The sequence below is a fragment of the Flavobacterium sp. genome, from assembly GCF_029945805.1.
Lineage (GTDB): Bacteria > Bacteroidota > Bacteroidia > Flavobacteriales > Flavobacteriaceae > Flavobacterium.
The window spans coordinates 1-52,961 of sequence record NZ_JAQSDH010000018.1; the positions used below are offsets into that span (position 1 = coordinate 1).

Below are 52,961 nucleotides of genomic sequence, written 5' to 3' on the forward strand. Positions count from 1 at the left end.
ATATTGCTAAGGGATTGCTGTTTAGTAAAGTCCAAATATGCCTCATCAATTAATACAATTGTATTTTGTGAAATCTTGGTTACAAATTCTACCAATGCTTTTCTTTCACAAATTGTTCCTGTTGGGTTGTTTGGATTACAGATATAAACAAGTTTTGTATCTTGGTTTACAGCTTCCAACATAGCTTGCAAATTAATTTTCTTGTCGGTTGTAAGCGGTACTTTGTTTTTGGTTAAACCTAAATTATCTAATGTGACGGTCCAATAATCATAGCTTGGGTCTGCGATTACATAATTTGCGCTGCCAGTAACCTTCGTCTCGTGTCCTTTGTCTACTGATACATATTTTGCAACCAAATCTAAAATTTCAGTTGAACCAGCTCCTAACAATATGTTTTCGTCATTAACACTATTTCTTTTTGCAAGGTCAGAAATTAGTTGTGTCGCCACATCCCAATTATATCGGTTACTAATATTTGCATTGTCAACAAATGCCTTCCTTGCTAAAGGAGATGGACCATAGGGGTTTTCATTTGAGCGTAAAAAAATTAAGTTAGTGTCATTTTCTGAATTGTCAAAAATGTCATCAGGCACAACTGGCGAAGCATAAGATTTTACATTTGCTAATCCAATCCCTGCTATTCCTAATCCAATTTGTTTTAGCCAAAGTCTTCTTCTGTTTTCCATACTTCCTTTTTTTTAATTTGACTTTAAAAAAATAGTTTGTTACAATCGGGGAGAATTAAAATTGCCACCACCATTTGTATACACTCTATTAAACTTTCTTAAACTATGCTAATTTATAACTAAAACCCTTTCTTCCAAGTTAACGGATGAAAGGGTTTTGGGTTTTTAGTTATGTTTCAAGGTACTTTATAAAAGTATGGTGTTTCCGAGTTTAATTACCTCTATAGGTAGCATACCCGTAAGCCGAAAGCGTTATTGGAACGTGATAATGATTGCCATCTTTAATTTGGAATACCACTTCTATAAAAGGGTAGAAACTATCTGTATTGGTTCTTTTGAAATATTCGCTGGTGAAATACGTTAGTTTGTAAATTCCGAGGTTTGATTTATCGGAGCTTAGAAAATCTGTAATTCTACCGTTTTTGTCCGTAACTTTTTCATCCGAAAAATTCCAAGTCTTGTTCTGTTCATTGTATTTTTCAAGTCGGATTGTAACTCCAGTTGCCGGTTCTCCTTTAGATACATCTAAGATGTGACTTGAAAGTTGAAAGGTTTTTTGTGCAAAGGTCAGATTCGATAACATTACTGTAAGAATAGCGAATAGTAGCTTTTTCATTTTATGAGTTTTTTTAAGTTTATTATTTTGTAGTTGTAATTCCAATTTCGGGAATAGAGGCGGATTTTGCTAGTAAATCATCGTTTTCTGCACTTCCGCCGCCCGCAACGCCAACGCTTCCAATTACCGCACCTTTATACCATATTGGAGCGCCACCACTCAATAATAGTAATTCGGGAAGTGTATTTAAATTTTTGGTATCTGGGTTTGATTCGGCGTTTCTTAACAGTAAAAGTGTAGGTGTTTTTGTTGATAAAGCCGTAAATGCTTTTCTTCGGGCAGCCTCTGTATTGTGTGGTCCCACTCCATCACCGCGAACTAATAGAATAGTGGTTCCTGAAGCATCCAGAATAGCTATAGAAACTTTTTTATCTAAGGATGCTGCGGTTTTAGTAACACGCTTGGTCAACTCTAAAGCAGCTTCTAGTGTTAAATTGTCAACCGACGTTACGTAGGTGTCAACAGGCAGTTGTAATTTTTTTGAATCACTAGTGTTTTGTCCAAAACATACAGTGGAAATTAACGTAATCAATACCAATATACTTTTCATACTTAATTTGTTTCTGCAAAGTTAAGTACAGTACTAATCATAAATGTTGTCCTAGGTCAAGGTTTTACAACTTCGATTTGATTCTGCTTAAGGTAGATGGAGTAATACCAAGATAAGAAGCCGCCATTTTATTGGACACTCTTAATAGTAATTTTGGTTGATGCTGGATTAACCACTTTACTTTAGCCAAAGCGTCAAATCCTTGAAATCCGTAAATTCTTTTCTGAGCCACGATGAATCCGAGTTCTAAAATTTCGGTATATATTTTGGCAAATTCGGGTAACGTATTTACTAAGTGATAAAAATCAGTTCTTGAAATGCACAATAGTTCGGATTTTTCAATAGTTTGCAGGTATTCTTCAGCTGGCAGTTGATCAATAAAACTGGGTAAAGCCGTAGCGAAATTTCCCTCAAACGCAAAATATCTGGAGCTTTCGTTTCCATCTGCACTTACAGTAAATAACCGAATACAGCCTTCGTTTATAAAATAATAGTTTTTGCAAACTTGGTCATAGCTCAAAAGAATTTCGTTTCTCCTGGTGCTGATTAGACTAAAGTAAGAACAGATTTCATGAAGTACTGTATCCTCTAAATCAGTTTTACTTTTCAGAAATTTTTCAAGAGTGGCATGCATTCCTTTGTTGAGGTTACTTTTTTTACTAATTATTTCACTTGTTGCAGTATCCATAAAGTCATTGCGTTTAAAGCAACAGGAGAAATCGTTTGTTCAATTTCAGCATATTCGCTTAGTGCTCCTGTTTTTGATTCCTGAAACAAGTGGTTGAGCCCTTCCATTTCAATAGTTTCAACTTTAGTATTGCTACCACTTTCGACTGCTTTTTTAATCGCTGCCAAATTATCTTTAGCAGGAACTTGAAAATCCTTACTACCGTTAATTGCCAATACAGGACATTTCACTTTGTTTAAATATTGAGATGGTTTTGATTGTAAAAGACTAAGGATTTCATTGCCCATCAGTTGATCTGTAATTGCGGTTAATTGTTCTTCGGGTACCATAGTCCCAATTTTCTCTTTGAAATAGGTTGACACTTCTGCTTTTATTCCAGCAGCATCTGATTTCGAATTAACAATGATATCATAAGCACCTCCAAAAAGTACTTGTCCCTGCATAATTTGATCTTCTGGAATTCCCAGCAATCTTTCGGAAGCTGCTTTTTGGGAAAGCATTAGTTTATTACCGTCTAATCCAGGTCCAGCCATTAAAATGATATAGTTTACATCTTTGTTTTCAGAAGCAATTTTTGGAGCAACAATTCCGCCAATACTATGCCCAATCAATCCTATTTTGGAAGTAATAATATCCTTTCTGGTTTTCAGATAGGCGATCGCACCTTTAACGTCTGCCGAATTAGTTTCAATAGTTGTTTGTGCCACTTTTCCACCGGATTCTCCTGTACCTCTATCATCAAAACGCAGTACTCCGATTCCGTTTTTGGTTAATTGATCCGCTATAACCCAATACAATTTGTGTCCAAACATAGCGCCATTTCTATCTTGAGGTCCGCTTCCGCTAATGATGATTACAACCGGATATTTACCTTCTTTTTTAGGCAAAGTCAAAGTTCCTTTCAAGTTGATTTTATCGGCTAAATTTTGAAAAGCAACCTCTTCGGAATAATAAGAAAATGGTGGTTTGGGTTCCTGAGGCCTGTTTAGTTTGATGTTTCCTTTTTTTAAAGCTAATGGAAGTCCATTTCCTGCTTGACTTAAATTCCCAGCAAATTCATTTTTTTGATTCAAACGTGCTGAATATTCCATTTTGAACATGGGGAAAGTAATTTTTAAAACAGAATCGATATAGGTTGTACTTTCTGCTTTTGAATTGCTCAATCCTTGTTTAGGGATATCCATTGTGGCACCATATCCAGTTTCGTCTTTACTTAAATGAAATACAATTCCCAATTTACCGGATGGAATTTCAATTTCACCGGTCCAATCTCCCGAAATATCTTGAGCGGAAGTCAGCAATGAAAACAATAGAAAGAAGGAAAGAGTAAAGAGTTTTTTCATGGGGTTTGGATTTTGAGCACTAATATAAAAAATAAAACCCTTTCGCGATGGAAAGGGTTTATAAAATTATCTTGAAATCGTCTGTTTTCTATCGGGTCCTACAGAAACAATTTTTATCGGAACTTCGACTTCTTTTTCTATAAACTCGATGTAGTCTTTTAGTTCTTTTGGTAGGCTGTCTGCAGAAGTCATTCCTGTTAAATCAGCTTTCCAACCTTTAAATTCGGTATAAATTGGCGTAACATTTTCTTCCTCAATATTGTATGGAAAATGCGAAATGATTTCCCCTTTATAATTGTAAGCAGTGCACACTTTTAACGTCTCAAACCCCGAAAGCACATCGCCCTTCATCATCATCAATTGGGTTACACCATTAATTTGGATGGCATATTTCAGCGCAACCAAATCAAGCCAACCGCAACGGCGTTTTCGTCCGGTAACACTTCCAAATTCGTTTCCAACACTTGCCATCAAATCGCCTGCGTCTGTAAAATCCTCGGTAGGAAATGGTCCAGAACCTACACGAGTGGTGTATGCTTTGAAAATTCCGTAAACTTCTTTGATTTTATTTGGAGCAATGCCCAAACCTGTACAAGCGCCTGCAGCAGTAGTGTTAGATGAGGTAACAAATGGATAGGTTCCGAAGTCAACATCCAACAATGAACCTTGTGCACCTTCACACAGAATTGATTTACCTGCTTTTTGGGCTTGTGCCAAATATTCTTCACTATCGATGAAGTCTAATTTTTGTAAATCTTCAATCGCTTCAAAAAATTCTTTTTCTAATTCGGGTAAATTGTATTGAATGTCAACGTTGTAAAACGCAATCATCGCTTCATGTTTATCAGCTAAAGCACGGTATCTTTCTTTGAAATCAGCTAGTTCGATATCACCAACACGGATTCCGTTTCTACCGGTTTTGTCCATATAGGTTGGTCCAATGCCTTTTAACGTAGAACCAATTTTGGCTTTTCCTTTCGATGCTTCAGAAGCTGCGTCTAGTAAACGGTGCGTTGGAAGTATTAAATGCGCTTTTCTAGAAATAATTAGTTTTGATTTTAGATCGAGGTTGAATTTGGCCAAACCATCTATCTCACTTTTGAAAACTACAGGGTCAATCACAACACCGTTTCCGATGATGTTGATGTTGTTTTTATGAAAAATTCCAGAAGGAATAGTTCTCAAAACATGTTTAATTCCGTCAAATTCTAAAGTGTGTCCAGCATTTGGTCCACCTTGAAAGCGAGCGATAATGTCGTATTTTGAAGTTAAAACGTCAACTATTTTTCCTTTGCCTTCATCGCCCCATTGTAATCCAAGTAGTAAATCTACAGTCATTGTGTGTTGTGTTTAAACTGAACTTGGTTCAGTTTCTGTTTGTAGTTAGTTATTATTTTATTTTACAGCAATTGTCTAAATTTTCATAAGCTACAGCATCTGCTTTAATATCATCGGCATCATAACCCATTGCAGAAATTTTATTCTTTATGGTTTGAAGATTGGTTTTCTTTGGATTATAATAGACCGTAATTGTCATCGCAGTATCATTGAGCTCGAAGGTTTTCAATCCTTTTATTTTATACAATTCGGTATTAAAATTTTTACCACAAGTTTCACATTGTTTGCAATGATCGCAGTGGAGTATCGTTTTTATTACTGCTTTTTCAATATTCTTATTTTGAGCAACTATTGAATGGAATGAAAACAGTAAAATAGCAAAGAGAAATTGGTTAAGTTTCATTTAAAATAATTTTATTGTTCTTTTTTAGTTGCATAGAAATACAACGAGTGGTTGTGAATCTCGATGCCAAATAAATCGCCTATAGTTTGTTTGATTGTCTGAATTCGTGGGTCGCAAAATTCGATTACTTCACCAGTATCGGTCATAATGATATGATCGTGTTGCTTGTCAAAATATGATTTTTCATAGTGTGCCTGATTTTGTCCAAACTGATGCTTGCGAACCAAACCGCAATCTAATAAAAGTTCGATAGTGTTGTACAAAGTAGCACGCGATACACGATAATTTTTGTTTTTCATTTTGATATACAAGTTCTCAATATCAAAGTGCTCTTCACTATCATAAATTTCCTGAAGAATAGCATAGCGTTCAGGCGTTTTGCGATGTCCTTTGTTTTCAAGATATAATGTAAAAACGTTTTTTACAGTCTCTTGATTTTTACTGTTATCAGTAGCAATTAGTGTCATGTGGCAAAGGTAAAATTTAAAACTTAAAATGAAGAATCAAATTTAAACTATAAATTGTATTTATTTTATTAAAACTAACATTTGGGTTAAATCCCAAAGCAAAATGGTCATTAGTGTAGTATAATAATTTCACTTTGAATGGAATTGCATAAGATTGGTTTTCGTTTTGGACCGTTGTATTATTTTGAGTTATAAATCCTAATCCTGCATGCGTTTCAAGCGTGAACTGTTTAGCAATGCTAAATTCTCTGCCATATAACACAGTGATTTCGTAAAAACCTTCGAGATCAATATAGCTTTGCTCATCTTTTCCAAACCCAAAACCAATAGTATTTGATAATGTAAGCAAGTTTGATTTGTAGGAAGTAGTTACATCGAAAGCGCTAATTAAAACCAATGCTGAGTGTTCATTATTGATTTTATAAGTTCCAATGCCGTAGTCAATTGACTTAAACTTGAATTTGTCTTGAGAAAATAGTTGAGAAACGGTAATCAAGCAAATGACAAAAATTAGTTTTCTCATCCTTAATTTGTGTACACTCTGGTTACTTTATCAATTCCGTCAATTTTTTTAATATTATCAATTAGTTTTTTCAATATCGCATTATTTTGTACCACAACAGCAACTTGACCGTTAAAAATTCCAGCATCGCCACTCAGTGAAATACTTTGGATATTAACATGCATGTTGTTCGAAATTACTTTGGTCAGTTCATTGGTTAATCCTAAACTGTCCATTCCTGTAATTTTCAGAATCGCTCTGAATTCCTGTTGGGAAGAGTCAATCCATTTGGCTTGCATGATTCGGTAGGCGTAATTAGATTGTAGTGTAATAGCATTGGGACAATCTTTTTTGTGGACTTTAATTCCTTCGTTTATAGTAATAAAACCAAAAACTTCATCGCCTGGAATGGGATTGCAACAAGACGATAATTTATAATCTAATTTGTCTTGTTCTGAACCAAAAACCAACATATCATAATTGCTGTTCAGCACCTGTTTGTGAATGTCTTCAGGATGTGAACTTGGTGAACGCTTCATTTTATTTTTGAAGAAATTCATCAACGTATTACTTTTTTGAGCAGCAAAATCCTTGAGTTGCTGATTTTCAATTGAACCAATTCCTACGCGATAATACAAATCTAAACTGGTTTTAAGCTTAAAAAAGTTAACCAATTCGTTTGTAACACCTTCATTCATAATGATCTTTAAGTGCTTTAGTTTTCGTGTCAAAAGCTCTTTTCCATCTTCAGCAATTTTCTTAGTATTTTCGTTGAGAACATTCCTGATTTTATTTTTGGCTCTCGATGTAGTAACGTAATCCAACCAGTTTATGGTTGGTTTTTGATGCACTGAAGTAATGATTTCTATTTGGTCACCACTTTTAAGTTCCCGATTTAGTGGTACTAATTTTCCGTTCACACGGGTACCTCGTGTTTTGATTCCGATTTCGGAATGAATACTAAAAGCAAAGTCTAGTGAGGTGGCACCTTTTGGCAAGGATTTGATTTCGCCTTTTGGTGTAAAGACGAAGATTTCTTTGGCATAGAGATTCATTTTGAAATCTTCTACAAAGTCGACCGCATTCGTTTCGGAACTTTCCAAAGCCTCTTTCAAAAGGTTCAACCAAGTGTCCAATCCGCTTTCTTCGGTGGCTCCGTTTTTATATTTGTAATGTGCGGCATATCCTTTTTCAGCAATTTCATCCATTCGTTCACTTCGCACCTGAATTTCTACCCAACGTCCTTTTGGTCCCATAACGGTAATGTGCAACGCTTCATAACCTGTTGATTTTGGTGAGGAAATCCAATCGCGCAGACGGCTTGGACTTGGGCGGTAATGATCAGTAACTATTGAATAGATTTTCCACGCTAGGAATTTTTCGTCGTGAAGGTTAGATTTATAAATGATTCGGAGTGCAAATTTGTCGTAAACTTCATCAAAAGTCACATTCTGCGCCGCCATTTTTCTGCGGATCGAATAGATTGATTTTGGTCTGCCTTTCAAAGTATATTCAATACCTTCTAGATCTAGCGATTTTTTTATAACGTCTGAAATGGTTTTTATATATTCGTCTTGTTCTTCCTTAGTCTCCTTAATTTTACTAACAATGTCTTTAAAAACCTCGGGTTCGGTGTATTTTAAACCTAAATCTTCTAATTTGGTTTTGATGTTGTACAATCCCAAACGATGGGCGAGAGGCGCATAAATATATAAAGTTTCAGAAGCAATTTTTACTTGTTTGTGATCGGGCATCGAATCCATGGTCTGCATATTGTGCAAACGATCAGCAATTTTTATTAGAATTACTCGAACATCATCATTCAATGTCAGTAGCATTTTGCGGAAATTCTCCGCTTGCATTGAGATGTTCATGTCTTTTTTAACCTGTGCAATTTTGGTTAAACCTTCAACAAGATGAGAGATTTTAGGATTGAACATTTTTTCGATGTCCTCCACTGTCACGTCGGTATCTTCAACGACATCGTGCATTAAAGCTGCGGCGATACTCGAAGCTCCAAGACCAATTTCAGAAGCAACAATTTTGGCGACACCAATGGGGTGAAAAATATAGGCTTCACCAGATTTTCGACGCTGATCTTTGTGCGCTTCTACTGCAACATCAAAAGCCTTTCGGATGAGTTTCTTCTCAGAATCGGTCAATGTTTGATAACTGATCCGAAGTAATTCTTTATATTCTCTGGCAATCGCTTTTTTTTCTTCTTCTAAATCTATTTCAGTCATAGCGTGTTCAATCATTTCCTAAAATTAGAAATAACAATTGAGATGTGCAATGATTATTTTTTAAAAAGAGATAAGTTTTTTTATCCGTTCAAGATTAAAATCCGCGTTGTCTTTTTGCTTCAAAAATCAAAATGGCAGCTGCAACAGAAACATTCATGCTGTCAATTTCGCCTTGCATTGGTATAATGATATTTTGAGTTGCTTTTTCGCGCCAAAGTTGAGTTAAACCCGTGGCTTCTGTCCCAACGACTAAGGCTGTTGGTGTCGTGTAATTTTGAGTGTGGTACGAAGTAGAATTCTGTAAAGTGGCACTATAAAAATTGATATTATTTCCAATTAAAAAGTCAATAACTTCTTCATTAGTTCCGGTGGCGATTTGATTGGTAAACAAACAACCCACGCTGGATCTTACAATATTCGGGTTGTATAAATCGGTTTTGGGATTCGCTATGATTACGGCATCCACTTTTGCAGCATCGCAAGTGCGTAAAACGGCACCAATATTTCCTGGTTTTTCGAGAGCTTCCATTACTAAAATCAATGGATTTTCAGGAAGTTTTAAATCGGATAGTTGCAATGATTTTGTTTTGGCTACAGCCAGAATTCCTTCCGTAGTATCGCGATAGGCTAATTTTTGATAGACTTCTTTTGAAATCTCAATTCGCTCGATTTGGTTATTTGTTAATTTGGTTATTTGTTGCGGTGTTACTAATTCGGGAAGAAATAAAACCGTTTCCACTTCGTAGTTTCCTTTTACCGCCAACTCAATTTCGCGCATTCCTTCAATCAAAAAAGTTCCAGATTGTTTGCGGGCTTTGGCTTTTTCCTGAAGCTGAACCAATGATTTTATAAACGGATTTTGAGAGGATGTAATTTGTTTCATTATCAATTGCAAAGGGTCAAAGTTACTGAGATTTATTATAAAATCCCTCTTGCCTTAATTTCAAGGTATTTATTGATGGTATCCAATGTCAGGTTTTCTGGTTGTGTTAACACCGAATAGATTCCGTATTTTTTCAATTCGGTAACAATAAGTTTCTTTTCGAAAATGAATTTTTCAGCAATTACTTTATCGTATACTTCTTGAATGGTCTGTGATTTTTTATTGGTAATTTCATATAATTCGGTATTTTGAAAAAAGACAACGACTAATAAATGGCTTTTCGCAATTCCTTTTAAATAAGGCAATTGTCGGTGCAAACCATCCATTGTTTCGAAATTGGTGTACAAGATTATCAAACTTCGTTGGTTGATGTTTTTCTTGATGTCAACATATAAACGGGAATAATCGCTTTCGAAGAAATTAGTTTTGATGTTGTACAGACTTTCGAGAATTTTTTGCATTTGCGACGTTCTTTTCTCGGCTACAACTCGGTTTTCTACTTTTTTTGAAAACGAAAACATTCCGGCTTTGTCTTGTTTTTTCAGAATTACATTCGATAATACTAAAGTCGCATTAATCGCATAATCCAACAAACTCATTCCGTTAAAAGGCATTTTCATCACGCGGCCTTTGTCAATGACCATATAAATATTCTGGGATTTTTCATCCTGAAACTGATTGACCATCAAGCTGTTTTTTTTGGCAGTTGCTTTCCAGTTTAAAGTTCGGATATCATCGCCTGGAACGTATTCTTTAATTTGCTCAAACTCCATTGTGTGGCCAATTCTTCTGATTTTCTTAACGCCGTATTGGAACAAATTATTCGAAAAAGCGATCAAATCGTATTTCCGCAATTGAATGTAAGATGGATACGTTGGCACCATTTGGTCCTTATTGAACTTGTATCTTTTGGAAATCAAACGTAAGGGCGAAGAAACATAGACATTCAAGTTTCCGAAGAAATATTCGCCACGTTCTGTTGGTCTTAGTGAATATTGAAACTCATCTTTGGAAGCATTTTTTATTTTGCGTTTGATTTCAAAATTCCGCACTTGAAATTGAAACGGAATTTCATCAATTACTTTAACTTCAATTGAAAAAGTGTAAAAGTTTTTTAAGGAAATAACAATCGGATTTTCATCGCCATTGGACAATTTTTCAGGCGTTGTTCTTTCGGCTTCAATTCCGTTCTTACTGCTAAACAGAATTAGAATATCTAACACAAAAAATAGGGCTAATATGAATAACAAGTACCAAGTAGCGCTATATAAAGCGGGAAAAATAAAAGCACAACAGAATAAAACTATAATGCCAATGAGCAAATAGAAAAAGAAATTGTTGATATATAATTGCTTAAAAAAGTTCACTATTATCTTGGTATTTCGATGCTTTCGATAATTTGTTTGATGATTTCAGTGCTCGTTAAACCTTCCATTTCACGTTCGGGAGTTACGATAACGCGGTGTTGTAAAACGGGAATTGCGGCTTCTTTAATATCTTCTGGAGTAACAAAATCACGTCCGCGAATCGCAGCAAAACCTTTTGACGCGTTTAAAATTGCGATTGATGCTCTTGGCGATGCACCCAAATATAAGAACGCATTTTCACGCGTGTTTACCACTAGTTTGGCAATGTATTCTAGTAAGTTAGGTTCAACCTGAATTTGTTTTACTAACTCTTGGTATTTGATAATATCTGAAGCCGATAAAACCGCTTTTATGTTTTCTAATTTACCCGTATTTTGCAACAAATGTTCACGATTGATGATGTCAATTTCTTCCGTTAGATTTGGATAATCGATAGTGATTTTGAATAAAAAACGATCTAATTGCGCTTCTGGCAAACGATAGGTTCCTTCTTGCTCAATTGGATTTTGCGTTGCCATGATGATAAACGGATGTTGTAATTTATAACAATGTCCATCGATGGTAATTTGTCTTTCTTCCATAACTTCAAACAAAGCGGCTTGGGTTTTTGCTGGAGCACGATTGACTTCATCTATCAAAATTAAATTGGAAAATATCGGCCCTTTTTTAAACTCAAATTCCGATTTTTTCAAATCAAAAACCGATGTTCCTAAAATATCTGACGGCATCAAATCGGGTGTAAATTGAATACGACTAAAATTAACGGAAATCGTTTTGGCAATGATTTTAGCAGTCATCGTTTTGGCTACACCAGGAACTCCTTCAATCAAAACGTGACCGTTTGCCAAAATTGAAACGAGTAACTGATCAATCATTTTGTGCTGACCAACAATTACGGTTTCCATTTCAGCTTTGATTTTATCAATGCTATCGCGAAGTGGTTCAAGATTTAGTCTTGACTGAAAATTTACATTTTCATTTTCATTGCTTTCGAAGTTTTCTGTATTTTCCATTAGTTGATAATTTTTTCTATTGCATTATTGATTTCGATTAAATCACTTTCTATACTTTGATGGTAGCTCTTTCGCTGGTAATTTATCAAATAGACCAAGTGTTCAATATCTTTTAATTCTTTTCCGGTTTTAGCGTGTAATTTTTTGATGAAATTTTCATCTAAAGTAGAAGTTTCGATTAAATATTCGTTTCTAATTCTTTCCAGAAAATAGATTATTTTCTTGTCTACCAGATTTTGATGATCGCCTTCTTGATAGTATAAATTTCCGATAGTCTTAGTGAAATCAACGGTTGTATTGGATAAGGGTTTGATTATCGGAATAATTCGCTGCCTTCTTTTTGCATTAAAAATCATAAAAATCAGAATTCCGATAAAAAATAAATACCAAGCCCATTTCAAAGCCGGCTGACTTAAAATATAACGGTACGGTGAACCCGATTCAATTAATCCATTTTGATCTTTTATCAACCAATAAATGGGGTTTTTAGGCAAATAACTCAAGATTTTTTCGGTGTATTCCGAATGGTTATCTTTCAGTAAATGATAATTGGTAAACGCGGTTGGTTGTAAATGAATTAAGAAACTTCCTTGTCTGAAATTGACTTTGACGAAATTGACATACTTTTTTTTCTCAGTTCCCTGATAGCCTAAAACCGTGGTGTAAAGTGTATCAATTTTCGAAAAATAGTAACTTCCGGCGCCTTGATTTAAATTGTATTTTTCTTTACCCAAATTAGGGTTTGCTAGCCAACAATCGACTTTGTCATTTAAATCGAATTGGGATTTGATTTCTATTTTCAAAGAATCCGTAAACATTTCGGGAAGATTTTGAACACTCAAAAAAGCGGTATTTCCGTGACTGACAAAATAAAATAATTCTTTTGTAGATTGGTCATCCAAAATATAATTATCACAAATATTCAGAATCGTTCCTTTTATTTTATAATTCTTTACTAACGTATCCGCGTTGTATAGCGGATCTAGAAACTCATAAAGTGTTTTGGTCTTTTTTATAACTTTATTTGGACTCAAAAGTGTCTTTGATTCTTGGTCAAAAATATAAAGTCCAAACGGAATCTTATCCCTCAAATCATAGCTTGGCGTCCAATCGACAGGCTTTGGTCTAATGGCGTCAATATAGATAAATAACGCAATTATAACGAGCAGGAAAAATACGTATATTTTTAGTGTTCTACTCATTTGTTTAATGATTTTAAAGTTTTTTCAAATGCAGTTTTAGCGTTTAAAAAAGTAAGTTCGTTCATTTCAAATTCACCGTACCAAATGTAATTGTACAAATAAGATAGGTATTGAAAATCTGTTCTTAAATCGGTTGATTTTATTTCGTAAGCGTAATCAGAATTCGTTTTTTCGGTGTGCCATTCGATGATATTCTTCTCTGCAAGTCGCTTTAAAAGCCATAGATAATAATACCGAATGGCCAATCGATTATCACCATTTTTAAGCGTTTCCTGAAGCAACTTTTCAAAATCTACATAAATTAAATTCTTCTCAATTTCTTCATCTGTCAATATTTTACGTGTTGTTGATTTGCCAAATATCCATTGTCCTTCTTTGTTTAGTATAATTTTGACAATGAGATAAATTACATACGCTACGATTAATCCCGCAATTGTTTTTAATGTATATTCAACATATTTGGAAGAAGTATCCATGCTTGAAAGGCCAAAAATCTTTTTAAACCAGTAGGCAAGCCATTCTTCAAAACGTTCCCAAGCGCCTTTTTGGGCAATTACAACTTCATATTGAAATTCGGTTGCTTTGTATTTTTGCTTAAAATTAGGGTTCAATTTAGGTTTTGATATTATATCACTTTGGTCAACAACGATATCTTTTTCGGTGAATTTAATCGTTTCATTTTTGGCTACAGCCGATGAGTCCTGTGACCAAATTGGTACAGAAACAAGCAACCAAAAAATGAGTAGAAATTTATTCACTGCCTATTAAATCTATTGAATCCTGAGAGCTTATATTTTCGTCAAATTCGCGTCTGCTATAATATACCAAACCTTGATTTACGAACAGAAGATTATTTAAAATGTAACTCATTACTATTGAAACTACCATTACTATGGTCAGCATAATTTTTACAGTGGATACCGAATCATTAGTAGCAGTTTGATTTTGAGTCGAGGTAATAATCGAAACCATTCCAAACATATAGGGAATTATTGTGAAAACAGACATTCCGATTTGGATGATGATGTACATGATAATTAACGAACCCACATTGGGAAAATACTGATTTTTAACATGTTTAAAACCACTGCCTAGCGATTCGAAAAAGCCTTTGTCATGGTTAAGGTATTCAAAGAAACTTAGCGTGATCCAACTTACAGCTGTAGGCACTGCAAAAAGCAATAAGGGAATGCCAATGAGTATAAAACAAAGTAAAATAAGAATTACAAAAACTAACATTAGTAATGGAGTGACCAAAAAAATTAATCCTAAAAAGAAAACTAGTATCCTCCCGAAATTAGTTTTGAATTTGGCTAGGATGTCTTTAGTTTCAAAGGTATTTCCTTTGTTTTTAGCATACAATTCCATGTAAATTACCGGAATAGAATAGTTGAGCATGCTTAGAAAAACAATGAATAAAAACATCAAAACGGCACCGCCAATTACAATCGGAATATTATTTTGTACATAGTTTTGAAAGAAATCAGCATTGTTATTGGTTTTACCAAAGTTTAGAAAAAAATCAAAATAGACCTGAAATAAAAAATAAGAGAAGACAACTAAAAGCAGCAACATAATTCCACAAATAGTGAAATAACTTTTCAGGTAATGTTTTCCAGTTACTCTGAAGAACTGAAACGTATCGCTAACATAATCGCTAAAATCTCTTTTTTTGAACAGTGTAAACATACTTATGCGTTTATTTTTTTATGGATAATTGTTGGGTAAACCAGAAAATAAAAAGATATCAAAGCTAGTGTTCCTAGAATGATAATAACATTGAGCCAGCTGGGCATTTCGATTCCATACCGCGTGACAAATCCTTCAATAAACCCAGCAGCTATAGTGAATGGAATCGTGCTTAGAAAGATTTTCAAACCATCTTTCAATCCGATTTTAAAAGAATTTAATCTTGAAAAAGTTTTAGGAAACAGGATAGAAGCACCAAGAATAAAACCACAAGCCGCCTCTACTACCATTCCAAAAATCTCCATGGAACCATGCAGCCATATTCCGCGTACACTTTCCCAAAAAACACCTTCCTTGTAGAAAAAGTATTGGAAAGAACCCAGCATGATACTGTTTTGTATTAAGATCATAAACGTTCCAACTCCAGCAAAAATGCCATAAATAAAACAGCGCACGCCAACGTATAGATTATTTAAAGTTATCCCAATAAAACTGCCCCAATTACTTCCTGATTTGTAAACGGCCACTGGATTTCCGTCTTTAATATTGTCTAAAGTCATGTTTACATAACCATCGCCAAGAATTAATCGGACAAAGTTTTCGTCGTATTTTGCAGAAACGACGCCAATCGCTACGGCCGCAAAAAACAACACAAAAGAATACACTAAATACCTTCTGTACTGATAAACTAATAAAGGAACTTCCGTTTTGAAAAAATAAACGAACCTGTTTTTTTCTTCTCTTTTGGTCTTGTAAATTTTCTGATAAATTTGTGACGCTAAGTAATTTAGATAAACAACCGTTTTACTTTTGGGGTAGTAGGTTTGCGCATACGATAAATCATTAACCAAATGAATGTACAAACTTGCCATTTCATCAGGATTTTTTTTAGATTTACCAAAAATTGCTTGTTCAAAGTCAAGCCATTTTTGTTTATTTTGTTTTATGAATGCAACCTCCCTCATGGAGGCTAAAATAGGAATTATGACACAACTTTCAATAAATACTACGCAAAATGTTACGATAAATTTTTCTTCGGCTTCTATAGGAGAAAGAATTGCAGCGTATTTTCTTGATTCACTGATTAAAATCGCTTACGGAATTGTTGTTTTTTATATTTTTTTCTACACTTTAAGTCTTAATTTAATTATTAATAAATTAGACAATTGGTCAAGAATCGCTATTTATATGATTTTTGCTTTACCCATAATTTTTTATTCGTTGGTGCAGGAATCTATGCTGGAAGGGCAAACTTTTGGAAAAAAATTAGTGAAGATAAAAGTGGTAAAAATAGATGGATATCAAGCATCTTTTGGCGACTATTTAATTCGATGGTTGTTCCGAATAATAGATATTTCAATGAGTAGTGGCATCATTGGATTGATTACGATGGTGGTCAATCAAAAAACGCAGCGTTTGGGCGATATTTCTGCCGGAACTGCCGTTATCACATTAAAGAATAAAATTAATATCAGTCATACTATTTTAGAAGATATTGGCGAAGAATATATACCAAAATATACATTGGTGATAAAACTTTCAGATAATGATGCCCGTATTATTAAAGAAACGTATCAAGCTGCACTAAAGACTTCAGATTATGAAATTATAAATAAACTAACCAGTAAAATAGAAGCGGTAACAGGCATAAAAAATGATTTAGATAGTAAAAAGGAATTTATCCAAACCATTTTGAAAGACTATAATTATTATACACAGAATATGTAGCTCAATGATTGAGATATAAAAATCCTTTCAGTGGTTGCGGATAATCAGTATCATTTAAAAACAATAAGTAAAAGTAGGTGCCATCTGGTGCATTTTTGTTTCCTATGCCATCTTTAATATAGCCATTCCAATTCTCGGTAGTGTTGTATCCAGTCCAGATTTTTTGTCCCCAGCGATTATAGACTTCCAATTGAAAATCCAGGAAAATATCGCGTAAGCCACCAATAAAAAAACTGTCATTATAGCTGTCATTATTCGCTGAAACAAAGTTATAAACGGTGGGCGGACAGTTTCTACTTTTCAGAATAAAAGAGGTAGTAGCAAAACAGTTTCCGTTAGAAATCCGGATGAAAATTTCTTTTGGAGTAGTTATAGCTTCATAATTCGTAGTATTTAATATCGGATTAACAGCTGCGGAAGCGTCTTCTACTGTTTCATAAAAATGGACGACATCATTTGGATTCGTTTTTACTAAATCTTCATAGCTCGAAAAATCAAAAGTTGCTTTTGTAAAACCTTCATTACACGCCTTTAATGGTTCTAAAACGTTGAATGTTGGACTGCGCCACAGCGAAACTGGAATGGTGTCTTTGTTATTGCTTTCGTTTAATTCATCTACTATTCCGGTGCCATTTCCGTTATCATCAACTGAAATTGTGAGTGTAAAATTCATCGGAATACTATCCGGAACGACTAAGGAAAGTTGGAAGTTGGCACTTCCGCCAATAGGAATAGGAAGTATAGTTTCATCAAAAGCGATAAATGTTCCATCGGCATAAATGGCAATTGGTGTTCCCGATGGTAACGGACCACTCGAATTTAAATTAGAAACCGTATAATTTAAAACTAGTATTCTCGAATCGCATTGTTGTTCAACAGCATTTATTGCAACAATTGCATCGGGTAATTTATTGTTTAATTTAGTGACTATAGTACTAATTAAAACAAAATCTTGAGCCGTAGTCATTTTGATTTCTGCTGACGTATTTCCTGCATTGATGTAAGGCTGAATATCATAAATATCCAAATCCATATTGTATAAATCACTAGTTCCTGTGATGTTATTTGTGCCATTAAAAGCATTGTCTGGTGGATTTATTGCATCACTTAGTATGTTTCCGTTAATAAGCAAAGATTCCTGATTTGAAATATTCGCATCGCCTTCCCAAGCAATAAAACCCACTTTTGCATCGGTGTTATCTAGCACATATAAATTAGATAAATTGATGGTAAGTTCGTCAATAACAACGCCAGGATTCGGACTTGACAATGCCTCTAAACCATCATAAACATTAACTTGATTTATAGGTAAACTAGCATTTTCATAAACAATAACAATCGCCCAACCTGCAAAATTGGTTCCGTTATTGCAATAAGTATCGGGATTAAAAAAGGGCGTTACATCAAGATCTGAAAAGGAATAAACACCATTTCCAGTTGTTTGAATTAATGTCGTTACCTCTGCGAAAGCGCTGAAAAAGGGATTGCCATTTAAATTTTGAATAGCCAAAAAATTACGTTGGGAATCGATTTCAATTCCGTTAAGTTTAACGTTAAAATCGCCAGTTCCTGAGCCAGCCCAATACAGATAAGCACTTATAATAGTGTCATTTGGATCTAAATTTAAAATAGCATCTGAGCTGGGAAGCAACAAACACGGATCATTTCCAAAATTGGGCTGAACATTTAAAGTGTTGCCGATGAAAGTAAAATCATAACGACCATTGAACTGATGGAACAACGAAACATTTTGTCCATTAGCAGTAAAAATGAAGCAAAAAAGTATAATAAAATGAAGTAAGTGTAGTTTTAATTTCAAAGCAGCTGGGTTAACGAGTTAAAGTTACTCAATTATTTTTGAAAATTGATTTTTTGGTAACCACGACTTTTTTAAAAATAAATGGTTAATTTGCCAATGTATAAAAAACACCCGTGAAAAACTATACTGTCAGACGCTATACTTTGGAGGATTATGCTATTTGGAATGCTTTTATAAGTGCTGCCAAAAATGCAACTTTTCTGTTTCACCGTGATTTTATGGAATACCACAAAGATCGTTTTGAGGATTTTTCCTTACTGGTTTTTGAAAACGGAAAATTAGTTTCTGTACTTCCGGCGAATAGGGTAGGCGCTACCGTTTATTCTCATCAAGGATTGACTTATGGTGGACTTGTTTTGTTGCCAAAATCTAAATTATACGATACTATATATCTATTCCAATCTGTTTTGAAGTTCCTTAGTGATAATGGCGTTTCTAAATTGTTTTTAAAGCAAATACCGTCCATTTATTGTCGTTATTCTTCGGATGAAATTAATTATTTAGCCCATATTTGTAAAGGGGAAGTAGTTATGAAACACAATGTGTCGGTTGTAACTTTAAATCAAGACCGCTTAATTTCAAAATCACGAAGAGAATGTGTGAATAGAGGAAAAAAACTGGGCTTAGAAATTAGGGAAGATGGTAAAATAGATTTATTTTGGAATGAATTATTAATCCCAAATTTAAGCGCTAAATACAACTCAAAACCAGTTCATTCTGTTGCTGAAATTACGAAGTTGATGAATAATTTTCCTGATAATATAAGACATTTTAATGTATATAATGATAGCAAATTAGTTTGTGGAACTACTATTTTCATTACAGATAAAGTAGTTAAGCCACAATATATTTCTGGAAATGAAAATAATAATGAATTGGGCAGCATCGATTTTTTATATGATTTCCTAATTAATGATGTTGCAAAAGGAAAAGACTATTTTGATTTTGGACCGTCTCATGAAAATAATGGCTTACAGATAGTTAAAAACATCAATTTTTGGAAAGAGAGTTTTGGAGCGCATTCTTTAATTCAGGATTTTTACGAGATTAAAACATCAAATTTTGAAATGTTAGATTCTATTTTAATTTAAAAAATACACGATTGTGAATATTACTGCTAGAATAAAATTTTTCTTGTTTGTTACACTACGGGTTTGGAAATATAAATTTCTTTCAGACTGCCAACGTATCAGTGGGAAACCAAACTTGTATTTGCCAATTTTGCTAAGTGGAAAAGGTAAAATTTCATTTGGAAAAAATGTCCAAATAGGCGTTTCTGCCGCTCATTTTACATATTCTTCGTATAATTACATTCTTGCTTTTGATGACGATAGTGAAGTTGTATTAGGTGATAATGTAGTGATGGCTAATGGTGCTTCCATTCAAGCAACTTCAAAAATATCCATTGAAGACAATGTCATGATAGGAATAAACTGTTTGCTAGTTGATACCGACGGACACGATCTAGATCCTGAAAAAAGAATGACGGGTGTGCCAAAAAGTGGCGCTATTACAGTGAAAAAAAATGTCATCATTTATTATAATTCGGTTGTTTTTAAAGGAGTAACCATTGGTGAAAATTCAGTAATTGGAGCATGCTCTGTAGTTACCAAAGATATTCCCCCAAACGTTTTTGCCGCAGGAAATCCAGCTCGAGTAATACGAAGTCTATAAATTGAAAATCCTTAAACAAAATACCTTACTAAAAGTCTTGTCGCTGAACTCCATTTCAGTAGCAGTAAGTTTTGTTTTGGGAATTATTTCGTCTAAAATTATTTCCGTTTTTTTAGGAACATCAGGAATGGCATTGATGGGAAGTTTTAGGAATTTTGCCTTGATGATTAAATCAATTGCAACTCTTGGTATTAGCAATTCCATCGTCAAATTATTTGTTGAAAACAAAGAAGATAAAAAGGAACTTTCCGTTATTTATTCTACTTTTTTTTGGTTGTTTTTAGTTGTTTCGACACTATTAGCAATTGTAGTCATAGCATTTGCTGCACCAATTTCAAGTTTTTTATTCTTTACTGATGTCTATGCAAATCCAATTCGTTTTTTTGGACTATTGCTGCCGTTTATGGTGATAAATACCTTTTGGCTGGCTATTTATAATGGATTAGAAAAATATAAAAGCATTGTAGTTATTCAAATCATTTCGAATATGCTCACTTTTGGAATTTCCGCTTTTTTAATTTGGAAGCATAACATTTTAGGAGGATTATTTTCAATTGCCATTGGAGAAATTCTAATGGTTGTTGTAACTTTTATTTTTGTTAGAAAAGATAGAAGTTATTTCAAATTTGATCTACAGAAAGTAGTTAATAAAAAGTATTTCAAAATCATTAAGAAATTCTCGGTAATGGCTTTATTAAGTGCTGTTCTGGTTCCTTTAACCTTACTTTTGATTCGGAATGAGATTGTGAAAAACTATTCTATTCACGAAGCCGGAATTTGGGATGCCGTAAATAGATTATCGAGTTTTTATATGATGTTTTTCAGTTCGGGTTTGTCGTTATATTATATGCCAAAATTAGCCTCTATAAATACTGAAAAGGAATTTAAGGCCGAATTAAAATCCTATTTTAAAGTCTTTGTTCCTTTGTTTTTACTAATGTTAGTGGTAATTTATTTTGCAAAAGGAATCATCTTAAATATAGCTTTTACACCAGAGTTTTCAAGTATCAATAACTTATTAATTTGGCAGTTAGCTGGCGATTTTATCCGAATTTTGACGTTGGCTTTTGGTTTTCAGATAGTAGTTAAAACAATGATGAAGCGCTATTTTATTGGTGAAATGGCATTCAATCTATCTTATTTTTTACTCTCGTTTTATTTGATGAAGAAGTGTTCGGTAGAAGGCGTTTTGCAAGCTTATTTTTATGCTAATCTTATTTGTTTAGTATTGGTTTTACTCATGTTTCGAAAGCTTTTCATCAAACGTTAGCTCTTCCAAACATTTAAATACTTCTCTGCGATTTTGAGGTAATCGTGTTCTTTTTCAATAAAAGCTCGCGCTCGGTTTCCAATCGCTTTTATCTCTCCGGGATTTTCAATTAAAAAAGATAATTCGTTTACCAAATAATCCACATCGGGTAAAGCATTAATTGCAACTTTTTCGGTCAGATTGTACTGTTTTTCGAATACTTCACTAGCATTGGTAAACACCACTTTTCCTTTACTCATGCCTTCCAAACCGTTGCTTCCCTGATCGTGTCCGTAAAGTTGATCCAATGTGATATGAGCTTTGTTGTACAAATTTATAAATTCTTTGTATGGAACATTTTCAGCTATCAAAACTTCAACTTTCTCCTGATATTTCTCTTTAATAATTTCTAAAGCTTTCTCAAAAAAATCATTGCCTTTTTTGAAATAACTTTCGCGGTTGATCCCGTGAAAAATCACAATGCGATTTTTAATTTCTAATTCAATTTTTGCAATTTTTTCCAGGTTTATCGGACTTGGAATCAATCCTAAATATTTAGGGTGTTTTTGTAACGGAATGTGATAATCCACATCGGTTGCAATTACGCCTTGAATATTTTTATAAATGTAATGGTGCAAATTTTCAAAAGTTTTGTTTCTGAATTTTAAAACATTCGTAAAATTTCTATCTTCAATTTTTCCGGCCAAATATGGTTGCACAATGGAAGGGTTTTCGGGATGTTCAAAATTGTATTTTACATACATATAATCATCGCCAACCGAAAGCAGAAATACTTTATTATTGTGTTTAAAAATGAAATCTAAAATCTTTTTTTCATGACGATAATCGCATAAAAAACTATTCTCATTAATCAATTGAACTACATCAAATTCTTTAAAATTATTCCTTTTTTTCCAAAACTGACGATACGTTAAATAAGAGGAAATGTCAAAACCGGTTACTACCAAAATCAAAAGTTTTACTTTTTTAAGGAAACCCGAATCCCATTTTTTTTCGATTGGGAAATCGACTGGAAAATCTTTGAAACCATCTTTAAAACCTAAAATGGTGACGTCGTTTCCTAGCTTTTGCAATCCTTCTTTTAAAGAATTGTGCAATCGGCTGTATTCTCCAATGAGTAAAATCTTCATTTCTTACTATATTTGACGCAATATAAGTAAGAAATGAAAAACAATAACAAAATTGCTATAGTTTCCGCTTCACTCGGAGTTGGTGGGGCTGAGCGTTTCGCAGGATTGTTGAGTTTTATGTTGTTCGATTTAGGCTATGATGTTCACAACATTATTATTCAAGATTATGTTGATTATGATTATAAAGGAACATTAATCAATCTTGGAAAATTAGTCCAAAATGAAAAAGAAATTTTCAGAGCCGTTAAAAAGGGAAAATACATTGCCAATTATCTTGCAGATAATAATATTCAAATAATTATTGACAATCGCTCGCGTCCTATGTTTCTGAGGGAAGTTTTGACAAAATGGATTTACGGGAATAGAAAAGTCTATTTTATGGTTCACAGTTTTAATTCTGAAATGTATTTTCCGCGTTTTTCTCTCGGAGTCAATTATTTGTATAAAAAAGCATCAAAACTGGTTTGTGTTTCCAAAGGAATCGAAACAACTATTTATCAAAAATTTAATTTAACCAACACAACAACTATTTACAATCCAATTATTTTGCCAGAATCTGAATCTAAACGACCAGATGAAATCCCTGAGAAGTACATAATATATTTTGGCAGATTAGAAGAAGAAATTAAAAATTTCACTCTTTTACTAAATGGATTTTCAATTTCAAAAGTTTACGAAAATGGAATAAAATTACTGATCGTTGGCAATGGAAAAGACAAAGATTTTATTCAGTTTAAAATCAAGGAATTGCAACTTGAAAATCACGTTATGCTTTTGCCTTTTCAAAAAAATATAAACCCGTATGTTCAATTTGCCCGTTGTTCCGTTTTAACGAGTCGTTTTGAAGGTTTTCCAATGTCGATCATCGAATCGTTAGCAATGGGAGTTCCAGTTATTTCAGTTGATTGTGAAACAGGGCCAAAAGAAATTATCCAAAATGAATTCAACGGATTATTAATTCCAAATCACGATGCTAACGTTTTAGCTGAAGCGATAAGAACAATGTTTAAAGATGAAAATTTATATCAAATTTGCAAAAATAATGCACAAAAAAGTGTAGAACATTTATCTTTGACAACCATCGCACAACAATGGAACCAATTACTAGCTGAAAAATGACAACAATCCACGATTCTATTATCATAAACATTACTAAAGTTCACGACACACGCGGCAATCTTTCTGTAATTCAAGAAGATACCGTTCCTTTTGAAATGAAACGTATTTATTATTTGTATGATATTCCGAGTGGCGGACGACGTGGCGGTCATTCACACATAGAGTGTCAGGAATTATTAATGGCTTTAAGCGGCAGTTTTGATGTGATTTTGAACGACGGAAACGAAACAAAAACCATCAGTTTAAATAAACCCAATGTTGGATTACTAATTCCATGTGGCATTTGGCGGGAGTTAGAAAATTTTTCTTCGGGTTCAGTTTGCCTAGTTTTAGCTTCCGATGTCTTTAAGGAAGAAGATTATATTCGCAATTTTGAAGACTATAAATTATCTAAAAACCGAATTTCCTAAACCGATATTGGTCAGCTTTAATTTTACTGACACAAGTATTTTCAGTACAAATCCTGGCAAATTTAAAAGTATCCGTTTCCTTAGCGGAAGTTTGGTTAAGTCAATTCCATTGTAGTATTGAAGGAATTTTTTTGTGTCATTAATTAATTTTGACTTAATGGCTAATGAGAATCGATTTAAATCTAAAAAATGTTTTAATTCTGGATTATTTGCTTCTGTTAAAGCAAATTCAGAAAAATCAACATCGAGATTTATTTTTTCACTTCTCGACAAGCCGAAAGAGTCATAACTATATTTTGCTTGTATCTTCCAAACGAATACGATAGGGAACCTCAAGCCAATTCGAATCCATAAATGAATATCTTCAAAATTTTTCAAATTGATATTAAAGTTTCCAGCAATCTTAAAAACATCTTTATGAAAAGCAGCGCTTGATGTCCATAAAATGGAATCTTTTTTACTAGCTTCAAAATAATTAACGATTTCAAAATCATTGGTTTTCTGAATGGAATATTGTGCTGGAAAAGTTTTCTCATCAGTTTCAATTTCATACGCTAAACCAAAAACTTTTTCTTCAGGAAGCTTTTGAATGTAAGTCTGCAACGTTTCTAAAAAACTCGGATACCAATAATCATCTGCATCCAGAAAGCAGATATAATCTGCACAAGATTTTTCTATTCCAAAGTTTCTAGCTGTCGAAACGCCTTCGTTGGGTTTGGAAAAATAATTGATACGCTCGTCTTCAAAACCAAAAATAATAGTTTCGCTTTGGTCTGTTGAACCATCGTTTACAATAATGATTTCAAAATCGGTAAAGGTTTGGTTTAAAACACCTTTCAATGTTTTTTCTACAAACTTTTCTTTGTTGTAAACTGGAATTACGATAGAAAAAAACGGCATATTATTTTTTTGATGCTCAAATATAATTAAAACGAGGTTTTAAGTTTCCTGAAAATAGTATTTTTGTCAAAATCAATGCAAAAAAAAGAATTACATATCGTCAGTTTTGAGAATCCGTTTCCACCAGATTTTGGAGGAGTAATTGATGTTTATTATAAAGTAAAAGCACTACATTCATTAGGTTTTACGATTTATCTGCATTGTTATTATGAAGATAGGTGCGAAGTTTCTTCATCGTTGAAAGCGATTACTGAAAAAGTCTATTTGTACAAAAAGAATAAGAATCCATTTTTTGTTTTTTCAAAATATCCTCTGCCGGTTGTTTGCAGATTTGATAAAAGCCTGATTGAAAACATCAAAAAGCACGATGCACCGATTTTATTCGAAGGTTTACATTCGACCATGATTCTGAGAAAAGCAGAATTGGATAACAAAAAATATTTACGATTACACAATATTGAATCTAACTTTTATTTTGGAATGAGTAAAAGCGAAACCAATCTGGTGAAGAAAATAGTGTACTATTTTGTGGCGCAAAAGTATTTGGATTATCAAAAAACGATAGCCGATTTCGATTGTACTTTTGCTCTTTCGCGATATGAATTTGATGAAGCAAAAAAAATAACGAAGAGTTGTGTCTATGTTCCTGTTTTTCATGGAAATGAAAGTAGTAAAGAACTTTCGGAATTCGGAAATTATGCTTTTTATCATGGCGATTTACGATTGTCCGATAACAAAAGAGCAGCGCTTTTTTTGATTGAAGTTTTCAGGGAAATTCCAGATTATAATTTGATAATTGCTTCTTCAAATGGAAAAGATTTGATTGAAGCTAAGTCAAAAACTCTTTCAAATGTGAAGTTTGTGGAAATTGAAAGCGAAAATCATTTAGACGAATTATTTGCGAATGCACATATAAACACAATGTTGTCTTTTCAGGAATCAGGAACGAAATTGAAAGTCATTAATTCATTATTCAAAAGTAGATTTTGCCTGATTAATAAACACATGGTTGATGATGAAAATGTACTTTCTCTTTGCGAAATTGCTGAAAATAAACAGGATTTTATTGATAAAGTAAATGTTTTGAAAACCAAACCATACAATCAAAATGAAATAAGGAAAAAAGTTTTGATGAATGTGCTGAATGATAAAGAAAATGCAAAACGGATTGAAGAAAAAATAATTTTTGACCAATGAACAGAACCCAATTAGCCGATTTAATTTTTGAAAGATTAGTTTCTGAAAAGGAAAAGCTTACGACAGAATTTGAAAATTCAGGTTCGATAGGCTATTTTTTTATTGATGCTATTTTGCCGAATGAAATTGCGTTGCAGATTCATAACGTTTTTCCAAAATCGGAAGAAATGACATTGAAGAAAAGCCTTCGCGAAGACAAGTATGTTGCGGCGCAGATGAATTTATACAATCCGTTATTAGAGGAAATAATTTATGCTTTTCAGGATGAAAGAATAGTGAGAATCATCGGTGAAATTTGTAGTATTGAAAACCCAATCCCAGATGAAAACCTCTACGCAGGAGGAATATCTTTAATGGGTAAAAACCAATTTCTGAATCCGCATTTAGATAATTCACATGATAAAGACCGAAATTTGTGGCGTGTGCTCAATTTGTTGTATTATGTTACGCCCGATTGGAAAGAAGAAAATGGTGGAAATTTGGAACTTTGGCCAAATGGATTAAAGAACAAACAGACTACGATTCACAGTAAATTCAACCGATTGGCCGTAATGGAAACTCACAATAAGTCTTTACATTCGGTTTCTCCTGTTGTTTTTGACGGATATCGACGTGGTGTTTCCAATTATTATTTTGCCAATACGCCTTTGCAAGAATCAGATCGATTTCATGTGACGTCGTTCCGTGGTCGACCTGAAAATAAACTGTCTGATTTGATTTTGCAATTAGATACTTTCTTGCGAATGAGTTTGCGTAAAATCTTCAAAAAAGGAATTAAAGAAAATCCACATGTCTACAAAAAGTAACTTATTTTTTAGGAATTTATATTATTCGATGTCTCCCAATAACCGACTTTTGGTCAGAAAGTTAGTTTATTTTCCGATTGATTTTTTGAATTTATTAGGACCAAAAAGTAAAGATGTGATTCCTAAAAAAGGCGATATTTTTATTGGTTCTGGCGACTTTGTAAAGCAAGGAAAACACCAATTAGATTTATTAAATCAGTATGCTGAACTAAAACCGAATGGAAAAATTTTGGATGTCGGTTCCGGAATTGGGCGTACCGCGTTTGCATTAAAGTCGTATTTGAGCGAAACGGCTGTTTATGATGGCTTTGATGTTGTAGAAAAAGGAGTGGTTTGGTGCCAAAAAAATATTTCAAATCAGTATCCCAATTTTATTTTTAAATGCACGCCACTCAATAACGATTTGTATCATATTACAGATGATAAGGCGGAAAAATTCGTCTTTCCCTATCAATCGGATTTTTACGATACAGTTTTTCTTTTTTCAGTTTTCACACACATGCAACCGCTAGAAGTTCAAAATTATTTGAATGAAATTTGCAGAGTTTTGAAACCTGGCGGAAAATGTTTGACTACCTTTTTTTATTACACTTCAGCTAATGAAGATTTTATTTCGGCTCAAAACGGAGAATTCATTTTTCCTTACCAAAAAGAAAATTATCGTTTGATGAATGAAAAAGTGACTAGTGCCAATATTGCTTTTGAGGAAAATAAACTTAAAGAAATGATTGCTGCTGCAGGATTACATCTTTCTGAAACCATTGATGGTTATTGGAAAGGTGCACAATCAGGAAATCAATTGAGGGATTTTCAAGACGTATTTATTTTGACAAAAAAATAGATTAAACCGTTTTCTGAACTACTTCAAAAATGGTGCTGTCTTCACATTTCAACGTTTTTGCTGGGAATTTCATAATCACCGCATAATCGTGTGTTGCCATGATTACTGTTTTTCCATTTTCGTTGATTTTCTTCAAAACGCCTAGGATTTCGGCACTTGTTTGCGGATCCAGATTTCCAGTTGGTTCATCCGCTAAAATTAATTCGGGATCATTCAACAACGCTCTGGCAATCGCAACTCGTTGTTGTTCACCGCCTGAAAGTTGGTGTGGCATTTTATTGGTAATGCTTCGTAAACCTACAAGATCTAAAACTTCATCAATTTTAACTTGCATTTCGGTTTTGTCTGTCCATCCTGTTGCTTTAAGTACAAACAACATATTTTCGTTCACATTTCTATCGGGCAAAAGTTGAAAATCTTGGAAAACAATTCCAATTTTTCTTCTCAAAAACGGAATTTCGCTTTCTTTCAAATTCAATAAATCATAGCCAACAATACTTCCTTGGCCAGTTGTAAGCTGTAAATCTCCATAAAGCGTTTTCATAAAACTACTTTTTCCCGTTCCAGTTTTCCCGATGATATAAAGGAATTCCCCTTCTTTAACTTCAAGATTAATTTGTGAAAGAATCACTCGGTTTTCTTGGTAAATCGTTACGTTTTTTAAGGATAAAACTGTTGCTGACATGGATAAAGTGTTTATGGGGTAAAAATAGTAAATAAAACTTCCACAATCCAAAAGAAAATAGATAATAGACAGATAGATGATAGACAATAATTTCGAATTTAAAATCAAGGTCGATTATCTTTTAGTCTTTCCGCTTTTAGTCTCAAACCTAAATTGTTTACAAGAATGTTTATAATAAAACCCAGGTTTTTTACGTTATAGGTAATAGGATACTATTTTTGGTTAAATTAAAATAAAAATTATGCGCAACGTTTTAATGTTATTTTTCATGTTCTTAATGGCCGGAATTCCGCAACTTTCTGCGCAACAATCCGCTATTTACACTAACAGTTTGTCTGAATTTGACAATGCTGTAAAATTGTACAAAGACAAACAATACCAATCGGCTCAAATTCTTTTTGAAAAAGTAAAGCAGGATACTAAATCGCAAGATGTTCAGTCTGATTCGGCTTATTATATCGCGATTTGTGCTATTCATTTGAACCAGAATAATGCAGATGAATTGATTGAAAAATTCATTTCAGATTATCCAACAAGTTCTAAGCAAAATCAAGCGTACATTGAAGTAGCGCAGTATTATTTTGAACAAGGAAAGTTTCCACAAGCGATGCAATACTTTGAAAAAGTGGACGAAAGTTCCTTGACCTACGAGCAAACCGAAAAATTTACGTTCCAAAAGGGATATGCCAATTTTACTGCTGGAAACAAAAAAGAAGCAGCTGATTATTTTAAAAGAGTCGAAGGTTCTAAAGAATACGGAACACAGGCAAAGTATTATTTAGGTTTCATGGCGTATGACGGCAATGATTACAAAGAAGCCAATAAGTATTTTCAGCAAGTAGAAACTGAGGATAAATATGCTGAGAAACTGTCTTATTTCAAAGCTGATATGGCTTTTAAAGCAGGCGATTTCCAAAAAGCAATTGATGCTGGAATGACGGCTATGCCAAAATCAAATGCGTCTGAAAAATCAGAATTGAATAAAATAATAGGTGAAAGTTACTTCAACTTAAAGCAATACGACAAAGCGTTGCCTTATCTAAAAGAATATAAAGGCAAAAAAGGAAAATGGAGCAACACCGATTATTACCAATTGGGGTACACGTATTACATGCAAAAGGATTATGAAAATGCAATTTCACAATTCAATAAAATCATAAACGGAAATGATGCTGTGGCTCAAAATGCGTATTATCATTTAGGTGAATGTTATTTCAAAACCGATAAAAAACAACAAGCATTAAATGCGTTCAAAAGTGCTTCTGAAATGGATTTCGATAAAAAGATCCAAGAAGATGCTAACTTGAATTATGCAAAATTGAGTTATGAAATCGGAAACTCGTATCAAAGTGTTCCGGATGTTTTGTCATCTTTCTTAGAAAAATATCCAGCAACGCCAGCTAAAAGTGAAATCGAAAACCTTTTGATTAATTCGTATATCACGTCAAAGAATTATAAAGCAGCCTTGGTTTTATTAGAAAAAAACAATTCACCTGAAAACAAAGTCGCTTACCAAAAAGTATTATTCTACAGAGGAATTGAATTGTTTACCGATGGAAATTATCAGGAAGCGTTAGGTATGTTTAAAAGATCGGTCGCTAATCCGAGAAATGGCACAATTACCGCTCGTGCCACATTCTGGAAAGGCGAAACCGAATATGTTTTAGACAATTTTAATGACGCAACCAACAGTTTCAAACAATTTGAAGCATCGGCTGAAGCCAAAAATACTGCGGAGTTTAAAAACTTCAACTATAATCTTGCTTACTCTTATTTCAAGCAAAAAGAATACGATCAAGCAGGGAATTATTTTCAGAAATATGTTGATGGTACAAAGGACGACAAAGTGCGTTTGAATGATGCGTATCTAAGATTAGGCGATAGCCGATTTGTAACGTCTAAATATTGGCCAGCCATGGATGCTTACAATAAAGCGATTGATATGAAAGGAATTGATGCCGATTATGCAGCGTTCCAAAAGGCTTTGAGTTACGGATTTGTAGGTAAAAATGACAAGAAAATTGAAGATTTCAATTCGTTTTTAGCAAAATTTAAAACGTCTCAATACCGTGATGATGCGTTGTTCGAATTAGGAAATACTTATGTGACCGAGAATAAAACGGATATGGCAATTAGAACTTACGACCAATTAATTTCCGAATTCAAAAATGGTTCATTTGCGTCTAAAGCGATTTTACGTCAAGGATTAGTCTATTATAACGGACAGAAAAACGAACAAGCTATTGTCAAATTCAAAGAAGTTGTAGCGAAATATCCAAGAACACCTGAAGCTTCAGAAGCAGTTTCTACAGCAAGATTGGTTTATATGGATATGGGAAAAGTGAACGAATATGCTACTTGGGTAAGAACTTTGGATTTTGTTGAAGTGTCGGATGCCGATTTGGATAATGATACGTATGAAGCCGCTGAAAAGCAATATCTTCAGAATAATACAAAACAAGCTATTACAAGTTTAAGCGGATATGTTTCTCAATTTCCAAACGGAATACATGCTTTAAAAGCGAATTTCTATTTGGCACAATCTTTATATACTGATGGTAAAGAAAGCAATTCGGTTTCTAATTATGAGTATGTAATAGGAAAATCAAGAAATGAATTTACGGAACAATCGTTAGCGCGTTTGGCTGAAATTCACTTGAAAAAGAATGATTATACCAAAGCACTTCCGGTATTGCAACGTTTAGAAACGGAAGCGGATTTTCCACAAAACGTAACCTTTGCGCAAGCGAATTTGATGCGTGCGTATTACGATCAGAAAGAGTATTCAAACGCCGTGGTTTATGCGGATAAAGTATTGGCAAACCCAAAAACAGACAATAAAATAAAAAGTGATGCTCAGATTATTGTGGCGCGTGCTGCGATAAAAGTGAATGACGAACCAAAAGCAAGAACAGCTTACGCCAAATTGTTGGCTATTGCTAAAGGAGAATTGGCTGCGGAAGCATTGTATTATGATGCCTTTTTCAAAAACAAAGATGGCAAATATGAAGATTCTAATAAAACGGTTCAGAAATTAGCCAAAGACTATTCGGGTTACAAATATTTTGGTGCCAAAGGGTTGATTGTGATGGCAAAAAACTATTTCCAAATGAAAGACAATTTCAGTGCAACCTCTATTTTGGATAGTGTAATCAAAAACTTCAAAGACTTTCCAGATGTTGTTGCGGAAGCACAAACCGAGTTAAGCATCGTTAAAGGCGAAGCTGCTAAAACGAATTCATCATTAACTGACTAAAAATGTCACACTGAGCGCAGTCGAAGTGCTTATAAAAGAACAAATATGAAAATCAATTTTCAACATAAAATAGTAGTATTAGCAACCCTTTGTGCAACCCAATTATCTTTTTCCCAAAAGAAAGATGATAATATCGGAACCGAAGTCGTTAACGTTGTAAAGCCTTATTCACCATCGATTTCTGATGCTTTTAAAGTGAAGGAAACGCCCACTTTGGACGATGAGAATACTTCTAAAAAAGAAAACATCCAATATAATATATTCTCCTTTCCGGTAGCATCAACTTTCGCTCCAGCCAAAGGAAAAGCGGCAAGTGTAGATAAAAGTGCCGAAGAAAAAATATTCAGTAACTATTTAACATTAGGCGCTGGGAATTACGGAACGGTAAACGCCGAACTTTTTGTTACAGAAAACATTAGTAATACCGATTATGTTGGCGGAATGTTGCGTCATAGTTCATCGCAAGGCGGTATTAAAAATGTATATTTAGATGATAAATTCATGAATACCGCTTTAGATTTGACTTACGGAAGCCGAACAACCGGAATGTCATGGAATGCAGATTTAGGATACAAAAACCAAGTGTACAATTGGTACGGAACGTTTCCTCCTTTTGATGATGCGACACTTTCAACTATTGACGAAAGACAAACGTATCATACTTTATATGTTGGTGGAAGATTAGGATTTAGCGATATTTTAAAAGAAAGCTCGGTTAAATTTACTCGTTTTTGGGATGCTTTTGGTTCGGCAGAAAATCGTTTTGTAGTGAAACCATCCTTAGAATTTGATGTTGTAGAACAAAAAATAAAAGCTGATTTTGTATTGGATTACATCAGCGGTTCATTTGATCAGACTTTTAATGGAGGAAGTTCTTTCAAATATGGATATACCAATTTTGGTTTTCAGCCTAGTATCAAAATTAATAAAGGCGATTTATCGATGAATATTGGTGCTGGTTTCTTCTACAGCGCTGCGCAAGAAAGCGGCGAAAGCAAATTCTTTATTTATCCAAAAGTTACCGCTTCGTATAAAGTAGTGGGTGATTTAATGATTTTCTATGCCGGAATTGAAGGCGCATTACAACAAAACTCCTATAGCGATTTTGTTCAAGAAAATTTCTTTGTTTCACCAACAATTGGTGTAGCGCCAACCGACCAAAAGTATGATGTATTTGCGGGTTTAAAAGGAAAATTAGCAAGCAGTGTTAGTTATAATGTTCGCGGATCGTACAAAAATGAAGACGGAAAAGCACTATTTAAAAGTAATGGCTTTGACGATAGCAATGCCAATACGGATGGCTACACTTTTGGTAATTCATTTAACGTAGTATATGACAAAGTGAAAACGCTTAGTTTGTTTGGTGAATTGAAAGCCGATTTTTCAAAAAATGTTTCTTTCGGAATCAACGGAACATTCAGTAGTTATTCGACCGATATGCAAAGTGAAGCATGGAATTTACCAAGCCTAAAACTAGCAACTACTTTAGATGTAAACATTACGGATAAATGGTATGCAGGTGCAAGCTTGTTCTTCGTTGGTGAGCGAAAAGATCAGTTTATTACAAGCTCATTGAATTTCCCTTTTCCAATTGAAGATGTAACCTTAAAGAGTTATTTCGATTTGAATGCGCATGTGGGATACAAATTCAGCGAACGCATGACTTTCTTCTTAAAAGGGAACAATTTAGCGAATCAGGATTACCAAAGATGGTTGAATTTTCCGGTGCAAGGATTGCAAATTTTAGGCGGTGCGAGTTATAAATTTGATTTTTAGATAATTTAGACCTTTTAGATACTTTAGACTTCTTAGATTTGCATAAAATTTAAGAAGTCTTTTTTTTCTAAACAAGCTAAGTAGTCTAAACAATCTAACAATCTAAGCAGTCTAAAATGTCTTTAAAACAACAAATACTTCTTCGTTACAAAGAAATGCTGCAAGACCGCATAGATGTCTTTCAGGACATGATATCTGGATTGACTATTGATGCGCAAAACGATGCCAAAGGTTCGGCGGGAGACAAACACGAAACTGCTTTGTCAATGATGCATCTCGAACAAGAGAAACTCAACTATAAACTGAAAGAAATTCTGGATCAAAAAGCTATTCTTGATAAAATTGATCCTTCGCAAAAGCATAAAAAAGTAGCTTTAGGAAGTTTGGTTCAAGCCAATGGGATGACGCTTTTTATCAGTGCTGCTTTACCTAAGCTGATTCTGGAGGATAAATCCATCTTTGCACTTTCGCCTCAATCTCCATTAGGAAGTAAATTGATGGGAAATGAAGCTGGATTTAAATTTGATATGAATGGGAAACACTATTTAATTGAAAAGTTAGCTTAATTTTCTGTTTCTTTAAGAAGATGGTACAAAGAAAACGGTAGACAAAGTATGAAATATGAGATATCAGCCGCACTATTTGTGAATGTTTCTTCAAAACCACGCAGAATTATCCAATACAAAAAATAGAGAGCAATACTACTGAAAAGTATCAAACCGCTATAAAAGTAAATCTCGTTGTCAGTTTTGCAATAGAATCCAGCTAAGAATGAGGCTAAAATAAATAAAAGTGTATACTGAAATGGAATCAAAACATCGGATTGTATTATAAACGGATTCATTGTTTTAAATTCCGTAAAATAATTCCACACGAAAGGAATAAAAGTTAAGCAAAATGTTAGTACTGTTATCGCACCTATAATTACGGTTTGCCCGATAGTTATTTTCTTTCTTTTTAGATAATAAACAAATGTAATTATCAACGGAATCACAAATACATTTCTTGTAGAAAGAACCAAACCAATCAAAATTCCTAAAGCAAGACTATTTTTAAAGTTAAATTCTTTTTGCTTCACAAAAAGGATTAAAACACCCAACACCAAACTTCCATTTAGAAAAATATTGCTTCTGCATGCAATTTCCCAGAGATAAGGAATATTGATTAAAATTAAGATAATTGAAACCGATTTTAGTGAATGGTTTTTGATTGTTTTCTCAATCAAAAAATAAAATAATAGTACACCTAAAATTGAAAAATAGCCTAATTCACCAATAAAATAAAACGGAAGAGCCAAAATAAAATAAAAAGGCATTGGTCCCGGATAATTAGCCATATTGGATTTGGCAAAATAAACATATTCTCCCTTAAAAAAAGAATCCCAAAAAGAAGTTATCACGCTCCATCGGTCTACATTCAAAGTTTCAACCGGAATTTTTTTAAACACGTAAAAGGAGCAACCTACAAAAACAATAAGTGCTGCTATGACTACTTTTTTACTAAACTCTGTATTTGAAAACAAGAACTTTCTTTTATTCCATAATAGGAAATACAGCAGCGTGATCGCTAATGAAATAATTCCAGCATATGAAGTTATTCTGTACAAATATTTGGCAGAAAATAAAAAACTAACGACAAGAAAAATGAATATACTGACGTTCTTTTTGTTTAATGCAGTAAGTGAAAATTTAATCATTTGAACAATTTTGATTTGTAAATTTTGTTTTTGCTCAAAAAATACAAAACAGAAGTTTTCATAACGCCTAATCCATATTTCACACTTCTTGAAAAGTTTATTGAAGAAGCATCATCAAAATATTTGGTAGGACACGTTATTTCAGCGATTTCGAAACCATTGTAGAATATTTGTGCCAAAAATTGATTGTCAAAAATAAAATCATCTGAGTTTTGATTATACTTTATTTTAGTGAGCACTTCTCTGGAATACGCTCGATAGCCTGTGTGATATTCCGAAAGCTTCTGATTCATTACTATGTTTTGAAATAAAGTCAGAAAACGATTCGAAATATATTTATACATCGGCATTCCGCCTTTTAAAGCGCCTTTCCCTAAAATTCTGGAACCAATCACAACCGGATAAACATCATTTGCAATTAAATAACTCATGGAGTGAATCAATTTGGGCGTGTACTGATAATCGGGATGTAGCATAATCACAATGTCAGCATCCAAATCTAAAGCCTTATTATAACAGCTTTTCTGATTGCCGCCATAGCCTAAATTGTTTTCGTGCTTTATTGTGTTTTTTATACCGAGTTCTTTGGCTAATTCAAGTGTATTATCGGTGCTATTATCATCAACCAAAATTACATCGTCAACAATGTCAAACGGAATTTCATTATAAGTAGCCAGTAATGTATTGCTAGCATTATAAGCTGGTAGGACTACTATAATTTTTTTTTGATTAATCATATTGTGTCTGGAAGAATCATTTTAGTTTGTAAACTTAACTTTTAAATTGCTATTTATTTACTTAAGTGTCAATTTCAATCTGTTTTACTTCCATAAGTGAATAGTATTTTATTAATTAGTTATAATTTATAACTAATTAATAATATATGTTTCTCATTTGTAACTATTAGTACATCTTTGCCTATCAAAATAAAATAAAGAATATATGTGTGGAATAGTATGTGCTTTTGATTTGAAACAAAAAGCTGAAATTTTAAGACCAAAAGTATTGGAAATGTCTAAAATTATTCGCCATCGTGGTCCCGATTGGAGCGGTATTTTTAGTAATGACAAAGCGATTCTATCACATGAAAGATTGGCGATTGTTGACCCGGCTTCTGGGAAACAACCTTTGTTTAGTGAAGATAAAAGTTTGGTTTTAGCTGCCAATGGCGAAATATACAATCATAGAGAATTACGCAAACAATTTGAAGGCAAATACAATTTTCAAACAGAAAGTGATTGCGAAGTAATCTTAGCTTTATACCAAGAAAAAGGGGTTCACTTTTTAGATGAGATGAATGGCATTTTTGGATTTGCAATTTATGATGTTGCCAAAGATGAATATTTCATTGCCCGAGATCATATGGGGATTATTCCGTTGTATATTGGTTGGGACCAAAATGGAACGTTTTATGTTGCTTCCGAATTAAAAGCGTTAGAAGGGTATTGTACCAAAATACAATTGTTTCCGCCAGGACATTATATGTCAAGCAAAGATGGCGAATTTGTACAATGGTATAAACGTGAATGGACGGATTATGACGCTGTAAAAGAAAACGCAACTAGTATTGAAGAAATCAAAGTAGCATTAGAAGCTGCCGTTCACAGACAATTGATGAGCGATGTTCCTTATGGAGTTTTGCTTTCTGGCGGTTTGGATTCTTCGATTACTTCGGCGATAGCCAAAAAATATGCACAAAAACGGATAGAATCAGGCGACACTCTGGATGCTTGGTATCCGCAATTGCACTCGTTTGCAGTGGGTTTAGAAGGTTCGCCTGATTTGGCTGCGGCCCAAAAAGTAGCGAATCATTTAAAGACCATTCACCACGAAATTAAATTCACCATTCAAGAAGGATTAGACGCCGTTCGCGATGTGATTTACAATATAGAAACCTATGATGTTACTACGATTAGAGCTTCCACGCCAATGTATTTGATGGCAAGAGTCATCAAATCGATGGGAATCAAAATGGTACTTTCTGGAGAAGGTTCGGATGAATTGTTTGGTGGGTATTTGTATTTCCACAAAGCGCCAAATGCAAGGGAATTCCATGAAGAAACGGTACGAAAATTAAGCAAACTGCACATGTACGATTGTTTGCGTGCGAATAAAAGTTTAGCGGCATGGGGAATTGAAGGCCGTGTGCCATTTTTAGATAAAGAATTTATGGATGTTGCCATGCGAATTAACCCGCAGGACAAAATGATTAACGGAGAACGAATGGAAAAATGGGTACTTCGCAAAGCCTTTGAAGATATGCTTCCGGCAAGTGTAGCCTGGAGACAGAAAGAACAATTCAGTGATGGCGTTGGTTACAGTTGGATAGACACCTTGAAAGAAGTCGTTGCAAAAGCTGTTTCGGACGAACAATTAGGGAATGCCAAATTTAAGTTTCCGATACAAACGCCAACATCTAAAGAAGAATATTATTACCGCTCGATATTTCATGAACATTTTCCAAGTGATGCTGCCGCTTTAAGCGTTCCTCAGGAAGCAAGTGTCGCGTGCAGTACCAAAATTGCTTTAGAGTGGGATGAAGCGTTTAAAAATATGAATGATCCTTCAGGAAGAGCCGTGGCAAGTGTTCACGATGACGCTTATGTCAAAGTGTAAATAGTTTTCTAAAAATAAAAGTTTTGTATTAAAACAAAAAAAGTCAATGTTAGTGTGTTGAGTTTAAACTCAAGTTTTGTTTGTTGGTTAAATCTGAAACTGTTTCAGATTCAAAACGCCTGTCCTTTTGATAGGCGTTTTTTGTTGAAATAATGCCAAAAATGTTAATAACTTAACCCTTTTGAGTCGCGTCTGGTAGTCCTAAATTTAATGATTTTCTCTATATTTGCTCGTTTCACAAAAAATAGATTTTTTACGATATAATAATATGAGCGACGAGATTAAAAAGAATAGTTATTCTGCCGATAGTATTCAGGCATTAGAAGGAATGGAGCACGTTAGAATGCGTCCTTCCATGTATATTGGAGACACTGGAGTTAGAGGTTTACATCACTTGGTTTATGAGGTTGTGGATAACTCTATCGATGAGGCTTTAGCTGGACATTGCGACACGATCAGCGTTTTTATTAACGAAGACAATTCGGTTACCGTTGAAGACAACGGACGAGGAATTCCAGTTGACATGCACAAAAAAGAAGGCGTTTCTGCCCTTGAGGTAGTAATGACCAAAATTGGTGCTGGAGGTAAATTCGATAAAGATTCTTATAAAGTTTCGGGTGGACTTCACGGAGTCGGAGTTTCGTGCGTTAATGCACTATCGGATCATTTGAGAGCGACGGTTTTCAGAGAAGGAAAAGTGTATGAGCAAGAGTATGAAAAAGGAAAAGCGATGTATCCTGTTAAGCAAATTGGTGAAACAGACAAACGCGGAACGATGGTTACTTTTCATCCTGATAAGTCCATATTTACTCAAACTATTGAGTATTCATACGATACTATTGCTGGTCGTATGCGTGAATTGTCTTTCTTGAATAAAGGAATAACTATTACGCTGACTGATAAAAGAGATATAAACGAAAAAGGTGAATTTGCCTCTGAAGTTTTTCATTCACAAGAAGGATTAAAAGAATTTGTTCGCTTTTTAGATAAAGGAAGAGAAGCCATCATTTCGCATGTGATCAGCATGGAGCACGAAAAAGGTGAAGTTCCTGTTGAAGTGGCGCTGGTTTATAACACCAGTTATTCTGAGAATATTTTCTCTTATGTAAATAATATCAATACACACGAAGGAGGAACGCATTTGCAAGGGTTCCGTATGGGATTAACGCGTACATTGAAAAAATATGCTGACTCTTCAGGGTTATTAGATAAATTAAAATTTGAAATTACGGGTGACGATTTCCGTGAGGGATTGACAGCTATTATTTCGGTTAAAGTTCAGGAACCACAATTTGAAGGACAAACTAAAACCAAATTAGGAAACAGAGAAGTAGTTTCTCCGGTTTCTCAAGCGGTTGCAGAAATGTTAGAAAATTATTTGGAAGAAAATCCAAATGATGCCCGAATCATTGTTCAAAAGGTTATTCTGGCGGCTCAAGCTCGTCATGCGGCAAAGAAAGCGCGTGAAATGGTACAACGTAAAACCGTTCTTGGTGGTGGAGGTTTGCCTGGAAAATTATCAGATTGTTCAGAACAAGATCCAGCAAAATGCGAGGTGTATTTAGTCGAGGGAGATTCGGCGGGTGGAACCGCTAAACAAGGGCGCGATAGAAACTTTCAAGCGATTTTACCTTTAAGAGGTAAGATTCTGAACGTCGAAAAAGCGATGCCACACAAAGTTTTTGAAAACGAAGAGATTCGGAATATTTTTACGGCATTAGGTGTAACTATCGGAACTGAAGAAGATAGTAAAGCGTTGAATATTGAAAAACTGCGCTACCATAAAGTAATCATTATGTGTGATGCCGATGTCGATGGTAGTCACATCTCTACTTTGATTTTGACCTTCTTCTTCCGTTTTATGAAAGAATTGATTGAAGGCGGACACGTTTATATTGCGGCGCCACCTTTATACCTGGTTAAAAAAGGAACAAAAAAAGAATATGCTTGGAATGACGATCAACGCGATTCGGCGAATGCAAGAATGGGTGGAAGCGCCGGTATTCAGCGTTATAAAGGTCTTGGAGAGATGAACGCAGAACAATTGTGGGAAACTACAATGGATCCAAGTTTCAGAACTTTACGTCAAGTAACTATTGATAGTTTGGCTGAAGCTGATAGAGTATTCTCAATGTTGATGGGCGATGAGGTTCCACCACGTAGAGAGTTTATCGAGAAGAATGCGGTGTATGCTAAAATCGATGCCTAACTAGCCCCGATAGTAGTGGAAATCCTTTTTTTTTGTCACCCTGAGCGCAGTCGAAGGGCTTTTTCAAAACAAAAAGATTGCAACGGAAAGCGGGATTAGCTCCTGAAATTAATTCAGGATGAATTCAAAAAATAAAACAACAACAAAATACTATAAAATGAAAGTTACAATTGTAGGAGCAGGAAACGTTGGTGCGACATGCGCGGATGCTATTGCTTACAGAAGAATTGCCAGCGAAATTGTGTTGGTAGATATTAGAGAAGGATTTGCAGAAGGAAAAGCGTTAGACATTATGCAAACCCAAACTACTTTAGGTTTCAATACAAAATTGGTTGGAAGCACAAACGACTATGCTAAAACGGCTGACAGTGATGTAGTGGTTATTACCTCTGGAATTCCGAGAAAACCGGGAATGACTCGTGAAGAATTGATTGGAATTAATGCTGGAATTGTGAAATCGGTGGCGGAAAGTTTGTTACAACATTCACCAAAAGCGATTTTTGTAATTGTTTCAAATCCAATGGATACAATGACGTATTTGACTTTCAAATCGTTAGGTTTACCAAAAAACAGAATCATAGGAATGGGTGGAACGCTTGATAGTTCTCGTTTCAAAACGTATTTGTCATTAGCTTTAGACAAACCGGCAAACGATATTCAAGGAATGGTAATTGGTGGTCACGGTGATACCACAATGATTCCGTTGACACGATTGGCTTCTTATAATGGAGTGCCAGTTTCTGAATTTTTATCAGCAGAAGAATTAGCTAAATTGTCAGCAGATACGATGGTTGGTGGAGCTACATTAACAGGTTTATTGGGAACTTCAGCTTGGTATGCTCCAGGTGCTTCAGTAGCCTTTTTGGTGGATAGCATTTTGAACGACCAAAAGAAAATGATTCCGTGTTCCGTTTACCTCGAAGGTGAATATGGTCAAAGCGATATTTGCATCGGAGTACCTTGTATCATTGGTAAAAATGGTGTAGAAAAGATTGTTGACATCACTTTAAACGATGAAGAAAAAACGAAATTCGCAAAAAGTGCCGATGCTGTGAGAGCGATGAATGGCGATTTAAAATCGATATTGGGCTAGTCGTATTAGTGAAGTTTAAAATAGAAAGAACCTTCGAGTAATCGAGGGTTTTTTTAGGTCAAAAAGAAATGGTTTTTTCAGTTAAATTGACGGTGTTGTTTTTTTAACAGTTTTTTTTGATATTAATCGATAAAATATTGTTTAATGATATATAGAATTATATATTTGCACGTTTCAAAAAAACCCGAAACCTTCTAAATACAATAGGTTATAGCTACAATCTCTTGGATTTCAAGTCTTTTTTGAATTTTTTTGAATCAATATTAATAAACAAAAATTAATTAATTTTAGTAATAATGCAGAATAAAGGACTAGTTAAATTTTTTGCAATTCTATTTGCATTGGTAAGCATCTATTCGCTTTCTTTCACATTTGTGGCAAACAAAGTAAAAGATGACGCCAAAAACTTCGCAGGAGGAAATCCTGAAAAAGAGATTAAATATCTTGATTCTATTGGTAAACAAAAAGTCTTTTTAGATTTTTTCACTTACAATGAAGTAAAAGATAAGCAAATCAACAAAGGGCTTGACCTTGAAGGAGGAATTAACGTAATTATCCAGATTTCTGTTAAAGAAGTTTTATTACAGTTGTCTAATAATTCTAAAAATCCAGTATTTTTAAAAGCACTTGAGGACGCAAAAACGAATCAAAGAGGAAATCAATCGTATTTAGATTCATTTTTTGAAACTTTTGAAGCTAATAAGGGAACTACAAATTTAGCTTCTCCTGATATTTTTGCTAACAGAAATAATCAAGGACAAGTGGATTCAAAAATGTCTGATGATCAAGTAAAAAAATTCTTGGTTAAAAAACTGGACGAATCTGTAGCTTCTGCTTTTGAAGTATTGAGAAGTCGTATTGATAAATTTGGTGTAACACAACCTAACATTGTTAAACTTGGACAAACGGGTAGAATTCTTATTGAATTACCGGGAGCGAAAGATGTGGATCGTATCAAGAAATTAGTTTCTGATAAGGCGGAACTACAATTTTGGGAAACCTACAAGTCTGAAGAAATTATGGGCTTCTTGGATGCAGCCAATACTGCTCTGAAAGCTACGGTTAAAACGGATGTAAAAGTGGAAGCTGCAAAACTAGGAGATTCTCTTGCTAATTTGCTTGCAACCAAAAAAGATAAGGACGCAGCTGCAACAGAAAGTAAAGGTCCAATTGCTGATAAAATTGTTGGTCAAGGTGGTGGCGCAATGTTAATCGTTGTGGATTCTAAAGATGCCAATACGATTACAGAATATTTAAACCGACCTGCGATTCGTGCTTTATTGCCAGCAAATCAGCGTTACGTTAAATTTGCATGGGGTAAACCAGTGGTTAATATTGACGAAAAAACTAAAAAAGAAACTGAAACAGTTGCATTATACGCTTTAAAAAGCAATAGAGATAATATCGCGCCAATGAGCGGTGGTGTTATTGTTGATGCAGGTGATACCTTCGACCAAATGGGTAAACCAGCCGTTTCTATGCAAATGAACGGACAAGGTGCGCGTGTTTGGGAAGAATTAACTGGAAGAGCTTATTCTCAGAAAAGTTGTATCGCTATCGCCTTGGATGATGTAGTTTATTCTGCGCCAGGAGTAACTACTGGACCAATTTCTGGTGGAAGATCAGAAATTACAGGAAGCTTTGATGTTGCGGAAACAAAAGATTTAGCTAACGTTTTAAGAGCTGGTAAATTACCTGCAAGTGCTGAAATTATTCAGTCTGAAGTTGTAGGACCCTCTTTGGGTGAAATGGCAATACATGCCGGTTTACTTTCATCTATCGTAGGTTTCCTTTTAGTATGTTTCTGGATGGTGTTCTATTATGGTAGAGCTGGTTGGTATGCTAACGCTGCTTTGATCTTGAACTTATTATTCTTATTTGGAGTAATGGCAAGTTTTGGTTTCGTATTAACATTGCCTGGTATTGCAGGTATCGTGTTAACCTTAGGAACTGCAGTGGATGCCAACATTATTATATATGAACGAGCGAAAGAAGAATTGCGCGATGGAAAGACCCTTGGCGAAGCTGTTGTTTCTTCGTATGGTTGGAAAGGTGCTATGCGTTCTATTATTGATGCCAATGTTACTCACGTTTTAACAGGTACCATTTTATATATTTTTGGAACTGGATTAGTTCAAGGATTTGCCTTAACGTTATTAATAGGTATTATAACGTCTCTATTTACATCAATCTTTATTGCAAGAATCTTCATCGACCGAGATATCGCTAACAATAAAAGTCTTACGTTCTCAACTAGTATTACTAAAAACTGGTTTACAGGTTTCCATTTCGATTTCATCGGAGTCAAAAAATGGACGTACTTGTTTTCTACTTTCGTGGTAGTGGGAAGTTGTGTTTCATTCTACTTTAACGGATTGGATGAAGGTGTTGATTTTGTTGGAGGAAGAACCTTCCAGATCAAATTTGAAAAACCAGTGGAATCATCTAAAATTTCTGATGAATTATCAGCAGAATTTGGAACTCCCGTTGAAGCAAAAGTATTTGGTGATGATACCCAATTGAAAATTACAACTAAATATAAGATTAAAGAAGAAGGCGTTGAAGTGGATAAGCAAGTTAACGATAAGTTATTCCAGTCTTTAAAGAAATATTACACTAGTATGGATTATGATAAATTCATCAATTCTTACGATGGTAAAAAACTTGGAGTATTACAATCTTCTAAAGTGGGCGCAGCAATTTCTGCAGATATTAAAACAAACTCTTTCTGGGCTGTTTTAGGTGCTATGTTGGTTGTTGGTTTATATCTTGTAATTTCGTTCCGTAAATGGCAGTATTCTCTTGGAGCTATTGCAGCAGTTTTACACGACGTTATTTTCGTATTAGGAATCTACTCTTTGTTGTACAAATACATGCCATTCCACATGGAAATGGATCAGCACTTTATTGCAGCTATTCTAACGGTTATTGGATACTCTATGAATGATACCGTTATTGTATTTGACAGAATAAGAGAATTCCTTGCTGGAGATAAAAAAGGTCACTTAAAAGATGTTGTAAACGCCTCTATTAACTCAACTTTATCTAGAACATTGAATACCTCTTTAACGATGATTATGGTATTGTTAATCATGTTCATCTTTGGTGGTGAATCAATCCGAGGATTTATCTTCGCGATGTTGATTGGTATTATAATCGGAACGTACTCTTCTTTGTTTATTGCAACGCCTGTATTGGTCGACTCAATGAGTAAAAAAGATGTGGATGATGTTGAAAAACGACACGGTAACTAAATCACTTAGTTTATAAAATAGAAAAAGGGTTGTCAATTTGACAACCCTTTTTTATTTGCGGAATATCTAATACCTAAAATATCCCGTTCAAAACGGTAGTGTTGATTCCAATCTTAGCGTAATCAAAATTCATTTTATTTTGGAGTAACGAAGCGTAAACACTTCTGAAATCAATTTCATGTTTCAAATCACCATTATCCAAATCAGACAGATTTGGATTGTTGCCAATTATTTTTCCTTTATTGCTTCCGCCGATTATGAACATTGGGGCCGCAGTTCCATGATCCGTCCCGCTTCCATTATCTTTCACCCGTCTTCCAAATTCTGAAAATACAACCAAAGTGACATTTTGTAATAAGTTAGACTTTTTCAAATCGGAATAAAAACTGAAAATTGCATCGTTCAGTTCGGTTAAATTACGATTCTGAATATGGATTTGATTGTCATGCGTATCATAACCATTCTGTGAAGTATAATAAACTTTCGAATTCAAATTTCCTTTAATCAGTCGGGAAATCCACTCTACATTTTTTCCTAAAGCAGTTTTTGGATAATTGACTTCAGCTGTTGATTTGGCCAACGCTTTCTGAATAGCATCTGAACCCTCTGAAACAGAATAAGCAACCTTGCGTACAAAATCCAATTGCGGATTATCAGAAAGTTTTACAGCATCTTCATTACTATTTTTGATTTTAAATCGATTTGGATCTTTAACAGTTATCGAATTAGGTTCGTTGCCTTTTAATGATAAAGTATCGATGCTATCAAAATTAACTCCTGCTGTTGGTACGTGTTCATTGCACTGCAAATCCAAATATCTGCCCAGCCATCCGTTACTTAAATATTGGTTCGATGCCGAAGCGGTTTGCCAGATTTCCTGACTGCGGAAATGCGATCGGTTCGGTTCTGGATAACCTACATTTTGAATAACAGTCAAGTCACCACTTTGCTGCATAGTTGCAAAATCTTTCAAAGCCGGGTGGAAAGCCATGCCTTTATTTCTACTTATACTAGTGTCTTTTGACAAAGCAATTTTAGTACGAAGTTCATAATACAAAGGATCTTCAAACGGAATAAAGGTATTCAAACCGTCATTTCCACCATTCAACTGAATAAATACAAGACATTGTTCACCAATAACCAAATTAGTGTGTGAACCAAACGCGTGTAGAAAATCAGGTAGAAGTAGTGTTCCGCCTGTAAAAGTTCCTGTCAATGATAAAAAGTTTCTTCTGTTCATTGCTATATAATTTGAAATTCGGGAGTTTTGACCATATTGTTAAACAAACGCATCACGGCGTTATCTGCACCTTCAGCTTTCGGATTGAAATCGTATTTGAGAATTGTCTCCCAATCTTTCTGTAGATTTTCATTTGTTTGAAATAGTAATCTATCCTGAAGTTCGACTATTATTGTTTTGTTGTTGCCAACTTTATTCCATTTTAATGCCACTTTCAAAAGCTGATTCGTTTTACCATTCATCATATCAGTATTCTGGATTTTTCGGCTGATGTTTCTTCCGTTACACAATAAATCTGCAACGTTGTTGCGTTGTAAATACACTTGTGAACTTATCCATTCTTTACCGCCATTCCAGCCTTTAACATTGGGTTGGTTGAATAAATCCATTCCTTGCTGCTTCAGGTAAAATGCCAGTAATTTCGAATTTGATTTTTCTACGTTCAATTCGTTCATCAACTGTAATATGTAAACCAAAGGGTCTTTTATTTTGCTTCCGGCATTGTCTTTCGAAAATTCTTCGTTAAAAATTTTTGTCAGCAAAGGCTTGATTTCGAAATTCACTTTTCTAAAATAATCACCATAATAAGTAACCAATTCCTGCATCGGATTATCATAAACAAACCATTGTAGTATTTTGCGTGTAATCAAATACGGAACTGCTTTCTGCTCAAAAATGATATCAACCATTTCATCTGCTTTGAAATTTCCGGTTTTACCGAAATACGTTACAGTGTCATTGTTTTCCAAAAGTCTTCTGTAAACAGCTTTGTCTTCACCAATATTGAGTCCGGCTAAACCTTTCGCTCCATTTTTAATGTCATCTTCAGTATAATTACCAATTCCAAGAGTGAAAAGTTCAAGTAATTCACGGCTTAGATTTTCATTGATTTTATCTCTTCTGTTATCAACATTATCCAAATAACGAACCATCGCATTGGATTGAAGCATCATTTTGGTCAAAGTTTTGAAATTACCAAACGCATTTTCTCTCAATAGCTGATTGTGCTGATAAATCCAATGATTTACTTTTACTTTTTGATACGTACACACAAAATGATTGTGCCAAAAGCAGGTCATTTTCTCTCGAAGAGGATAGTCATCTTCAATCATTTTGTTCAGCCACCAGGCTTTCATTTCCTGTGAAACCAGAAGTTCAGCTTTCAGCAGTTCTTTTGCATCAGCCGAATCTGATTTCTTAAGTTCCTGACGCTTTTCCTTTAATTCTTTTAAGGATTTTGGACTGTTGTCTAAAAGAGATGGAACTTTTGTGTCAAACTCATTATGAAAAGATTGCTCTAAAAATTTAGACAATCCCATCTGTTCGATAGTTTTGCTTTGCTTTCCAGAAAATCCGAGACGAAGTGACCACAGTGTGTTCTTATTCATAACATTAATTTTATCTTCTTGTTCTAGATTTTACTCTCGCGGCCGATTTTACTTTGGTTCTGTTTCTTTTCACCTTCACGGCTTTGACGTTGCCTCTTTTGTTTTTTTGAATTACGGTTGTTCCTCTGCGGTTGTGTACGACCAGTGTGGAAGTATGTCTTCTGGGATAATATACTTTACGAACTGCCGCCACTCTTCGAACAGTTACAACATGATAATGTGGACGATAGCGCGTTCCATTCCCATAAAATACTCGGTAACCTATCGGTCGCCATGGTCTCCACCATCCAGGATAAGCTCTCCAGCGGTAAGGTGAAACCCAGACTACGTAATTAGGGGCATAAACATATCGGACACTTGGCCAAACCCAAACATTAACAGTGGCAGCTGCATTATTGACAACAGCCACATTAGATTCGGCTTTCAATTGCTGTACGGCACCCTTTTCTTGACTTGATGGTTCAACAATAGTGTTTTTCGTAAACAAGTCTTCATCACCTTCAATTTGGAGAAATGCATTTCCATCGCCTTTTTTCTCAATCGCAATTACTGCAATGTCTTGTTTCTCCGTTTCGTTTAGATACGTACTAAGAACAATGATGTGGGTATCATTTTCCGTAATATCTTCTACATTGATGTAATCGGTCTGACCATCATCATCCAAATCAAGATTGTTTACTTGACTGTTTTCCTGATTGAGATTTTTTTCAAATTCTTCGAGAGAATTCGAGTTTTTAAATAATTCCAAAGCACCTTCTAAGCTAAAATTGTCGCCTGTATTTTCAGGACGATTATCTTCCTGACCAAACATTATAGTTGTTCCGAGAAGAACGGAAAAAAGTAAAATTATTTTTTTTCTCATGATTTTATATTTCTTTATTGTTACGTATTTTTTTTGATTTCATAACTTTAGATTTTAGGTGGTTATGACTGAATAAAAAATACAAGGTTTAACTGCTTTGTTAAATTTGTGAATTTCACAATGAAGTTGAATTCTCGCTATCTAAAATTAAAAATAATGTATCTTTGGAGTTAAATTGTTACCTAATGATTAGTACAGCAACCGAAACAAAATTAGAGCACTATTTTCAACAATTTCGTAAAAACATTATTGGAATTGATCAGGAGTTTGAAACGCCTTTTGGAAAGAAGAAAATTGTTTATACTGATTGGACAGCCAGCGGAAGATTGTATCGCCCGATTGAGGAAAAACTAATGAATGATTTTGGTCCGTTTGTGGCAAACACACATACTGAAACCACCATCTCGGGAACTGCTATGACCATGGCGTATCACGAAGCAAAAAACATTATTAAGCATCATGTAAATGCTAACGATGATGATGTTTTAATTAATACGGGAACTGGAATGACAGGTGTTGTAAATAAGTTCCAGCGTATTCTTGGACTTAGAATACCCGAAAATCTTAGAGAATTTACCAATGTGCCAAAGGAATTAAAACCTATTGTTTTTATTTCGCACATGGAACATCATTCGAATCAAACGTCATGGATTGAAACTATGGCTGATGTTGTTGTTATTCCCGCAACAGAAGATGGTTTGTTTTGTCTGAATGAATTCAAATTACTACTTGAAAAATATAAAGACAGAAGTTTTAAAATTGCTTCGATAACGTCTTGTTCGAATGTTACCGGAATCAGGACACCATATCACGAAGTAGCCAAAATAATGCACCAAAACAATGGTGTTTGCTTTGTGGATTTCGCTTGTTCTGGGCCGTACGTAGCCATTGATATGCATCCAGACAATGAACGTTATTTGGATGCCATTTTCTTTTCACCACACAAATTTTTAGGTGGACCAGGAACTTCGGGAGTATTGATTTTTAATAAAAATTTATATAAAAATACGGTGCCTGATTGTCCGGGTGGCGGAACTGTTTCATGGACAAATCCTTGGGGCGAACACAAATATATTGACAATATTGAAGATAGAGAAGATGGAGGAACGCCAGGTTTTCTTCAGGTGATAAAAACGGCTTTGGCGATTCAGTTGAAAGAACAGATGGGTATTAAAAATATCTTAGAAAGAGAACATGAAATTGTGGATTATATTTTCTCTGAATTGGACCATATAGACAATCTTAAAATCTTAGCCAACCAACATCAAGATCGGTTAGGAGTGGTTTCATTTTATATTGATGATTTGCACTTTAACCTTGGAGTGAAATTATTAAATGATAAATTTGGTATACAAACTCGTGGGGGTTGCAGTTGTGCCGGAACTTACGGTCATTATCTGTTACATGTTGACAAAGAAACATCTGATGATTTAGTTTGCATGATTACATCGGGAGACTTAATTAAAAAACCGGGATGGATCCGAATGTCCATTCATCCAACAACGACTTCGGAAGAGATAAAGATGGTTTGCGATAGTATCAAATCATTGGCACAAAATCATGAAGAATGGGCAAAAGAATACCACTATGATGCTAAAACTAATGAATTTGCCCATAAGAATGCTTTGAATCAAGAAAAAGCGATGGTAAAAAATTGGTTCAAGTTCTAATTTCCGATATCTTAAAATCTGTAATCTGAATTCTATTTTCGTCTATGTTTCCAACGTTTGTGTGTCCACAAATAAAATTCTGGTGCTTCGTGGATTTGTTTTTCTACTCTTCTTAAAAATTCATCTGAGATTTCAAAATCAGCAACATCTTTTGGATTGTCAACCATAAGTTCAAAAGTAGCTTCGTAATGACCTCGCTTTACTTTCTTATTCTTTAGAAATATTACATTCATGTCAAATCGTTTGGCAATCATTTCAGCACCAGTGTGGACCGGCACTTCAATTCCCATAAATTGGGACCAATGAACTGCTCTAGTTGCTTGTGGCGATTGATCGCTGGCCAACCCATAAACGCCTAAATGCTTGATTTTGGCATTGTGCTCTATAGTTGGAATAGTTTCTCTAGTGTTAAGTAATGTTGCCTTGAACTTAGATCGAATATCACGCACGAGTTTGTCAAAGTGTTTGTTGGATAGTTTTTTATAAATTGCATAACCTTCAAACTGAATGTGGTGATTCATAGAAACTGCCCATTCATAGGAAGCATAATGAGCACAAAGCAATGCAATACTTTTTCCTTCTTTTTCTAGATTTTGATAGACCTCCAAATTTGTGAAGACGAACCGTTTGTCTAATTCTTTCTGGGTAATGGACATCGTTTTCACCATTTCAAGAAACATATCGCACAAATGATGGTAGAACTTTTTCTCGATTAGTAACCTTTCATTTTCAGATAAATTTGGCAAGGCCATTGCAATATTCTCACGCACTATTTTCTTTCGGTATCCAAAGACGTTGTATACCAAAAAACAAACGAAATCAGAGAACAAATATAATATCGGAAATGGAAGAATTGAAATGAACCAAATGATTGGGTAGAGAATAATAAAGACTATAAACTGCATTCGTTTTAAATTTTATACAAATATAAAGTTAAAACTCATTTTAATAGTTTCTATTTAACAAATGGTAAAGAAGTATTATTAATTTTACTAAAATATTTGAAAAATGGTAGAAGGAATTTTTTTATGGGGAATTATAGCAGCGAATGTTATCGTTAGTTATATTGGATTTAAAGATCAATATTTTTTTAGGAAATACCAATTTCATGTAGGAAGCATTCGTTCGGGAGAACAAATTAGAATGGTTACATCGGGTTTTCTGCATGCTGATGAAATGCACTTGGCTTTCAATATGCTAACACTCTATTTTTTCGCACCATATGTTTATGGCGAATTAGGAAATCTTTCCTTTTTATTGATCTATTTTGCTAGTTTGATTTTCGGAAGTTTGCTTACCATGGTTTTTCATGGTAATGAATACAGTTATAGTGCTGTTGGAGCTTCTGGTGCCGTAACAGGGATTATTTATTCGGCAATATTACTTGAACCAAGAATTTCGATTTACGGTTTTATACCAGGTTATCTGTTCGGAATGTTATATCTGTTCTATTCGATCTACGGAATGAAATCTAGAAGAGACAATATTGGCCATACCGCCCATTTTGGTGGAGCCATTGGCGGATATGCTATTACACTTATTAAAGATCCAGTATTGATTCAGGAAAGTACTTTTACAGTCGTAGCTTTAGCTATTCCTATCGTTATACTTTTTGTTATGGCCAAAACAGGAAAATTATAAGTGGCACAGCTTTTGAAAAGACAAACTAAATTCTAAATAAAAAACTATGAAAACTACCGTATTAATTTTGACCACATTTTTTGCATTAAGCACTCAAGCTCAAGTTCAGGAGCAGAAACTAGTACCGCAAATTTCAGTTACTGGCGAAGGAAAAATAAAAGTAACACCGGATCAGGCCTTAATTTCGGTTGGTTTTCAAAACGCAGGTAAGGATGCAAAAGAAGTGAAGACGCTTAACGACGAAGTGGTTGATAAAGTAATCAAGTTCTTGAAGAAAACGGGAATTCCAGCTAGCGATTATAAAACAAATAATGTAAGTCTTAATAAAAGTTACGATTATGAAAAAAAGAAATATAATTTTCAAGCAAATCAGACGTTGAGTATTACGTTGAAAGATTTATCGAAATATGATGAAATAATGATGGGATTGAATGACGCAGGTGTAAATACTATCAATGGTGTTGAATTTAAATCTTCAAAAATAGCTGATTACGAAAGAGATGCTAGAAAGAAAGCTGTTTTAGATGCTAAGCAAAAAGCTCAAGATTATGTTTCCGTTTTAGGTCAGAAAGTTGGAAAAGCTTTGTTAATAGCTGATAACACTCAAAATTATATACCGCAACCAATGTACAAGATGAACATGATGGCAACGGCGGAAGTTGCTGGTTCAAGAGAAACGTTGGCGGTTGGTGAAATGGAAGTTAATGTAAATGTCAGTGTAACCTTCGCTTTAGAATAATATTCGGAATTAGAATAAAAATAAAAGCCTCGAAATTAAATTTCGAGGCTTTTTATATTACTGAGAATCTGTTTTGGGTAAAGGGGCTCCGACTGCAACTCCACATTGATGGCCTTCTTGTCCGTGTGGTGGATTCATGCCAGGCGCTGTAGGTGCAGGTGCTGCATTTGGTTTTAAAAGATCAGGTACTCCGGATGATCCTGTTGCGGTTGGGTTTGAAACAGTTGAAGTTGTAAACGATGCTTTTGCAGGATTAATTGTCGTAGCGGCAGGTTTGGTAGCTGGAGAATTCAAGGGTGCACCAACCGCAATATCGCAGCGGTGTCCTGGCTGTCCATGTGCTGGATTCATTCCTGCTTTGGTAACAACGGGTGCTTGAGCTACTGCTTGTGGCATATTCTGAGTAGGCATGTTAACCTGCTGTTGGTTGGGTTGCGCATAGTTTTCCGTTGGAATAGGTTGTACTCTAGGTACTATAAGTGGCTGTGGTGTTTCACTTGCTGTAGCAGTTTCGGTTTCATCCTCTTTTTTACAAGAAGTGAAGGCAATCGAAAGGGCGAATAGTGAACAGAATATTAATTTTGATTTCATAGGGTTAAATTTTAGAAATCAAATATAAGTTTTTAATAATAAATAAAATGTTAAAATAAGCTAAGAGACAGCATTTTGCTTCTCAACGTTACGAAATGAGAGGCTCTGCGAATACATCCAACGGAAAAACTTTCGAGTAAACTAAGCCTATTTTTGTTTGAGATAGCTATACTTTTTGGAAGAGCAGGAGTAACTGCGTTGAGCCTTCAGTGGTAATTTGACACAAAAAAACCTAAAAGCCTACGAAAAGTAGTCTTCTGTTTTTTATTTTGTAAAAATTTTCAAAAGTGAGCTTTTGGCATTTTTACAAAATAAAAAACCGATTAGTTTCCTAATCGGTTTTTTTGTGGGGAGAGCAGGA

Annotated in this window: 47 protein-coding genes; 19 read left to right on the forward strand and 28 right to left on the reverse strand. The window is 34.4% G+C overall.

What is annotated here, in order from left to right; all coding sequences use genetic code 11:
* From PSU83_RS04230 to PSU83_RS04310, 17 genes are all read right to left on the reverse strand, one after another.
* A partial coding sequence (locus PSU83_RS04230; RefSeq protein ID WP_300587060.1) for an aminotransferase class I/II-fold pyridoxal phosphate-dependent enzyme occupies positions 1–686 on the reverse strand: 686 nt, incomplete at its 3' end.
* 211 nt (positions 687–897) lie between these two features.
* Entirely contained in the window at positions 898–1,302 is a 405-nt protein-coding gene (gene uraH / locus PSU83_RS04235) for a hydroxyisourate hydrolase (RefSeq protein WP_300587063.1), read from the reverse strand.
* A 22-nt stretch (positions 1,303–1,324) separates the two neighbouring features.
* Positions 1,325–1,852, reverse strand: coding sequence for a heme-binding protein (locus tag PSU83_RS04240; protein WP_300587065.1), 528 nt, complete (start codon positions 1,850–1,852; stop codon positions 1,325–1,327).
* A 64-nt stretch (positions 1,853–1,916) separates the two neighbouring features.
* Positions 1,917–2,540: a Crp/Fnr family transcriptional regulator gene (locus PSU83_RS04245; protein ID WP_300587066.1), complete on the reverse strand. Its 624-nt coding sequence runs from the start codon at positions 2,538–2,540 to the stop codon at positions 1,917–1,919.
* Positions 2,516–3,883, reverse strand: a complete 1,368-nt coding sequence (locus tag PSU83_RS04250; RefSeq protein WP_300587068.1) for an alpha/beta hydrolase — start codon at positions 3,881–3,883, stop codon at positions 2,516–2,518. Before PSU83_RS04250 ends, PSU83_RS04245 begins: the two co-directional genes overlap by 25 nt.
* Before the next feature lie 66 nt (positions 3,884–3,949).
* Entirely contained in the window at positions 3,950–5,221 is a 1,272-nt protein-coding gene (locus PSU83_RS04255; protein ID WP_300587069.1) for an adenylosuccinate synthase, read from the reverse strand.
* Between the two features lie 52 nt (positions 5,222–5,273).
* The gene (locus PSU83_RS04260; protein WP_300587071.1) at positions 5,274–5,624 is read right to left on the reverse strand and encodes a hypothetical protein; all 351 of its coding nucleotides are present in this window, start codon (positions 5,622–5,624) and stop codon (positions 5,274–5,276) included.
* Between the two features lie 11 nt (positions 5,625–5,635).
* The gene (locus PSU83_RS04265) at positions 5,636–6,091 is read right to left on the reverse strand and encodes a transcriptional repressor (protein WP_300587073.1); all 456 of its coding nucleotides are present in this window, start codon (positions 6,089–6,091) and stop codon (positions 5,636–5,638) included.
* Positions 6,092–6,107: 16 nt separating this feature from the next.
* Positions 6,108–6,614: a hypothetical protein gene (locus tag PSU83_RS04270; protein ID WP_300587075.1), complete on the reverse strand. Its 507-nt coding sequence runs from the start codon at positions 6,612–6,614 to the stop codon at positions 6,108–6,110.
* 2 nt (positions 6,615–6,616) lie between these two features.
* Positions 6,617–8,836 (reverse strand): RelA/SpoT family protein, encoded by a 2,220-nt coding sequence (locus tag PSU83_RS04275; protein WP_300587167.1) that lies wholly within the window; start codon positions 8,834–8,836, stop codon positions 6,617–6,619.
* 94 nt (positions 8,837–8,930) lie between these two features.
* Complete coding sequence (locus PSU83_RS04280) at positions 8,931–9,719, reverse strand: RNA methyltransferase (protein ID WP_300587078.1); 789 nt, start codon at positions 9,717–9,719, stop codon at positions 8,931–8,933.
* A gap of 35 nt (positions 9,720–9,754) precedes the next feature.
* The gene (locus PSU83_RS04285) at positions 9,755–11,086 is read right to left on the reverse strand and encodes a DUF58 domain-containing protein (protein ID WP_300587081.1); all 1,332 of its coding nucleotides are present in this window, start codon (positions 11,084–11,086) and stop codon (positions 9,755–9,757) included.
* A 2-nt stretch (positions 11,087–11,088) separates the two neighbouring features.
* Positions 11,089–12,099 (reverse strand): MoxR family ATPase, encoded by a 1,011-nt coding sequence (locus PSU83_RS04290; RefSeq protein ID WP_300587084.1) that lies wholly within the window; start codon positions 12,097–12,099, stop codon positions 11,089–11,091.
* The gene (locus PSU83_RS04295; RefSeq protein WP_300587086.1) at positions 12,099–13,301 is read right to left on the reverse strand and encodes a DUF4350 domain-containing protein; all 1,203 of its coding nucleotides are present in this window, start codon (positions 13,299–13,301) and stop codon (positions 12,099–12,101) included. The genes PSU83_RS04290 and PSU83_RS04295 overlap by 1 nt, the downstream gene beginning before the upstream one ends.
* Complete coding sequence (locus tag PSU83_RS04300; RefSeq protein WP_300587090.1) at positions 13,298–14,059, reverse strand: DUF4129 domain-containing protein; 762 nt, start codon at positions 14,057–14,059, stop codon at positions 13,298–13,300. The genes PSU83_RS04295 and PSU83_RS04300 overlap by 4 nt, the downstream gene beginning before the upstream one ends.
* Entirely contained in the window at positions 14,052–14,990 is a 939-nt protein-coding gene (locus PSU83_RS04305; RefSeq protein WP_300587092.1) for a hypothetical protein, read from the reverse strand. Before PSU83_RS04305 ends, PSU83_RS04300 begins: the two co-directional genes overlap by 8 nt.
* Positions 14,991–14,992: 2 nt before the next feature.
* Positions 14,993–15,955 carry a stage II sporulation protein M gene (locus PSU83_RS04310; RefSeq protein WP_300587094.1) on the reverse strand — a complete coding sequence of 321 codons (963 nt, stop codon included), beginning with the start codon at positions 15,953–15,955 and terminating at the stop codon, positions 14,993–14,995.
* Between the two features lie 19 nt (positions 15,956–15,974).
* Between PSU83_RS04310 and PSU83_RS04315 the strand changes: the two genes are divergently transcribed.
* Positions 15,975–16,718 carry an RDD family protein gene (locus PSU83_RS04315; RefSeq protein WP_300587096.1) on the forward strand — a complete coding sequence of 248 codons (744 nt, stop codon included), beginning with the start codon at positions 15,975–15,977 and terminating at the stop codon, positions 16,716–16,718.
* Between the two features lies 1 nt (position 16,719).
* Here PSU83_RS04315 and PSU83_RS04320 read toward each other — a convergent pair whose 3' ends face one another.
* The gene (locus PSU83_RS04320) at positions 16,720–18,537 is read right to left on the reverse strand and encodes a gliding motility-associated C-terminal domain-containing protein (protein WP_300587100.1); all 1,818 of its coding nucleotides are present in this window, start codon (positions 18,535–18,537) and stop codon (positions 16,720–16,722) included.
* Positions 18,538–18,650: 113 nt separating this feature from the next.
* Between PSU83_RS04320 and PSU83_RS04325 the strand changes: the two genes are divergently transcribed.
* The 3 genes from PSU83_RS04325 (at position 18,651) to PSU83_RS04335 (ending at position 21,481) form a co-directional block, all read left to right on the forward strand.
* Positions 18,651–19,628 (forward strand): GNAT family N-acetyltransferase, encoded by a 978-nt coding sequence (locus tag PSU83_RS04325; protein ID WP_300587102.1) that lies wholly within the window; start codon positions 18,651–18,653, stop codon positions 19,626–19,628.
* A 121-nt stretch (positions 19,629–19,749) separates the two neighbouring features.
* Positions 19,750–20,211 (forward strand): acyltransferase, encoded by a 462-nt coding sequence (locus PSU83_RS04330; RefSeq protein WP_300587106.1) that lies wholly within the window; start codon positions 19,750–19,752, stop codon positions 20,209–20,211.
* A gap of 1 nt (position 20,212) precedes the next feature.
* Positions 20,213–21,481, forward strand: coding sequence for an O-antigen translocase (locus PSU83_RS04335; RefSeq protein ID WP_300587111.1), 1,269 nt, complete (start codon positions 20,213–20,215; stop codon positions 21,479–21,481).
* Here the strand turns inward: PSU83_RS04335 and PSU83_RS04340 are convergent.
* Positions 21,478–22,611 carry a glycosyltransferase gene (locus tag PSU83_RS04340; RefSeq protein ID WP_300587116.1) on the reverse strand — a complete coding sequence of 378 codons (1,134 nt, stop codon included), beginning with the start codon at positions 22,609–22,611 and terminating at the stop codon, positions 21,478–21,480. The two genes, PSU83_RS04335 and PSU83_RS04340, sit on opposite strands and share 4 nt — an antisense overlap.
* A gap of 33 nt (positions 22,612–22,644) precedes the next feature.
* Here PSU83_RS04340 and PSU83_RS04345 point away from each other — a divergent pair, with 33 nt between their 5' ends.
* Both PSU83_RS04345 and PSU83_RS04350 read left to right on the forward strand, forming a co-directional pair.
* Positions 22,645–23,730: a glycosyltransferase gene (locus PSU83_RS04345; protein ID WP_300587119.1), complete on the forward strand. Its 1,086-nt coding sequence runs from the start codon at positions 22,645–22,647 to the stop codon at positions 23,728–23,730.
* Positions 23,727–24,140, forward strand: a complete 414-nt coding sequence (locus PSU83_RS04350; RefSeq protein WP_300587121.1) for an FdtA/QdtA family cupin domain-containing protein — start codon at positions 23,727–23,729, stop codon at positions 24,138–24,140. Before PSU83_RS04345 ends, PSU83_RS04350 begins: the two co-directional genes overlap by 4 nt.
* Here the strand turns inward: PSU83_RS04350 and PSU83_RS04355 are convergent.
* A complete protein-coding gene (locus tag PSU83_RS04355) occupies positions 24,117–25,040 on the reverse strand; it encodes a glycosyltransferase family 2 protein (RefSeq protein WP_300587124.1) in 924 nt (307 codons plus the stop codon). The genes PSU83_RS04350 and PSU83_RS04355 overlap by 24 nt on opposite strands.
* A gap of 75 nt (positions 25,041–25,115) precedes the next feature.
* Here PSU83_RS04355 and PSU83_RS04360 point away from each other — a divergent pair, with 75 nt between their 5' ends.
* The 3 genes from PSU83_RS04360 to PSU83_RS04370 are packed head-to-tail and all read left to right on the forward strand — an operon-like array spanning position 25,116 to position 27,884.
* The gene (locus PSU83_RS04360; RefSeq protein ID WP_300587126.1) at positions 25,116–26,237 is read left to right on the forward strand and encodes a hypothetical protein; all 1,122 of its coding nucleotides are present in this window, start codon (positions 25,116–25,118) and stop codon (positions 26,235–26,237) included.
* Positions 26,234–27,043 carry a 2OG-Fe(II) oxygenase gene (locus PSU83_RS04365; protein WP_300587128.1) on the forward strand — a complete coding sequence of 270 codons (810 nt, stop codon included), beginning with the start codon at positions 26,234–26,236 and terminating at the stop codon, positions 27,041–27,043. Before PSU83_RS04360 ends, PSU83_RS04365 begins: the two co-directional genes overlap by 4 nt.
* Positions 27,027–27,884, forward strand: coding sequence for a class I SAM-dependent methyltransferase (locus tag PSU83_RS04370; RefSeq protein ID WP_300587130.1), 858 nt, complete (start codon positions 27,027–27,029; stop codon positions 27,882–27,884). The genes PSU83_RS04365 and PSU83_RS04370 overlap by 17 nt, the downstream gene beginning before the upstream one ends.
* A 1-nt stretch (position 27,885) precedes the next feature.
* Here the strand turns inward: PSU83_RS04370 and PSU83_RS04375 are convergent, their stop codons facing one another.
* Positions 27,886–28,569, reverse strand: a complete 684-nt coding sequence (locus tag PSU83_RS04375) for an ATP-binding cassette domain-containing protein (RefSeq protein WP_300587131.1) — start codon at positions 28,567–28,569, stop codon at positions 27,886–27,888.
* A gap of 241 nt (positions 28,570–28,810) precedes the next feature.
* On the opposite strand from PSU83_RS04375, the gene PSU83_RS04380 reads away from it, so the two are divergent.
* The 3 genes from PSU83_RS04380 (at position 28,811) to PSU83_RS04390 (ending at position 34,167) form a co-directional block, all read left to right on the forward strand.
* On the forward strand, positions 28,811–31,825 hold the full coding sequence (locus PSU83_RS04380; RefSeq protein ID WP_300587133.1) for a tetratricopeptide repeat protein: 3,015 nt from the start codon (positions 28,811–28,813) through the stop codon (positions 31,823–31,825).
* Between the two features lie 45 nt (positions 31,826–31,870).
* Positions 31,871–33,601, forward strand: a complete 1,731-nt coding sequence (locus tag PSU83_RS04385) for a TonB-dependent receptor (protein WP_300587134.1) — start codon at positions 31,871–31,873, stop codon at positions 33,599–33,601.
* Positions 33,602–33,717: 116 nt separating this feature from the next.
* Positions 33,718–34,167: a hypothetical protein gene (locus tag PSU83_RS04390; RefSeq protein WP_300587136.1), complete on the forward strand. Its 450-nt coding sequence runs from the start codon at positions 33,718–33,720 to the stop codon at positions 34,165–34,167.
* On the opposite strand, the gene PSU83_RS04395 is transcribed toward PSU83_RS04390, so the two are convergent.
* Together PSU83_RS04395 and PSU83_RS04400 are read right to left on the reverse strand one after the other, a co-directional pair.
* Positions 34,164–35,297, reverse strand: a complete 1,134-nt coding sequence (locus tag PSU83_RS04395; RefSeq protein ID WP_300587138.1) for a hypothetical protein — start codon at positions 35,295–35,297, stop codon at positions 34,164–34,166. The two genes, PSU83_RS04390 and PSU83_RS04395, sit on opposite strands and share 4 nt — an antisense overlap.
* Positions 35,294–36,034, reverse strand: a complete 741-nt coding sequence (locus tag PSU83_RS04400) for a glycosyltransferase family 2 protein (RefSeq protein WP_300587140.1) — start codon at positions 36,032–36,034, stop codon at positions 35,294–35,296. Before PSU83_RS04400 ends, PSU83_RS04395 begins: the two co-directional genes overlap by 4 nt.
* Before the next feature lie 205 nt (positions 36,035–36,239).
* Between PSU83_RS04400 and asnB the strand changes: the two genes are divergently transcribed.
* The 4 genes from asnB (at position 36,240) to secDF (ending at position 44,469) form a co-directional block, all read left to right on the forward strand.
* Entirely contained in the window at positions 36,240–37,913 is a 1,674-nt protein-coding gene (asnB, locus tag PSU83_RS04405) for an asparagine synthase B (protein WP_300587142.1), read from the forward strand.
* Positions 37,914–38,181: 268 nt separating this feature from the next.
* Complete coding sequence (gene gyrB / locus PSU83_RS04410; RefSeq protein WP_300587143.1) at positions 38,182–40,122, forward strand: DNA topoisomerase (ATP-hydrolyzing) subunit B; 1,941 nt, start codon at positions 38,182–38,184, stop codon at positions 40,120–40,122.
* Positions 40,123–40,279: 157 nt separating this feature from the next.
* Positions 40,280–41,215, forward strand: a complete 936-nt coding sequence (gene mdh, locus PSU83_RS04415; RefSeq protein WP_300587145.1) for a malate dehydrogenase — start codon at positions 40,280–40,282, stop codon at positions 41,213–41,215.
* Positions 41,216–41,511: 296 nt separating this feature from the next.
* Positions 41,512–44,469: a protein translocase subunit SecDF gene (secDF, locus tag PSU83_RS04420; protein ID WP_300587147.1), complete on the forward strand. Its 2,958-nt coding sequence runs from the start codon at positions 41,512–41,514 to the stop codon at positions 44,467–44,469.
* A gap of 73 nt (positions 44,470–44,542) precedes the next feature.
* Here the strand turns inward: secDF and PSU83_RS04425 are convergent, their stop codons facing one another.
* From PSU83_RS04425 to PSU83_RS04435, 3 genes are read right to left on the reverse strand one after another with little or no spacing between them, the layout of a single operon-like run.
* The gene (locus PSU83_RS04425; RefSeq protein ID WP_300587149.1) at positions 44,543–45,709 is read right to left on the reverse strand and encodes a DUF1501 domain-containing protein; all 1,167 of its coding nucleotides are present in this window, start codon (positions 45,707–45,709) and stop codon (positions 44,543–44,545) included.
* A 2-nt stretch (positions 45,710–45,711) separates the two neighbouring features.
* Positions 45,712–47,097 (reverse strand): DUF1800 domain-containing protein, encoded by a 1,386-nt coding sequence (locus tag PSU83_RS04430; RefSeq protein ID WP_300587151.1) that lies wholly within the window; start codon positions 47,095–47,097, stop codon positions 45,712–45,714.
* A gap of 10 nt (positions 47,098–47,107) precedes the next feature.
* Positions 47,108–47,959, reverse strand: coding sequence for a hypothetical protein (locus PSU83_RS04435; protein WP_300587153.1), 852 nt, complete (start codon positions 47,957–47,959; stop codon positions 47,108–47,110).
* Between the two features lie 185 nt (positions 47,960–48,144).
* Here PSU83_RS04435 and PSU83_RS04440 point away from each other — a divergent pair, with 185 nt between their 5' ends.
* Complete coding sequence (locus tag PSU83_RS04440) at positions 48,145–49,629, forward strand: aminotransferase class V-fold PLP-dependent enzyme (RefSeq protein ID WP_300587155.1); 1,485 nt, start codon at positions 48,145–48,147, stop codon at positions 49,627–49,629.
* 32 nt (positions 49,630–49,661) lie between these two features.
* Here the strand turns inward: PSU83_RS04440 and PSU83_RS04445 are convergent, their stop codons facing one another.
* Positions 49,662–50,534, reverse strand: a complete 873-nt coding sequence (locus PSU83_RS04445; RefSeq protein ID WP_300587157.1) for a lysophospholipid acyltransferase family protein — start codon at positions 50,532–50,534, stop codon at positions 49,662–49,664.
* A gap of 103 nt (positions 50,535–50,637) precedes the next feature.
* Between PSU83_RS04445 and PSU83_RS04450 the strand changes: the two genes are divergently transcribed.
* Positions 50,638–51,270 (forward strand): rhomboid family intramembrane serine protease, encoded by a 633-nt coding sequence (locus tag PSU83_RS04450; RefSeq protein WP_300587159.1) that lies wholly within the window; start codon positions 50,638–50,640, stop codon positions 51,268–51,270.
* A gap of 46 nt (positions 51,271–51,316) precedes the next feature.
* Entirely contained in the window at positions 51,317–52,009 is a 693-nt protein-coding gene (locus tag PSU83_RS04455) for an SIMPL domain-containing protein (RefSeq protein WP_300587162.1), read from the forward strand.
* A 57-nt stretch (positions 52,010–52,066) separates the two neighbouring features.
* On the opposite strand, the gene PSU83_RS04460 is transcribed toward PSU83_RS04455, so the two are convergent.
* On the reverse strand, positions 52,067–52,600 hold the full coding sequence (locus PSU83_RS04460; protein ID WP_300587165.1) for a hypothetical protein: 534 nt from the start codon (positions 52,598–52,600) through the stop codon (positions 52,067–52,069).
* Positions 52,601–52,961: the final 361 nt, after the last annotated feature.

Excerpts from the sequence above, each read along its gene's own strand:
- uraH (WP_300587063.1), bottom strand. The coding sequence starts at position 1,302 with ATGAAAAAGCTACTATTCGCTATTCTTACAGTAATGTTATCGAATCTG.
- PSU83_RS04240 (WP_300587065.1), bottom strand. The coding sequence starts at position 1,852 with ATGAAAAGTATATTGGTATTGATTACGTTAATTTCCACTGTATGTTTT.
- PSU83_RS04245 (WP_300587066.1), bottom strand. The coding sequence starts at position 2,540 with ATGGATACTGCAACAAGTGAAATAATTAGTAAAAAAAGTAACCTCAAC.
- PSU83_RS04250 (WP_300587068.1), bottom strand. The coding sequence starts at position 3,883 with ATGAAAAAACTCTTTACTCTTTCCTTCTTTCTATTGTTTTCATTGCTG.
- PSU83_RS04255 (WP_300587069.1), bottom strand. The coding sequence starts at position 5,221 with ATGACTGTAGATTTACTACTTGGATTACAATGGGGCGATGAAGGCAAA.
- PSU83_RS04260 (WP_300587071.1), bottom strand. The coding sequence starts at position 5,624 with ATGAAACTTAACCAATTTCTCTTTGCTATTTTACTGTTTTCATTCCAT.
- PSU83_RS04265 (WP_300587073.1), bottom strand. The coding sequence starts at position 6,091 with ATGACACTAATTGCTACTGATAACAGTAAAAATCAAGAGACTGTAAAA.
- PSU83_RS04270 (WP_300587075.1), bottom strand. The coding sequence starts at position 6,614 with ATGAGAAAACTAATTTTTGTCATTTGCTTGATTACCGTTTCTCAACTA.
- PSU83_RS04275 (WP_300587167.1), bottom strand. The coding sequence starts at position 8,836 with ATGACTGAAATAGATTTAGAAGAAGAAAAAAAAGCGATTGCCAGAGAA.
- PSU83_RS04280 (WP_300587078.1), bottom strand. The coding sequence starts at position 9,719 with ATGAAACAAATTACATCCTCTCAAAATCCGTTTATAAAATCATTGGTT.
- PSU83_RS04290 (WP_300587084.1), bottom strand. The coding sequence starts at position 12,099 with ATGGAAAATACAGAAAACTTCGAAAGCAATGAAAATGAAAATGTAAAT.
- PSU83_RS04295 (WP_300587086.1), bottom strand. The coding sequence starts at position 13,301 with ATGAGTAGAACACTAAAAATATACGTATTTTTCCTGCTCGTTATAATT.
- PSU83_RS04305 (WP_300587092.1), bottom strand. The coding sequence starts at position 14,990 with ATGTTTACACTGTTCAAAAAAAGAGATTTTAGCGATTATGTTAGCGAT.
- PSU83_RS04310 (WP_300587094.1), bottom strand. The coding sequence starts at position 15,955 with ATGAGGGAGGTTGCATTCATAAAACAAAATAAACAAAAATGGCTTGAC.
- PSU83_RS04315 (WP_300587096.1), top strand. The coding sequence starts at position 15,975 with ATGACACAACTTTCAATAAATACTACGCAAAATGTTACGATAAATTTT.
- PSU83_RS04340 (WP_300587116.1), bottom strand. The coding sequence starts at position 22,611 with ATGAAGATTTTACTCATTGGAGAATACAGCCGATTGCACAATTCTTTA.
- PSU83_RS04345 (WP_300587119.1), top strand. The coding sequence starts at position 22,645 with ATGAAAAACAATAACAAAATTGCTATAGTTTCCGCTTCACTCGGAGTT.
- PSU83_RS04350 (WP_300587121.1), top strand. The coding sequence starts at position 23,727 with ATGACAACAATCCACGATTCTATTATCATAAACATTACTAAAGTTCAC.
- PSU83_RS04355 (WP_300587124.1), bottom strand. The coding sequence starts at position 25,040 with ATGCCGTTTTTTTCTATCGTAATTCCAGTTTACAACAAAGAAAAGTTT.
- PSU83_RS04360 (WP_300587126.1), top strand. The coding sequence starts at position 25,116 with ATGCAAAAAAAAGAATTACATATCGTCAGTTTTGAGAATCCGTTTCCA.
- PSU83_RS04365 (WP_300587128.1), top strand. The coding sequence starts at position 26,234 with ATGAACAGAACCCAATTAGCCGATTTAATTTTTGAAAGATTAGTTTCT.
- PSU83_RS04370 (WP_300587130.1), top strand. The coding sequence starts at position 27,027 with ATGTCTACAAAAAGTAACTTATTTTTTAGGAATTTATATTATTCGATG.
- PSU83_RS04375 (WP_300587131.1), bottom strand. The coding sequence starts at position 28,569 with ATGTCAGCAACAGTTTTATCCTTAAAAAACGTAACGATTTACCAAGAA.
- PSU83_RS04380 (WP_300587133.1), top strand. The coding sequence starts at position 28,811 with ATGCGCAACGTTTTAATGTTATTTTTCATGTTCTTAATGGCCGGAATT.
- PSU83_RS04385 (WP_300587134.1), top strand. The coding sequence starts at position 31,871 with ATGAAAATCAATTTTCAACATAAAATAGTAGTATTAGCAACCCTTTGT.
- PSU83_RS04390 (WP_300587136.1), top strand. The coding sequence starts at position 33,718 with ATGTCTTTAAAACAACAAATACTTCTTCGTTACAAAGAAATGCTGCAA.
- PSU83_RS04395 (WP_300587138.1), bottom strand. The coding sequence starts at position 35,297 with ATGATTAAATTTTCACTTACTGCATTAAACAAAAAGAACGTCAGTATA.
- PSU83_RS04400 (WP_300587140.1), bottom strand. The coding sequence starts at position 36,034 with ATGATTAATCAAAAAAAAATTATAGTAGTCCTACCAGCTTATAATGCT.
- asnB (WP_300587142.1), top strand. The coding sequence starts at position 36,240 with ATGTGTGGAATAGTATGTGCTTTTGATTTGAAACAAAAAGCTGAAATT.
- gyrB (WP_300587143.1), top strand. The coding sequence starts at position 38,182 with ATGAGCGACGAGATTAAAAAGAATAGTTATTCTGCCGATAGTATTCAG.
- mdh (WP_300587145.1), top strand. The coding sequence starts at position 40,280 with ATGAAAGTTACAATTGTAGGAGCAGGAAACGTTGGTGCGACATGCGCG.
- secDF (WP_300587147.1), top strand. The coding sequence starts at position 41,512 with ATGCAGAATAAAGGACTAGTTAAATTTTTTGCAATTCTATTTGCATTG.
- PSU83_RS04425 (WP_300587149.1), bottom strand. The coding sequence starts at position 45,709 with ATGAACAGAAGAAACTTTTTATCATTGACAGGAACTTTTACAGGCGGA.
- PSU83_RS04430 (WP_300587151.1), bottom strand. The coding sequence starts at position 47,097 with ATGAATAAGAACACACTGTGGTCACTTCGTCTCGGATTTTCTGGAAAG.
- PSU83_RS04435 (WP_300587153.1), bottom strand. The coding sequence starts at position 47,959 with ATGAGAAAAAAAATAATTTTACTTTTTTCCGTTCTTCTCGGAACAACT.
- PSU83_RS04440 (WP_300587155.1), top strand. The coding sequence starts at position 48,145 with ATGATTAGTACAGCAACCGAAACAAAATTAGAGCACTATTTTCAACAA.
- PSU83_RS04445 (WP_300587157.1), bottom strand. The coding sequence starts at position 50,534 with ATGCAGTTTATAGTCTTTATTATTCTCTACCCAATCATTTGGTTCATT.
- PSU83_RS04450 (WP_300587159.1), top strand. The coding sequence starts at position 50,638 with ATGGTAGAAGGAATTTTTTTATGGGGAATTATAGCAGCGAATGTTATC.
- PSU83_RS04455 (WP_300587162.1), top strand. The coding sequence starts at position 51,317 with ATGAAAACTACCGTATTAATTTTGACCACATTTTTTGCATTAAGCACT.
- PSU83_RS04460 (WP_300587165.1), bottom strand. The coding sequence starts at position 52,600 with ATGAAATCAAAATTAATATTCTGTTCACTATTCGCCCTTTCGATTGCC.